Source organism: Shewanella atlantica (assembly GCF_003966265.1).
GTDB classification, from domain to species: domain Bacteria; phylum Pseudomonadota; class Gammaproteobacteria; order Enterobacterales; family Shewanellaceae; genus Shewanella; species Shewanella atlantica.
The window spans coordinates 579,396-637,066 of the sequence record NZ_RXNV01000002.1; the positions used below are offsets into that span (position 1 = coordinate 579,396).

General features: G+C 44.4%; 50 protein-coding genes, 10 tRNA genes and 1 riboswitch (1 of these 61 only partly in view). Of the genes, 13 read left to right on the top strand and 47 right to left on the bottom strand.

The features are described from left to right. Positions 1-396: 396 nt before the first annotated feature. The 6 genes from serS to lrp form a co-directional block, all read right to left on the bottom strand. Positions 397-1,683: a serine--tRNA ligase gene (serS, locus tag EKG39_RS07770; RefSeq protein WP_126505159.1), complete on the bottom strand. Its 1,287-nt coding sequence runs from the start codon at positions 1,681-1,683 to the stop codon at positions 397-399. Between the two features lie 18 nt (positions 1,684-1,701). After that, positions 1,702-2,076: a fluoride efflux transporter CrcB gene (gene crcB, locus EKG39_RS07775; protein WP_126505160.1), complete on the bottom strand. Its 375-nt coding sequence runs from the start codon at positions 2,074-2,076 to the stop codon at positions 1,702-1,704. Continuing rightward, the gene (locus EKG39_RS07780) at positions 2,069-3,400 is read right to left on the bottom strand and encodes a replication-associated recombination protein A (RefSeq protein WP_126505161.1); all 1,332 of its coding nucleotides are present in this window, start codon (positions 3,398-3,400) and stop codon (positions 2,069-2,071) included. Before EKG39_RS07780 ends, crcB begins: the two co-directional genes overlap by 8 nt. 9 nt (positions 3,401-3,409) lie before the next feature. Continuing rightward, positions 3,410-4,036 (bottom strand): outer membrane lipoprotein periplasmic chaperone LolA, encoded by a 627-nt coding sequence (gene lolA / locus EKG39_RS07785; RefSeq protein WP_126505162.1) that lies wholly within the window; start codon positions 4,034-4,036, stop codon positions 3,410-3,412. Positions 4,037-4,153: 117 nt separating this feature from the next. Then, positions 4,154-6,667 (bottom strand): DNA translocase FtsK, encoded by a 2,514-nt coding sequence (locus tag EKG39_RS07790; protein ID WP_126505163.1) that lies wholly within the window; start codon positions 6,665-6,667, stop codon positions 4,154-4,156. Positions 6,668-6,851: 184 nt separating this feature from the next. Next, positions 6,852-7,355 carry a leucine-responsive transcriptional regulator Lrp gene (lrp, locus tag EKG39_RS07795; RefSeq protein WP_126505164.1) on the bottom strand — a complete coding sequence of 168 codons (504 nt, stop codon included), beginning with the start codon at positions 7,353-7,355 and terminating at the stop codon, positions 6,852-6,854. A 180-nt stretch (positions 7,356-7,535) separates the two neighbouring features. On the opposite strand from lrp, the gene ald reads away from it, so the two are divergent. Next, positions 7,536-8,651, top strand: a complete 1,116-nt coding sequence (ald, locus tag EKG39_RS07800; protein WP_126505165.1) for an alanine dehydrogenase — start codon at positions 7,536-7,538, stop codon at positions 8,649-8,651. Between the two features lie 148 nt (positions 8,652-8,799). Beyond that, positions 8,800-9,750, top strand: coding sequence for a thioredoxin-disulfide reductase (gene trxB, locus EKG39_RS07805; RefSeq protein ID WP_126505166.1), 951 nt, complete (start codon positions 8,800-8,802; stop codon positions 9,748-9,750). A gap of 329 nt (positions 9,751-10,079) precedes the next feature. On the opposite strand, the gene rplT is transcribed toward trxB, so the two are convergent. The 4 genes from rplT to thrS form a co-directional block, all read right to left on the bottom strand. Next, complete coding sequence (rplT, locus tag EKG39_RS07810; protein WP_076411664.1) at positions 10,080-10,439, bottom strand: 50S ribosomal protein L20; 360 nt, start codon at positions 10,437-10,439, stop codon at positions 10,080-10,082. 18 nt (positions 10,440-10,457) lie between these two features. Further along, positions 10,458-10,652: a 50S ribosomal protein L35 gene (rpmI, locus tag EKG39_RS07815; protein WP_012142466.1), complete on the bottom strand. Its 195-nt coding sequence runs from the start codon at positions 10,650-10,652 to the stop codon at positions 10,458-10,460. Between the two features lie 86 nt (positions 10,653-10,738). Next, on the bottom strand, positions 10,739-11,281 hold the full coding sequence (gene infC / locus EKG39_RS07820; RefSeq protein ID WP_126505167.1) for a translation initiation factor IF-3: 543 nt from the start codon (positions 11,279-11,281) through the stop codon (positions 10,739-10,741). 3 nt (positions 11,282-11,284) lie between these two features. After that, positions 11,285-13,213 (bottom strand): threonine--tRNA ligase, encoded by a 1,929-nt coding sequence (thrS, locus tag EKG39_RS07825; RefSeq protein WP_126505168.1) that lies wholly within the window; start codon positions 13,211-13,213, stop codon positions 11,285-11,287. Between the two features lie 289 nt (positions 13,214-13,502). Here thrS and EKG39_RS07830 point away from each other — a divergent pair, with 289 nt between their 5' ends. Both EKG39_RS07830 and EKG39_RS07835 read left to right on the top strand, forming a co-directional pair. Further along, the gene (locus EKG39_RS07830) at positions 13,503-13,796 is read left to right on the top strand and encodes a hypothetical protein (protein WP_148103054.1); all 294 of its coding nucleotides are present in this window, start codon (positions 13,503-13,505) and stop codon (positions 13,794-13,796) included. A gap of 1,032 nt (positions 13,797-14,828) precedes the next feature. Then, positions 14,829-15,029 (top strand): CPXCG motif-containing cysteine-rich protein, encoded by a 201-nt coding sequence (locus tag EKG39_RS07835; RefSeq protein WP_012142463.1) that lies wholly within the window; start codon positions 14,829-14,831, stop codon positions 15,027-15,029. 470 nt (positions 15,030-15,499) lie between these two features. Here EKG39_RS07835 and EKG39_RS07840 read toward each other — a convergent pair. From EKG39_RS07840 to EKG39_RS07890, 11 genes are all read right to left on the bottom strand, one after another. Next, positions 15,500-15,576, bottom strand: a tRNA-Val gene (locus EKG39_RS07840). A gap of 18 nt (positions 15,577-15,594) precedes the next feature. Next, positions 15,595-15,671 (bottom strand) — tRNA-Met (locus EKG39_RS07845). A 103-nt stretch (positions 15,672-15,774) separates the two neighbouring features. After that, positions 15,775-15,851, bottom strand: a tRNA-Val gene (locus tag EKG39_RS07850). A 2-nt stretch (positions 15,852-15,853) separates the two neighbouring features. After that, positions 15,854-15,930 (bottom strand) — tRNA-Met (locus EKG39_RS07855). Between the two features lie 331 nt (positions 15,931-16,261). Further along, positions 16,262-16,338 (bottom strand) — tRNA-Met (locus EKG39_RS07860). A gap of 191 nt (positions 16,339-16,529) precedes the next feature. Next, positions 16,530-16,606, bottom strand: a tRNA-Val gene (locus EKG39_RS07865). A gap of 2 nt (positions 16,607-16,608) precedes the next feature. Further along, positions 16,609-16,685: transfer RNA gene (locus tag EKG39_RS07870), tRNA-Met, on the bottom strand. A 37-nt stretch (positions 16,686-16,722) separates the two neighbouring features. Further along, positions 16,723-16,799: transfer RNA gene (locus EKG39_RS07875), tRNA-Met, on the bottom strand. A gap of 37 nt (positions 16,800-16,836) precedes the next feature. After that, positions 16,837-16,913, bottom strand: a tRNA-Met gene (locus EKG39_RS07880). A 337-nt stretch (positions 16,914-17,250) separates the two neighbouring features. Next, a tRNA-Met gene (locus tag EKG39_RS07885) sits at positions 17,251-17,327 on the bottom strand. A 338-nt stretch (positions 17,328-17,665) separates the two neighbouring features. After that, entirely contained in the window at positions 17,666-19,042 is a 1,377-nt protein-coding gene (locus EKG39_RS07890; RefSeq protein ID WP_126505170.1) for an MATE family efflux transporter, read from the bottom strand. 32 nt (positions 19,043-19,074) lie between these two features. Here EKG39_RS07890 and EKG39_RS07895 point away from each other — a divergent pair, with 32 nt between their 5' ends. Then, positions 19,075-19,686, top strand: a complete 612-nt coding sequence (locus EKG39_RS07895) for a riboflavin synthase subunit alpha (RefSeq protein ID WP_126505171.1) — start codon at positions 19,075-19,077, stop codon at positions 19,684-19,686. Positions 19,687-19,938: 252 nt separating this feature from the next. On the opposite strand, the gene EKG39_RS07900 is transcribed toward EKG39_RS07895, so the two are convergent. Next, positions 19,939-20,439, bottom strand: a complete 501-nt coding sequence (locus tag EKG39_RS07900) for a VF530 family protein (RefSeq protein WP_126505172.1) — start codon at positions 20,437-20,439, stop codon at positions 19,939-19,941. 322 nt (positions 20,440-20,761) lie between these two features. Between EKG39_RS07900 and EKG39_RS07905 the strand changes: the two genes are divergently transcribed. Further along, positions 20,762-22,372 (top strand): ABC-F family ATPase, encoded by a 1,611-nt coding sequence (locus EKG39_RS07905; protein WP_126505173.1) that lies wholly within the window; start codon positions 20,762-20,764, stop codon positions 22,370-22,372. 186 nt (positions 22,373-22,558) lie between these two features. Here the strand turns inward: EKG39_RS07905 and prpF are convergent, their stop codons facing one another. From prpF to EKG39_RS07930, 5 genes are all read right to left on the bottom strand, one after another. After that, the gene (gene prpF, locus EKG39_RS07910) at positions 22,559-23,791 is read right to left on the bottom strand and encodes a 2-methylaconitate cis-trans isomerase PrpF (RefSeq protein ID WP_126505174.1); all 1,233 of its coding nucleotides are present in this window, start codon (positions 23,789-23,791) and stop codon (positions 22,559-22,561) included. Positions 23,792-23,903: 112 nt separating this feature from the next. Continuing rightward, the gene (gene acnD / locus EKG39_RS07915; RefSeq protein WP_185817550.1) at positions 23,904-26,510 is read right to left on the bottom strand and encodes a Fe/S-dependent 2-methylisocitrate dehydratase AcnD; all 2,607 of its coding nucleotides are present in this window, start codon (positions 26,508-26,510) and stop codon (positions 23,904-23,906) included. 65 nt (positions 26,511-26,575) lie between these two features. Beyond that, a complete protein-coding gene (gene prpC / locus EKG39_RS07920; protein ID WP_126505176.1) occupies positions 26,576-27,700 on the bottom strand; it encodes a bifunctional 2-methylcitrate synthase/citrate synthase in 1,125 nt (374 codons plus the stop codon). Positions 27,701-27,849: 149 nt separating this feature from the next. Continuing rightward, entirely contained in the window at positions 27,850-28,728 is an 879-nt protein-coding gene (gene prpB, locus EKG39_RS07925; RefSeq protein ID WP_126505177.1) for a methylisocitrate lyase, read from the bottom strand. A gap of 53 nt (positions 28,729-28,781) precedes the next feature. Then, positions 28,782-29,447 carry a GntR family transcriptional regulator gene (locus EKG39_RS07930; protein WP_126505178.1) on the bottom strand — a complete coding sequence of 222 codons (666 nt, stop codon included), beginning with the start codon at positions 29,445-29,447 and terminating at the stop codon, positions 28,782-28,784. Positions 29,448-30,407: 960 nt separating this feature from the next. Between EKG39_RS07930 and EKG39_RS07935 the strand changes: the two genes are divergently transcribed. Together EKG39_RS07935 and EKG39_RS07940 are read left to right on the top strand one after the other, a co-directional pair. After that, entirely contained in the window at positions 30,408-31,271 is an 864-nt protein-coding gene (locus EKG39_RS07935; RefSeq protein ID WP_185817551.1) for a GIY-YIG nuclease family protein, read from the top strand. Positions 31,272-31,606: 335 nt separating this feature from the next. Continuing rightward, on the top strand, positions 31,607-32,482 hold the full coding sequence (locus tag EKG39_RS07940; protein WP_126505180.1) for a DUF2971 domain-containing protein: 876 nt from the start codon (positions 31,607-31,609) through the stop codon (positions 32,480-32,482). 405 nt (positions 32,483-32,887) lie between these two features. Here the strand turns inward: EKG39_RS07940 and EKG39_RS07945 are convergent, their stop codons facing one another. The 4 genes from EKG39_RS07945 to EKG39_RS07955 all read right to left on the bottom strand — a co-directional run bounded on the left by EKG39_RS07945 (position 32,888) and on the right by EKG39_RS07955 (position 35,932). Further along, positions 32,888-33,583, bottom strand: coding sequence for a hypothetical protein (locus EKG39_RS07945; protein WP_126505181.1), 696 nt, complete (start codon positions 33,581-33,583; stop codon positions 32,888-32,890). A 106-nt stretch (positions 33,584-33,689) separates the two neighbouring features. Continuing rightward, entirely contained in the window at positions 33,690-34,502 is an 813-nt protein-coding gene (locus tag EKG39_RS07950; RefSeq protein WP_126505182.1) for a DUF2971 domain-containing protein, read from the bottom strand. Positions 34,503-34,792: 290 nt separating this feature from the next. Continuing rightward, positions 34,793-34,966 carry a hypothetical protein gene (locus EKG39_RS23360; protein ID WP_185817552.1) on the bottom strand — a complete coding sequence of 58 codons (174 nt, stop codon included), beginning with the start codon at positions 34,964-34,966 and terminating at the stop codon, positions 34,793-34,795. A 366-nt stretch (positions 34,967-35,332) separates the two neighbouring features. Beyond that, entirely contained in the window at positions 35,333-35,932 is a 600-nt protein-coding gene (locus EKG39_RS07955; protein WP_126505183.1) for a histidine phosphatase family protein, read from the bottom strand. Positions 35,933-36,147: 215 nt separating this feature from the next. On the opposite strand from EKG39_RS07955, the gene EKG39_RS07960 reads away from it, so the two are divergent. Beyond that, positions 36,148-36,930 (top strand): substrate-binding periplasmic protein, encoded by a 783-nt coding sequence (locus tag EKG39_RS07960; protein ID WP_126505184.1) that lies wholly within the window; start codon positions 36,148-36,150, stop codon positions 36,928-36,930. Positions 36,931-36,988: 58 nt separating this feature from the next. Here EKG39_RS07960 and EKG39_RS07965 read toward each other — a convergent pair whose 3' ends face one another. The 5 genes from EKG39_RS07965 to EKG39_RS07985 form a co-directional block, all read right to left on the bottom strand. After that, positions 36,989-37,876 carry a helix-turn-helix domain-containing protein gene (locus EKG39_RS07965; RefSeq protein ID WP_185817553.1) on the bottom strand — a complete coding sequence of 296 codons (888 nt, stop codon included), beginning with the start codon at positions 37,874-37,876 and terminating at the stop codon, positions 36,989-36,991. Between the two features lie 283 nt (positions 37,877-38,159). Continuing rightward, positions 38,160-39,386, bottom strand: a complete 1,227-nt coding sequence (locus EKG39_RS07970) for an FMN-binding protein (RefSeq protein ID WP_126505186.1) — start codon at positions 39,384-39,386, stop codon at positions 38,160-38,162. An 83-nt stretch (positions 39,387-39,469) separates the two neighbouring features. Beyond that, on the bottom strand, positions 39,470-39,778 hold the full coding sequence (locus EKG39_RS07975; protein WP_126505187.1) for a hypothetical protein: 309 nt from the start codon (positions 39,776-39,778) through the stop codon (positions 39,470-39,472). Then, positions 39,778-41,298 carry a 4Fe-4S dicluster domain-containing protein gene (locus EKG39_RS07980; RefSeq protein WP_126505188.1) on the bottom strand — a complete coding sequence of 507 codons (1,521 nt, stop codon included), beginning with the start codon at positions 41,296-41,298 and terminating at the stop codon, positions 39,778-39,780. The genes EKG39_RS07975 and EKG39_RS07980 overlap by 1 nt, the downstream gene beginning before the upstream one ends. Before the next feature lie 37 nt (positions 41,299-41,335). Next, positions 41,336-42,445 carry a tetratricopeptide repeat protein gene (locus EKG39_RS07985; protein ID WP_126505189.1) on the bottom strand — a complete coding sequence of 370 codons (1,110 nt, stop codon included), beginning with the start codon at positions 42,443-42,445 and terminating at the stop codon, positions 41,336-41,338. Positions 42,446-42,866: 421 nt separating this feature from the next. On the opposite strand from EKG39_RS07985, the gene EKG39_RS07990 reads away from it, so the two are divergent. The 4 genes from EKG39_RS07990 to EKG39_RS08005 all read left to right on the top strand — a co-directional run bounded on the left by EKG39_RS07990 (position 42,867) and on the right by EKG39_RS08005 (position 47,344). Next, on the top strand, positions 42,867-43,775 hold the full coding sequence (locus EKG39_RS07990) for a LysR family transcriptional regulator (RefSeq protein WP_126505190.1): 909 nt from the start codon (positions 42,867-42,869) through the stop codon (positions 43,773-43,775). A gap of 131 nt (positions 43,776-43,906) precedes the next feature. Then, complete coding sequence (locus tag EKG39_RS07995; RefSeq protein ID WP_126505191.1) at positions 43,907-45,334, top strand: reductive dehalogenase; 1,428 nt, start codon at positions 43,907-43,909, stop codon at positions 45,332-45,334. Positions 45,335-45,346: 12 nt separating this feature from the next. Beyond that, complete coding sequence (locus EKG39_RS08000) at positions 45,347-45,622, top strand: tetrachloroethene dehalogenase (protein ID WP_126505192.1); 276 nt, start codon at positions 45,347-45,349, stop codon at positions 45,620-45,622. A gap of 792 nt (positions 45,623-46,414) precedes the next feature. Continuing rightward, entirely contained in the window at positions 46,415-47,344 is a 930-nt protein-coding gene (locus tag EKG39_RS08005; protein ID WP_246028444.1) for a SphA family protein, read from the top strand. Between the two features lie 164 nt (positions 47,345-47,508). Here the strand turns inward: EKG39_RS08005 and EKG39_RS08010 are convergent, their stop codons facing one another. The 11 genes from EKG39_RS08010 to cobM form a co-directional block, all read right to left on the bottom strand. Then, on the bottom strand, positions 47,509-48,405 hold the full coding sequence (locus EKG39_RS08010) for a helix-turn-helix domain-containing protein (protein WP_126505193.1): 897 nt from the start codon (positions 48,403-48,405) through the stop codon (positions 47,509-47,511). Between the two features lie 385 nt (positions 48,406-48,790). Further along, on the bottom strand, positions 48,791-49,456 hold the full coding sequence (locus EKG39_RS08015; protein WP_126505194.1) for an energy-coupling factor ABC transporter ATP-binding protein: 666 nt from the start codon (positions 49,454-49,456) through the stop codon (positions 48,791-48,793). Between the two features lie 12 nt (positions 49,457-49,468). Further along, positions 49,469-50,251 carry a cobalt ECF transporter T component CbiQ gene (gene cbiQ, locus EKG39_RS08020; protein WP_126505195.1) on the bottom strand — a complete coding sequence of 261 codons (783 nt, stop codon included), beginning with the start codon at positions 50,249-50,251 and terminating at the stop codon, positions 49,469-49,471. Beyond that, positions 50,248-50,808: a hypothetical protein gene (locus EKG39_RS08025; RefSeq protein ID WP_126505196.1), complete on the bottom strand. Its 561-nt coding sequence runs from the start codon at positions 50,806-50,808 to the stop codon at positions 50,248-50,250. Before EKG39_RS08025 ends, cbiQ begins: the two co-directional genes overlap by 4 nt. After that, a complete protein-coding gene (gene cbiM / locus EKG39_RS08030) occupies positions 50,801-51,406 on the bottom strand; it encodes a cobalt transporter CbiM (protein WP_126505197.1) in 606 nt (201 codons plus the stop codon). Before cbiM ends, EKG39_RS08025 begins: the two co-directional genes overlap by 8 nt. Before the next feature lie 9 nt (positions 51,407-51,415). Beyond that, the gene (locus tag EKG39_RS08035) at positions 51,416-52,243 is read right to left on the bottom strand and encodes a DUF4198 domain-containing protein (RefSeq protein WP_342775515.1); all 828 of its coding nucleotides are present in this window, start codon (positions 52,241-52,243) and stop codon (positions 51,416-51,418) included. Between the two features lie 41 nt (positions 52,244-52,284). Continuing rightward, positions 52,285-52,464, bottom strand: a riboswitch (cobalamin riboswitch). Positions 52,465-52,783: 319 nt separating this feature from the next. Continuing rightward, positions 52,784-53,521 (bottom strand): LuxR C-terminal-related transcriptional regulator, encoded by a 738-nt coding sequence (locus EKG39_RS08040; protein ID WP_126505199.1) that lies wholly within the window; start codon positions 53,519-53,521, stop codon positions 52,784-52,786. Positions 53,522-53,846: 325 nt separating this feature from the next. Further along, positions 53,847-54,923: a threonine-phosphate decarboxylase CobD gene (cobD, locus tag EKG39_RS08045; RefSeq protein WP_126505200.1), complete on the bottom strand. Its 1,077-nt coding sequence runs from the start codon at positions 54,921-54,923 to the stop codon at positions 53,847-53,849. Continuing rightward, entirely contained in the window at positions 54,920-55,825 is a 906-nt protein-coding gene (cbiB, locus tag EKG39_RS08050; protein WP_126505201.1) for an adenosylcobinamide-phosphate synthase CbiB, read from the bottom strand. Before cbiB ends, cobD begins: the two co-directional genes overlap by 4 nt. Then, a complete protein-coding gene (cobA, locus tag EKG39_RS08055) occupies positions 55,815-57,182 on the bottom strand; it encodes a uroporphyrinogen-III C-methyltransferase (protein WP_126505202.1) in 1,368 nt (455 codons plus the stop codon). Before cobA ends, cbiB begins: the two co-directional genes overlap by 11 nt. Continuing rightward, positions 57,182-57,671, bottom strand: partial view of a precorrin-4 C(11)-methyltransferase gene (gene cobM / locus EKG39_RS08060; protein ID WP_126505203.1) — the 3' portion only. 281 nt of this gene lie beyond the right edge of the window; 490 of the gene's 771 nt are visible here — the last part of the coding sequence; the start codon falls outside the window, past its right edge; its stop codon occupies positions 57,182-57,184. The genes cobA and cobM overlap by 1 nt, the downstream gene beginning before the upstream one ends.

A 57,671-nucleotide genomic window follows, 5' to 3' on the forward strand; every position in this document is an offset into this window, starting at 1 on the left:
TTCGACATCTGTGCTTGTTTCGAAACTACTAAAGCAAAAAAAACCGAGACATCTATTCAGAGGTCTCGGTTTTATCATTCTTGGTGATATAAAACTCAGGTAATGTTGTTTATAACCAGTATTGCAGCTTTCCCGAATGCAGCAAACATAACCGCGCCGAAAACACAGATGATCGCCACATAGGTAAGCCACTGAAAGTAGCGCCTACCATTATCCATTGTGTTTAATCCTTTATTTTAATTATTATTTTAAAGCTGATATTACTCGCTGTTTTTACAAGCTAACGTAAATTGCTATTCATTTAAATTTCTATTACGCACTACTTGTTTTCAACAAAATCATGCTCAATCAAGCTAAGGCACTCATCAAAAATGAGTGCCTCAGTAGATTCAGGCTTTAGCCGATCTTTTCCAAACCGCCCATGTATGGACGTAAAACTTCAGGTACTGTAATACTGCCGTCTTCATTTTGGTAGTTTTCAATTACCGCAACCAGCGTACGCCCTACTGCAAGGCCTGAACCATTCAATGTATGTAACAATGCAGGTTTCTTAGCAGACTTAGCCTTGTAACGTGCTTGCATACGTCGAGCCTGGAAATCTTGCATGTTGCTACAAGACGAGATCTCTCTGTAAGTGTTTTGAGCAGGCAACCAAACCTCAATATCAAAGGTTTTGCTTGCACCGAAGCCCATATCACCGGTACATAGAACAACCGTACGGTAAGGAAGCTCCAGCTTCTGAAGAACCGTTTCAGCATGAGCTGTTAACGCATCAAGCGCAGCCATAGAATCTTCAGGCTTAACCAATTGAACCAGCTCAACCTTGTCAAACTGATGTTGACGGATCAAACCGCGGGTATCGCGACCATAAGATCCCGCTTCACTTCTGAAACAAGGTGTATGAGCAGTCAGCTTAACCGGCAGCTCAGCTTCATCGATGATGGTATCGCGAGCGATATTAGTTAACGGGACTTCAGCCGTTGGGATAAGGCTAAGACCTTGACCCTCTTCAGTTGCAGGCTTGGTATGGAAAAGATCTTCACCAAATTTAGGTAACTGCCCCGTGCCAAGTAAGCTCTCTTCATTCACCAACAGAGGAACATAGGCTTCAGTGTAACCATGTTCTGTAGTGTGAAGATCCAACATAAACTGAGCCAGTGCTCTATTCATGCGGGCAATCTGCCCTTTCATGATAATGAAGCGTGAACCGGTGATCTTAACGGCAGTTTTAAAATCTAACCCACCTAAAACTTCACCGAGTTCGACGTGATCTTTAACTTCAAAGTTAAATTCTTTTGGTGTGCCCCAGCGTCTAACTTCGACATTTTCACTTTCATCGGCACCAGCTGGCACAGATTCGTCGGGTAAGTTAGGAACACTCATAGCAATAGCATTCAGTGTTTCGAGTAGCTCTGATAGCTCTTGTTTTTTGGCATCGAGTTGCGAACCAAGATCGCCAACCTGAGCCATGATAGGTGCAACATCTTCCCCTTTAGCTTTTGCCTGTCCAATGGATTTGGATATCGCATTACGGGAAGCTTGCAGCTCTTCTGTCGCCATCTGTAGCGACTTTCGCTTTTCCTCTAACTTACTTAGACGCTCAACATCTAGAATAAAACCGCGGGTTGCCAGGCGCTCGGCCGTAGCTTCTAATTCTGTACGTAAAAATTTTGGATCTAACATGTTTTATATTCTTAATAGTTAAATGCGAGAAAAAACCAACTGCTGTCCCAAATAGACCATGAATATACATAGACAGAGGTTCAGAGCGATATTAAAAAATGCCTTTAACCAAGCCCCACTCTGAATCAATAACAGAGTCTCGTTGGAAAAAGTTGAAAATGTAGTAAGCGCCCCTAAAAGCCCAACACCAACCAATGCCTTAATTTCAGGACTAACTTGACTGACTTGGCCGAGGGCATAAATTATACCCATCAGAAACGAGCCGATGACATTGACTAACAGTGTACCAAAAGGAAATGCAGAGCCAAATAGCTGAAGCATGAAAATTGAGAGCAGATAACGAAAAACAGCCCCAATTGATCCTCCCAGTGCGACAAATAGAATATTATTCATACCGTTTCATCTCACTGTCTCTGTCGAGTTGCGCTAAATGATCTAATTTAGCTTTTATGCGCTTCTCAAAACCATGTTCCGTTGGGTAATAAAAACGAGATTCAGCCAGACCTTCGGGGAAATAACATTCGCCGCTCGCATAGGAGTTTGGTTCATCATGTGCGTAGCGATAGCCTTCGCCATAGCCAAGATCTTGCATTAACTGTGTGGGCGCATTGCGCAGATGCTCAGGCACGGCTTCTTGTCCGGTTTCGCGGGCTAACTGTCTTGCCGCTTTGAATGCCGTATAGACAGAGTTACTCTTAGGTGCACTGGCCAGGTAAACTATTGCCTGAGCGATAGCTCTTTCACCTTCAGATGGCCCCACGCGATGGAAGCATTCCCACGCGTTGAGTGCAACCGTCATGGCAACCGGATCGGCATTGCCAATATCTTCTGACGCAATGGCCAGGAGTCGACGTGCGATATAGAGAGGATCGCATCCCCCTTCCAACATTCGACAAAACCAGTACAAGGCAGCGTCCGGTGCTGAGCCACGGATGGATTTATGTACCGCTGAGATGAGGTCGTAAAACTGATCGCCATTTTTATCGAAGCCAGCAAGTTGTTGACCGGCAACTTCTATGATCATCTCCTCACTGAAGCTGCCACCATCGGCGAGCATATCACTCATCAATTCAATCAGGTTTAATGCCTTGCGCGCATCACCTTCAGATACATTGGCGAGTTTTAATGCAACATTGTCGGGGATCTGTAACTGACGCTTGCCCAGACCACGTTCCTCGTCTGTCAGCGCCTGTTTAACGATGTGCACTATCTCGTCATTGGTCAACTTCTTGATCAGATAAACACGTGCGCGTGATAACAGGGCATTGTTGATCTCAAATGAGGGGTTCTCAGTCGTCGCACCGATAAAAATAACAGTGCCATCTTCGATAAAGGGAAGAAAGGCATCTTGCTGACTCTTATTGAAACGGTGCACTTCATCGACAAAAAGCAGAGTTCTTTGTCCTCTGGATTCGGCAACATTCTTTGCATGCTCGATGGCAGTGCGGATCTCTTTCACACCCGAAGTCACTGCCGAAATGCGCTCGACGTGAGCATTGGCATAGTTAGCCACTAACTCGGCCAAGGTCGTCTTTCCCGTACCTGGTGGCCCCCAGAACATCATCGAGTGAGCGCGCCCGGCTTCAAGTGCTTTTCGAAGAGGTTTCCCCTCGCCTAAAAGGTGGGATTGACCAATGTACTGAGACAAGGTCTCTGGCCGCATTCGAGCAGCTAACGGCCTGAAATCGGGTGCAAAATCGAAACTGAAACTTGACACTAAATAGCCTTAATTGACGGTATTTAAACGTTGATCATCAATATCAACATCATCAGGAACGGTAAATTTAAACATAGAAAGTTCATCATCAGTGATGGCGGTTTGATCCGACAACATAAATTGACTCACATTCCCCTGCTGATCTTGCAGCACCATCTGAGTTAAGGTGTTTCCCTCGAAACAGACATCGACGGATTCAACACCTGCATCGACACTTTTCGGCGAAATACTAAAACAGCCCTCTTCATTGGTTACTGTGTATTTTGACCAGGTCTCTTCATCACGATGAACTAAAAGGGCAATCGGCGATGCATTGATAGCCTGATTGAGGTCCATAACTGAAACTTCTTCGGCAAATGGGTTATAGATCCAAACATCACTACCATCGGCAACGATTAATGATTCATCTGGCTCAGTAAGATGCCAATAAAATTGATTAGGATAAGCCAGTGCAAATACACCACTCCCTTTCTGGATCTCTTTATTATTGATATCGGTCACTGTCTGGGTAAAATTTGCCTTCAACGTCGAAATTTCGGCAAGTTTTGCTTTTAACATGCCTGATTCACTGGCCTGAACGTAACCCGAGACCAATAATGGCAGGCCGATAGCGAGTATTGATAGGGTTTTTCTCATTGTCATTCCTTAAGACTATTTCTTATCTCCAATATTTTATCTTGATTGGAGATACTCTCTGCATTAACAGCAGATTAAAATGTATTCATGGTTAGTTATTCTGGCTTAAAAGCTAGCCTAAAATACCTTAGGAGGTGGTGGCGCGAGTACCTCACGGTTACCGTTATGTCCTTGAGAGCTCACTACCCCCTGAGCTTCCATCTGCTCAATGATTCTAGCGGCGCGGTTATAACCTATTTTGAATTTACGTTGTACACTGGATATTGAGCCTCTGCGAGTCTCTGTAACGAAAGCAACGGCTTCATCATAAAGCGCATCGGATTCTTCTTCGGCATCGCTGGCTTCTCCGGGTAACAGAACCTGCTCACCCTCAGTGGAACCCTGCAGGATCTCTTCAATATATTGCGGTTTACCCCGACTATGCCAATCGGCCACGACAGCATGAACTTCGTGATCATCGATAAAGGCACCATGAACACGGATCGGCACGCTGGTACCTGGTGGCAAGTAGAGCATATCACCCATCCCCAGTAGGGTTTCGGCACCTTGCTGATCTAAGATAGTACGTGAGTCGATACGACTCGATACCTGGAACGCCATCCTGGTTGGGATGTTGGCCTTAATAAGACCCGTTATCACATCGACCGACGGTCTTTGTGTCGCGAGTATCAGGTGAATTCCTGCAGCACGTGCTTTTTGAGCTATTCGGGCGATGAGTTCTTCTACTTTTTTCCCGACAATCATCATCATGTCGGCAAACTCATCCACCACGACCACAATAGATGGTAGCTTATCGAGTTCGGGGGCTTCAGGCTCCATACTATCTGAAGATTTCCATAAAGGATCTGTGATCGGTTGACCTGATTCTTTCGCCTCTTTTATTTTCGCGTTGTAACCTTTCAGGTTTCGAACGCCAAGGGCCGACATCAGCTTATATCGGCGCTCCATCTCACCGACACACCAACGAAGTGAATTAGCCGCTTCTTTCATATCGGTGACGACTTCACAAAGAAGATGCGGGATCCCTTCATAAACTGAGAGCTCGAGCATCTTAGGATCAATCATAATAAAACGAACGTCATCGGGTCCGGATTTATACAGCAAGCTGGTGATCATCACATTCACACCGACTGACTTACCAGACCCGGTTGTGCCGGCAACGAGCAGGTGAGGCATTTTACCCAAGTCAACAACGACCGGCTCGCCGGCAATATCCTGACCTAACACCATACTCAAATGTGACTTACTCTCTGCGAACGTTTGACTGTCCAACACATCTCGCATAAATACCGTTTCGCGGAACTTATTAGGTAGTTCAATGCCAACGTAGGCCTTGCCAGGGATCACTTCCACAACTCGGACACTTTCAGCCAGTAATGAGCGTGCCAAGTCTTTCGACAGATTCGTTATCTTGGATGCTTTAACACCCGGCGCCAATTCAAGCTCGAATCGAGTTACTACGGGACCGGGGAAAACCCCAACAACCTTAGCGACGATATTAAAATCGGCAAGTTTAACCTCTACCAGTGCCCCAACCTGCTCTAACTCTTCACGGCTTATTGGATTAGCTTTTCTGTTAGGAACATCTAACAGTGAGATGTCTGGCAGTGGAGCCATTGGTGTCTTCGCCTGCTCCAAATCTTGCCCTGGCAGCACCACGATGCCATCAACGATTTTAGCCGATTCAGCAACCTTAGGTTTCACTGGGGCTACTGCGCCGACCGATGTGTGGCTGTCAAAATCAATATCATCGAGTTCAGTTTCCGGAGCTGTGGCAGACGGGGCCAGATGGACCTCATCATCGATAGCATCCTCTTCACTTTCAAGTTGTGGCTCGATACGACTGTTTGCGTTTAGCTGTTCACCGTGATTTAGCTCTTCAAATTGATTCAAGTGAGTATCTAAACGTTCGGAATCAAGCTCTTCATCTTCAAAGTCATCTTCCGATTGATTGCGTTTCTCTTTGAATTTATCGAATACAGACATGAAGCCTTGTGTATCTTCGGTTTCACCAGAGTCACGTTTGAAGCGTTCGGGTAGCGAACGTAGTGAGTTGAATACCCAAATAGCGGAGAACCCCGTTAGATCGACAATCGTTAACCAGCTAATCCCGGTAAGTAACGTAAAGCCAGCCCCAACGAAACAAAGTAACAGTAGAGTGGTGCCTAGTTTATTAAAATAGGGCAACATGGCATCGCGGATCACATCTCCGGCGACGCCTCCGGCTGAGAATTCATAGATATCATTAGCATTCATACTAGCCAGGGCGGCTAAACTGAACACTATGAGCAGAAACCCTATAAGCCTTAAACCTACCGAGAAGTAATCAATTTCGAGTAACTTATGGGTACGCTTAAACAGCAACCAGCCTGTCAACGCCATAATTATAGGAATAAGGTACGCGGTGTAACCGTAGAAATAGAACAACACATCGGCTGTCCAAGCACCCACAGCTCCGGTCACATTTTGAATTTCACCTTCGAAATGAGACTGACTCCAACCCGGATCGGACGAGTGAAAACTACTGAGGGCAAGAAGAACATAAGTTGCTAGCATGCAACAAAAAATGAGGCCCCCCTCCAGAAGACGCTGCACTCCGCTTAGCGTTTTAATACTATTTCCCTTAGACAAATGAAAACCCACGAAAAAGAATAAGACAGGTCGTTCTAAGATATCAAAAATATCGTCCTTTTGCAGCGATTTAAGCTGCACAATCTCATTATCTATGGTTTATTTAATGTAAATGATGAATTTATAAACAGGATAAAAAAAGGAGCCATAGTTGGCTCCTTTTTTGGTGTTACGGACTTAGAAATTAAGATTCAGCGGTAACATTTATTGCAACTTTACTCGTCTGCTTTACCTCTTCCATCACAACATATGTGCGAGTGTCAGAAACAGAAGGCAGTCTAAGTAAAGTCTCACCTAATAAGCGGCGGTACGCAGACATGTCTGATACACGCGTTTTCAAAAGATAGTCAAAATCGCCGGATACCAGGTGACACTCTTGAATGTCATCGAGTAATTGAACTGCACGATTAAATTTATCAAACACTTCCGAACTATCACGATTAAGCGTAATTTCAACAAATACAAGCAAGGATGCACCCAAAAAATGGGGATTAACTAGTGCCGTATATCCATTAATATACCCTTGTTTTTCAAGTCTTTTAACTCTCTCTAAACAAGGGGTAGGACTTAAGCCTACACGTTTTGAAAGCTCAACATTGGAAATGCGACCGTCAATTTGTAACTCATTAAGTATGTTTCGATCTATCCGATCTAAGTCTTTTATAGGACTCTTTTTATTATTAACCATATTTTTAACCTTGCTTTATTACTAAAACAACATTTATCACTACGTATGTCAAAACTTCAGCAGCATAAACTGCCGAACTGATACTATACTAGATTTCCCTGAGACAAGCACGTTCAGGACACGACAAAATAACAATTACACCCATAAAAAATGGGTTTTTATGCAATTTGAGGCTCGAAGATGATAATTGGTGTACCTAAAGAAATCAAAAACCACGAGTATCGTGTTGGAATGGTCCCTTCAAGTGTACGTGAATTGACAAATAAAGGTCATACGGTCTTTATTGAAGCAAACGCAGGTACTGGGATTGGTTTTACAGATCAAGACTATATCGATGTTGGCGCATCAATTTTAGCTACCGCAGCAGAAGTATTTGCTACAGCGGAAATGATTGTAAAAGTCAAAGAGCCACAGGCTGTTGAGCGTGCTATGTTACGCGAAGATCAACTCCTGTTTACCTATTTGCATCTTGCTCCGGATCTTCCACAAACTGAAGATTTAGTCAAAAGTGGATCAGTTTGTATCGCTTACGAAACTGTGACCGATGACCGTGGCGCCCTTCCCCTTCTTGCACCAATGTCTGAAGTTGCCGGCAGAATGTCTATTCAGGCAGGTGCCATGGCGCTTGAGAAAAACATGGGTGGCCGTGGTATGTTACTGGGCGGCGTGCCGGGTGTTGAGCCAGCCAAGGTAGTTATCATTGGTGGTGGCATGGTTGGTACTAATGCTGCGCAAATGGCTGTTGGTCTTGGTGCAGATGTAGTTATTCTTGACCGTAGCATTGAGACTTTAAGACGTCTGAATGTTCAATTCGATAATAGAGTAAAGGCTATCTACTCAACGGCTGATGCCATTGAAAAGCATGTTCTTGAAGCCGATTTGGTAATTGGTGGTGTACTGGTTCCGGGTGCAGCAGCCCCTAAACTTGTCACTAAAGATCATATCAAACGCATGAAGCCAGGTTCGGCAATCGTTGATGTTGCCATTGACCAAGGTGGTTGTATCGAGACATCTCATGCTACTACTCACCAGGATCCTACCTATATCGTCGATGACGTGGTTCATTATTGTGTTGCCAACATGCCTGGCGCCGTTGCTCGTACGTCAACGTTCGCACTAAACAATGCAACCCTGCCTTATATCATTAAGCTTGCCGAGCTTGGTTATAGAAAAGCACTGTTACAGGACAAGCACTTGCTTAATGGCCTTAACGTCATGCACGGAAAGATCACCTGTAGTGAAGTTGCCGAAGCGCTTAACATGGAATTTGTCGACCCGGCAATCTTACTTAACTAATACAAGAACTAATTCAAGTTTTAGTTAAAACAATCAAAGGGAGCCTTAGGCTCCCTTTTTTCGATTAGAACAATCTAAAAGATTGCCTTTACCCGATGCATTAAATTACCTACAATCGCTGCAATTCGCTAAAGGTACGGAGATAAGAATGAGTCAAGCTAGACACTGTGAACTACTAATATTAGGTTCAGGCCCTGCAGGCTATACAGCCGCAGTTTATGCCGCTCGCGCAAACCTAAAACCTGTATTAGTGACAGGTTTACAACAAGGTGGTCAGTTAACTACCACTACCGAAGTTGAGAACTGGCCTGGAGACGCTGACGATCTGACTGGTCCGGCGTTGATGGAACGCATGCAAAAACATGCAGAGAAGTTTGAGACTGAAATTATTTTCGATCATATCAATGAAGTTGACCTTAAGGTTCGCCCTTTCAAGTTGAAAGGCGACAATGGTGACTTTACCTGTGATTCACTAATTATCTCAACGGGCGCCTCAGCCATGTATCTTGGCCTGGAATCTGAAGAAGCATTCAAAGGCAAAGGCGTATCAGCCTGCGCAACTTGTGATGGTTTTTTCTACCGTAACCAGAAAGTTGCCGTTATTGGTGGCGGTAACACCGCCGTCGAAGAAGCATTATACCTGAGCAACATCGCTTCTGAAGTCCACTTGATCCACCGTCGCGACGCTTTTAGAAGCGAAAAAATCCTAACCAAGCGTCTTATGGATAAGGTAGAGAACGGTAACATTATCCTTCACTTAGACAACACATTAGATGAAGTTGTCGGTGACCAGATGGGTGTTACAGGTCTTAAGATGAAGAGCACTAAAGACGGTTCAATTACTGATCTTGAAGTGATGGGTGTATTCGTTGCTATCGGCCATAAACCAAACACTCAGATGTTTGAGGGTCAGTTAGAGATGAACAACGGCTATATCAAGGTTCAAAGTGGCCTCGATGGCAATGCGACTCAAGCAAGTATAGAAGGCGTGTTTGCTGCTGGTGACGTAATGGATCAACATTACCGCCAGGCCATCACATCAGCTGGTACCGGCTGTATGGCGGCTCTCGATGCTGAGCGTTACTTAGACTCGAAGTAATAGCCAGAGTGGAATTAAAAATTAAAATAGTAGGCATTTGCCTACTATTTTTTTGTCTGTATTTTTCACCGATACTCAGAAAATTAAGATCAAAATGCTATTTGCAAATAGACATAAGTGTTCCAAGCACAAAGTCTATTTGGTTCCATCCGTGGCAAATAGACATAAGTGTTCCAGACACAAAGTCTATTTGGTTCCATCCGTGGCAAATAGGCATAAGTGCTCCAGACACAAAGTCTATTTGGTTCCATCCGTGGCAAATAGACATAAGTGTTCCAGACACAAAAAAGGGACCCGAAGGTCCCTTTTTAAATAGATGTACTAACTAATTACTTAGCTAATGCTTCTTTTGCTTTCTCAACTAAAGTTGTAAATACAACTTTATCGAAAACAGCGATGTCAGCTAGGATCTTACGATCGATTTCAATAGAGGCTTTTTTCAAACCATTAATGAAACGGCTGTAAGACAGACCATTTTGACGAGCTGCCGCATTGATACGTGCAATCCAAAGTTGACGGAATTGACGTTTCTTCTGACGACGGTCACGGTAAGCATATTGACCAGCTTTAGTTACAGCTTGAACTGCAACGCGGTAAGTACGTGAGCGAGCTCCGTAATAACCTTTGGCTAATTTAAGTACTTTCTTGTGACGAGCACGAGCGGTTACACCACGCTTAACTCTAGGCATTGTTCATTGCTCCTTTAATTAAGCGTATGGTAGTTGACGTGCGATTGCTGGCACATCAGACTTAGCTACTTGACATTTTGCACGTAAGTGACGTTTACGCTTAGTGCTCTTCTTGGTCAAAATGTGACGTAAATGGGCTTGCTTACGCTTGAAACCATTGGCGGTTTTCTTAAAACGCTTCGCTACACCCTTGTCTGTTTTCATTTTAGGCATTGCTAAAACTCCGCATTGGGATATTAATAAAACGCAAGGCGAGCAGAGACCTTAACAGACCCCTGCTACTTTTAATTTTGGCCTTACTATTTCTTTTTCGGCGCGAGGACCATCACAGCTTGACGACCTTCCATTTTCGGGAAAGACTCAACTACTGCTATCTCAGCCAAATCATCTTTAATACGATTCAAAAGATTCATACCAAGACTTTGGTGAGCCATTTCGCGACCACGAAAACGCAGCGTTACTTTCGCTTTGTCACCGTCATCTAGAAAACGATTCAGGTTGCGTAGTTTTACCTGATAATCGTTTTCATCAGTACCGGGACGGAATTTAACTTCCTTCACCTGTATCTGTTTCTGCTTCTTCTTTTGTTCTTTTTGAGCTTTCGCTTTATCAAAAAGGAACTTTCCGTAGTCCATTATACGGCATACAGGCGGCTCAGCGTTAGGGCTAATTTCAACCAGGTCTACACCGGCCTCATCAGCTAACTCTTGTGCTTCCCTAATGGTTAAGACTCCAAGAGCCTCACCTTCTAAACCGTTCAGACGTACTTCTGAAACGCCAGTGATGAGTTCGTTTATTCTATTCGGGGCCGCCTGGCGCCCTGCTGTTTTCTTGATCTTTATGACCTAATCCTCCAACAAATTGAGACTACGGAGCGAAATTTGTTCATTGAGCTTAGCGGCGAAATCTTCTATTCGCATCTTGCCTAAGTCAACACCATCTCTGGTTCGCACCGCAACTTCCTTATTATCCATTTCTTGATCGCCGACGACCAATAAATAAGGAACACGCCTTAAGGTGTGCTCGCGTATTTTAAAGCCTATCTTCTCATTCCTCAAGTCTTTAGATGCACGAATTCCGTTTTCTTTGAAGATATTTACTACTTCATCGACATAATCGGACTGTTTATCGGTGATATTCATCACCACGACTTGCATTGGGGCTAACCAAGTAGGGAATTTACCCGCATACTCTTCAATAAGAATACCCAGGAAACGCTCTAATGAGCCTAAAATAGCTCGGTGGATCATTACTGGCGTTTGACGGCTGTTATCTTCGGCAACATAAGTTGCACCAAGACGACCCGGCAAAGCGTAATCCAGCTGAACCGTACCACACTGCCATGCTCGATCCAGACAATCATGCAGAGTAAATTCGATTTTAGGACCGTAGAAAGCACCTTCGCCCGGTAAGATCTCAAATTCGATATCATTAGCATTAAGGGCTTGTTTAAGGGCTTCTTCTGCTCTGTCCCACATATCGTCATCACCGATACGCTTTTCAGGGCGTGTCGACAATTTAACTACGATATCTTTGAAGCCAAATGTTTCATAGGTGTCATATACCATCTTGATACAGGCACTGACTTCCTGTTGCACTTGATCTTCGGTACAGAAAACATGTGCATCATCTTGAGTAAAGCCACGAACGCGCATCAAACCGTGTAGTGAACCCGATGGTTCGTTACGGTGACAACAGCCAAACTCAGCCATACGAAGCGGTAGATCACGGTATGATTTAAGACCTTGGTTAAAGATCTGTACATGACCCGGACAGTTCATCGGCTTCACAGCGTATTCACGATTTTCAGAATTCGTGGTGAACATAGCTTCCGAGTACTTATCCCAGTGACCCGAACGTTCCCAAAGTACTCTGTCCATCATTAGCGGACCTTTTACTTCCTGATAAGTATATTGGCCAAGCTTTTGACGAATAAACTTCTCAAGCTCAAGGAACAAGCTCCAGCCATCGTTATGCCAGAACACCATGCCAGGTGCTTCTTCCTGCATATGATAAAGATCAAGCTGCTTACCAATCTTGCGATGGTCACGCTTAGCCGCTTCTTCCAGACGATTGAGGTGTACTTTAAGTGCTTTTTTGTCTGCCCAGGCAGTACCATAAACACGTTGCAACATCTTGTTGTCTGAGTTACCGCGCCAGTATGCACCAGCCACACTCATCAGTTTGAAATTTTGACAGAACTTCATGTTTGGTACATGAGGGCCACGGCACATATCAACATATTCTTCATGATGATATAACGCTGGCTCGTCGTCTTTACTGATGTTTTCATCCAAGATTTCCATCTTGTATGTTTCGCCGCGAGCTTCAAATGTATCGCGAGCCACCTGCCAACTACCTACACGCTTCTCAACTTTGTAGTTTGTCTTTGCAAGTTGGGTCATACGCTTTTGAAGCGCATCGATATCTTCCTGAGTTAGCTTGTGGTCAAGATCGATATCATAGTAAAAACCATTATCGATAACCGGACCGATAGCCATCTTAGCTTCAGGCCATAATTGCTTGAATGCATGACCGAGCAGATGCGCACAAGAATGACGAAGGATCTCTACACCCTCTTCATCTTTAGCGGTAATAATTGAAAGCTCTGAATCGGTATCGATGATATCGCAAGCATCTTTAAGCTCACCATTAACTCGACCGGCGATACATGCTTTAGCAAGACCGGGACCGATATCGGCAGCAACATCTAAAGTAGAAACAGGGTTGGCAAACTCACGTTTGCTTCCATCAGGAAGTGTAATAACAGGCATGAAATTTCCTTATCCAGTGGTGACCCCCACGTAGGGCCACTTGCTAATTAAATAATAAAAAGAAAAGTACCAATGGGGTAAGCCATTACAAGAGTCTTAATCACCTTAGGCACAAGAGCGTAATTCTACGAGATTTAGTCCTTATTGCGCAAGCAAAACAGCTCGATTCAGTCACCCAAAATGTGTTTATGCTCATAAATATAATGTCACTATATTAAAACGTTAATGTCATCAATCTTTCACCTGCATATTTTAGTGTAATCGCATCTTTATACGGAGGAGAAATAAGATGATTAATTTATTGATTTTGACTGGTGCTCTACTAAATTCGACACCAATTGCAGTACAAAATCCAGTACAAAACACACCCAATGATTTAATGAGCAAATTTAATTCAGAACCCAACATTACCTTAGTAGATCACTGGAGCGTAGATGAAAACTTCAGTTATTCAATCAGTTCATTAACCAAGGAGATAGAGCGAGAGTTACAGAATCAATTGGCGCAGATATTCAACGCTGAAATGAATCCGGAGACGAGTAAGAGTCCGCTGGATGAGATTGCTATTTCAAACAACTATTAATGGTTCAACACCTGCTCAAGTTTTGTATCTGAATGATCAACCTAGTAGATGAGCAGCTTAAATTGTTGTAGATGATGACGAACAATCAGCTTCCCTTTCAAATGGGAGATATCCGAAATTTACGAACGCTGGTTTTACATCAACTGTAACTGTCCAGATGCTAATCCCCCTCACCCTTTCTTTTTATTTGCATTGTACAGTGCCAGATTTCATGACAGCTTGACAGGACTGTTAATCGGAGAGTCCTTTTTCCGTTCAAAAAAACTCATCTCATCTTCTATCTTTACACGTAACACAAGTCCTTCCCTTGCCTGACCCTATAAATAGACTGGTAAATATAATGTGTTGAAATTTGATAGCCACTTTAAACCTTTGGCATCCGGTTATGATATTCCCCTTAGGTAGGGCAGTTAAAATTGAGCTTGATGAGCCAAGCTTTATACCAATTGCATTAAGTACCTGACCATTCAGCGAGAATTCAAAGCTCTTTAGGCAAGGGCTATATTTGCTCCTGCAATATAGACATACGCCACATCCATGTGGCTATAAGATGATTGAAGCTAATAGTTATTCTCGACTCTGGCATCCTGCTTCGCCCTACCTCCTAAATCCATTTAGTCGTATATCGAAAGCATCCAGTGCAGCATAAAGAGCTTTACCCTTTGCTTTAAACATCAGTCGCACTACGTGAGTCCCTCAGGCTTCCCACTTCTGCTTTGCATTGACTTAAAAGGCCGAGTTCTACAACCAAGAGCAGCATTTCCTCATCAATGCGCCTTGAATTGAAAATCCTGAGGGGCTCTGAATTGGTTAATTATTTAATGCAATTGGTATTAGACCCCATGGGCTATACTTAATTACAAACAAAATTTGTTTCAGAGTAAGCATAATTACTATATCTGTATAGCAGTATCAATCGGCACAGGGAAAACTAACAGCAAAATAGCCAGACAAGTTCAATGCCTTTCAGTTATCAGGATATTTGTTGTTATACAGGTTTATCTGGAACGAAGATTGAACAGGAGGTTTAGGATGAGGTATGCCACCCAAACGATTAGTTGTCCTCATTGTGGACACCATCAACATATAGACGTCGATGGTACCAGTGGTGATCAAGATTATTACGATGACTGTAGGATCTGTTGTAATCCCATCCACCTGAGAATTCATATCGATGAGGCGCGACACAAGATTGAGTTATTTATCGACTCAGGTGATGAGCAAATCTATTAACTGCCAGCTAATTCCTTGATATGGCAGCCTGAATGACATTGAGGCTTGCTGCGGTTCGCTGGATTTCGGACATAAAAAAACCAGCTTTCGCTGGCTAGGTATCTCTACTATTTATATAGAAGAAATGGTACAACCGAGTGGATTCGAACCACCGACCCCTACCGCCGCCGTTATTAAGAGAGGTAGTGCTCTCACCGACACAGGAAAACGTTACTTCTCGGTTTTACATTAATAAAATTCAGATACAAAAAAACCAGCTTTCGCTGGCTAGGTATCTCTACTATCTATATAGAAGAAATGGTACAAACGAGTGGATTCGAACCCCGCCCCCTACCGCTGCCGTAATTAAGAGAGGTAGTGCTCTCACCGACACAGGAAAACGTTACTTATCGGTTTTACATTAATAAAATTCAGATACAAAAAAACCAGCTTTCGCTGGCTAGGTATCTCTACTATCTATATAGAAGAAATGGTACAACCGAGTGGATTCGAACCACCGACCCCTACCATGTCAAGGTAGTGCTCTAACCAACTGAGCTACGGTTGTATTACTCTTTTTAAAGAGTGGTTGCGGGAGCTGGATTTGAACCAACGACCTTCGGGTTATGAGCCCGACGAGCTACCAAACTGCTCCATCCCGCGTCCGTATAACGCTTAAGTGATAACATTTTAATTCAGTCATCAAGAATTTGTTGCGAGAGCTGCTTTACTACTAATAACTGTTTTTATTCTGTTATAAAAGAAATGGTACAACCGAGTGGATTCGAACCACCGACCCCTACCATGTCAAGGTAGTGCTCTAACCAACTGAGCTACGGTTGTATTGGTTGCGGGAGCCGGATTTGAACCAACGACCTTCGGGTTATGAGCCCGACGAGCTACCAAACTGCTCCATCCCGCGACATATTAATTGATGTTTCGATTCTTCAATAAAAGAATTGGTTGCGGGAGCCGGATTACTTTTATAAAAGCAGGGCAACGACCTTCGCCTTGTTCTTATAAAGAGTTGAGTCCGAGTAGCTTTTACACTGCTCCATCCCGCGTCCGTATAACGCTTAAATGATAACATTTTAATTCAGTCATCAAGAACTTGTTGCGAGAGCTGGATTACTTTTATAAAAGCATGGCAACGACTTTCGCCTTGTTCTTATAAAGAGTTGAGTCCGAGTAGCTTTTACACTGCTCCATCTCGCGACATATTAATTGATGTTTCGATTCTTCAATAAAAGAATTGGTTGCGGGAGCCGGATTTGAACCAACGACCTTCGGGTTATGAGCCCGACGAGCTACCAAACTGCTCCATCCCGCGACATATTAATTGATATTTAGATTCTTCAATAAAAGAATTGGTTGCGATAGCCGGATTACTTTTATAAAAGCAGGGCAACGACCTTCGCCTTGTTCTTATAAAGAGTTGAGTCCGAGTAGCTTTTACACTGCTCCATCTCGCTTCCGTATAACGCTTTAGTAATAACTGTTTTTATTCTGTTATTAAAGAAATGGTACAACCGAGTGGATTCGAACCACCGACCCCTACCATGTCAAGGTAGTGCTCTAACCAACTGAGCTACGGTTGTATTGGTTGCGGGAGCCGGATTTGAACCAACGACCTTCGGGTTATGAGCCCGACGAGCTACCAAACTGCTCCATCCCGCGACATATAATTGATGTTTCGATTCTTCAATAAAAGAATTGGTTGCGGGAGCCGGATTTGAACCAACGACCTTCGGGTTATGAGCCCGACGAGCTACCAAACTGCTCCATCCCGCGACATATAATTGATGTTTCGATTCTTCAATAAAAGAATTGGTTGCGGGAGCTGGATTTGAACCAACGACCTTCGGGTTATGAGCCCGACGAGCTACCAAACTGCTCCATCCCGCGACATATTAATTGATATTTCGATTCTTCAATAAAAGAATTGGTTGCGATAGCCGGATTACTTTTATAAAAGCAGGGCAACGACCTTCGCCTTGTTCTTATAAAGAGTTGAGTCCGAGTAGCTTTTACACTGCTCCATCCCGCGTCCGTATAACGCTTAAATGATAACATTTTAATTCAGTCATCAAGAACTTGTTGCGAGAGCTGGATTACTTTTATAAAAGCATGGCAACGACCTTCGCCTTGTTCTTATAAAGAGTTGAGTCCGAGTAGCTTTTATACTGCTCCATCCCGCGACTGTTTACTACTAATAACTGTTTTAATTCTGTTATAAAAGAATTGGTTGCGGGAGCTGGATTTGAACCAACGACCTTCGGGTTATGAGCCCGACGAGCTACCAAACTGCTCCATCCCGCGTCCGTATAACGCTTAAGTGATAACATTTTAATTCAGTCATCAAGAACTTGTTGCGATAGCCGGATTACTTTCTATAAGAACTTGGCAACGACCTTCGCCTTGCTTTTATAAAGAGTTGAGTCCGAGTAGCTTTTACTCTGCCCCATTCCGCATTCGCTTACTGTGTCCGTTTGGCTGTTGCCTTGGAACGAGCGCTATAATACGGGATACAGTTATGGTTGCAAGTAAAAAAGCGTTTTTTATGGTTAAGTGTAGATTTGATGTGCAACTTGCTCTTTTATACGACATATATGATGAGGATCCTCTTGAACCCTCATCAAATTCGTTGAATTACCGCGCTACTTAGCGGCGCTATCGGTGAGAATTTGCTTTAATTTACCTGATTTTTGAATGTACCTTAACCTGAGTGCAAATAACACTGCCGCGCTGGTCAAGCCGGCGATCAACCCAATCCAAAAACCGTGAGCCCCCATAGAAGGTACGATTAAATCGGTTCTGGCAAGTACATAACCTAATACCATTCCGATAGCCCAATATGAAACGAGAGTAATATAAAGAGCACTACGCGTGTCTTTATAGCCTCGTAGTGCACCTGCAGCGACAACCTGTACCGAATCTGACAGCTGATAAAGTGCGGCTAAAAACATTAGGCTGCCAGCTAAAGCCACCACCTCAGGATTATCATTATACAGATATGCAATTTCAGTTCTGAACAAGACCGTAACGATTGCCGTAATAATTGCCAGTGTGAATGAGAGGCTGAGTCCAACTTTCGTTATGAGCTTAGATATATGAGCCTTATCTTGGCCCAGGTAATAACCGACACGAATAGATACTGCGATACCAATAGATAGCGGTAACATGAATACAATTGACGAGAAATTAAGTGCAATTTGATGTCCGGCAACTACATTGGCACCAAGTGGCGCAAGTAGCAATGCGATAACTGCAAACAGGCTTACCTCGAAAAATAGTGCCATCGCAATTGGAAACCCATGCTTGGTCATATCCCACATCGTTTTCCAATCTGGTTTGTGGAAAGATTTGAACGGTGCTAATTCTGCAAACTTTTTATGAAATTGCATATAAATAATCATGGCAATGAACATTGCCCAAAAAACCAATGCCGTTGCGACACCACATCCAGCTCCGCCCATTGCCGGCATTCCGAAGTGACCATAAATAAAGATGTAGTTAGCGGGAATATTCACAGCCAATCCAACAAACCCTATAACCATAGTAGGTAAAGTATAAGAGATCCCTTCACTGCAACCTCTGAGCACCTGATAAAGCACGAAAGCCGGCACTCCCCAAGCGAACCCATTAAGGTAACCGGTACTCAATCTGGCGAGTTCCGGTTCTAATTCCATCATGGTAAAGATATTTTGTGCAAAAGTGAGAAACACGATCACACCTATACTGCCTATTATGGCAATATATCCAGCCTGATGAGCGAGTGGTTGAATCGCTTTCTGGTTATTTGCGCCATGCTGGTGAGCAAAAACCGGAGTAAATGCCATCAACAGGCCTTGTACAAATAGCAGTGCAGGAAGCCACAGACTGGTTCCGACGGCAACGGCCGCCATATCTACCGCGCTGACACGGCCAGCCATTACGGTATCGATGAAGCCCATCATGGTTTGTGTGACCTGGGCGATAAGAACAGGTAGTGCAAGTTGCACTAAACGTTTGGCTTGAAAGCCGAATTGATTCATGAAAACTGCCTTTAATGCAAATGAGAGAAATTATGTTTACAGGTATAGTTCAAGCCACGTGCGAAGTGGTTGCGATAAATAAGAAAGATGGCTTAAATACGCTTGAGATCGCTATGGAACCCGAGTTACGTGAGGGGCTCATAACAGGCGCGAGTGTTGCGAACAACGGTGTCTGTTTAACGGTTACACGAATTGAAGATGATAGGGTGTTTTTCGATGTAATGGAAGAGACTTTGAGTGTGACCAACCTCTCAAATTTAACTCTTGGTTCGAAGGTGAATATAGAGCGCTCTTTAACCTTCGGCAGTGAAATTGGCGGTCATATTTTATCGGGCCATGTACATACCCAGGCTCGTATACTCGAAGTGAGTAATACCGATAGTCATTATGATATAAAACTGGGGGTTGACTCCAAATGGATGAACTACATTCTCTATAAAGGATTCGTCGGCGTTAATGGTTGCAGTTTAACTGTTGGTGAAGTAACCGATAGTAGTTTCATGTTGCACCTGATCCCTGAAACACTAAAACTAACTAACCTGGACCAGGCTAAGGTCGGGGAGCCCTTGAACATCGAGATAGATAGTCAAACTCAGGCTATTGTCGACACCGTTGAGCGTGTACTCGCCAAACGTGCAATGTAGAAGACATATTTGCGATGAATGCATAATTGCTTAATGTTTTAACTGGTTAGCGCAGTTTCAGAAATACCAAAACTCGCCAGACATTAGGAGTGTTTTGGTATTTTGGTATTTTGGCTGCCAGTTTCAGTGTTGAATGACTTTGAAAGAGAGCACTTCTCCCTCACTCATTAGCCTAACTTAGCCTAACTTAGCCTGGAAAAAGACAACCAAAAATCTTAGTAGAACTACTTTATTATACTAATAGGCGTATGCCTATTTACCCCAGGGATTTTTAGGATCTTGCGACGGTGCAGGTCGATTATCATTCGAACGACGATTCTGAGCATAAGAATCTTGTGCTCTTGGCTTATCACTGCCGTAACGTGGTCGACCGCCCTTATTCTGTTTCATCGCTTCATAATCTGCGGTAGCCTTAGCTCGCATCTCAGCAATAAGTTCAATAGTTAACTCTTGAGGTTTGCGGGGCACAATACCATCTTCAAAACCACGTTCACGTGGCTTAAGCTCAAACTGAGCGGCACTGCCTTTAGGCATACGCTTAAAACGATAGAGATAGAAAGCTTCTACACGTTCCCTCGCCCACTCGGTCTTTTTCAGAAACTTAAGGCAGGCAGCCATGTTTGGATTGGTGTTAAAACACTCTAAACGCAATGCCGCGTATAAAATCTTCCAATCGTAAAAATCGACTAACTCAGTGACCATGGTCTCGAGGTTTAGACCGTGTAATGGGTTGTTCTGTTGCTGTTCAATCATGGGACGTCCAAATACTGCAGGTAATGTCTATAAAAAATGTCAGCATTCACCGGGTGAATAACTGGACCACCGAAATCATGTGGTCTGATCTATGATGTTATAATAACAATAAATCCTGGTATTCACCCACTCAAAAATTAAAATTCTGCCCGTTATTATTATCTTCCTGCAAGATAACTGCGTTTAGCTGTGGTCATTACTCGACATACAGCTAGCTATATCTGTATAATCCGCGGCTGTTTTACCCACGTAAACGCACTTCCTATTTGGGCAGGCTTTGTTTTTGCGAAGTTCCAAATACTTAACTTTTCAGGATACTCAATTGATTTCTACCGCAAACATCACCATGCAGTTTGGCCCCGAGCCATTGTTTGAAAATATTTCCGCAAAATTTGGTAACGGTAACCGTTATGGTTTAATCGGCGCAAACGGCTGTGGAAAATCAACCTTCATGAAGATCCTCAGCGGTGAACTCGCTCCGACATCGGGTAATGTTTCAATTACACCCGGTCAAAAAGTCGGTACCTTGAGTCAGGATCAATTTGCCTTTGAAGAGTACAGCGTGATTGACGCCGTTATTCAGGGTGATGCCAAGTTATGGGAAGTAAAGCAAGAGCGTGAACGCATCTATTCTCTGCCAGAGATGAGTGAAGCAGATGGCATGAAGGTTGGTGAGCTTGAAAGCGAATTTGCCGAAATGGACGGCTACAGCGCCGAAAGTCGTGCGGGTGAGATTTTACTCGAAGCCGGTATCGATGAAGAGTTTCATTTTGGCCTGATGAGCCAGGTCGCACCAGGCTGGAAGCTGCGAGTTTTACTGGCACAGGCACTATTCTCAAACCCTGATATCCTGCTGCTCGATGAGCCTACCAACAACCTGGACATTCATACCATTAACTGGTTGGCCGGTGAGCTAAACAAGCGTAAGTGCACCATGATCATCATCTCCCACGACAGACACTTCTTAAACACTGTTTGTACGCATATGGCAGATATTGATTACGGTGAATTACGGATCTACCCGGGTAACTATGAGTACTTTATGGAAGCCGCAGCGTTAATCCAAGAGCAGCTACTCGCCGGTAATGCGAAGAAGAGTGCCGAGATGAACGAACTACAAGACTTCGTTAACCGCTTCGGTGCCAACGCATCTAAAGCGAAACAAGCCAGTTCTCGTGCCAAGAAACTCGAAAAAATCTCCCTCGATGAAGTTAAGTCATCGAGCCGCATGACGCCATCACTTAGATTCGATGATGGTAAGAAAATGCATCGCCAGGCGTTGGTATTGGAAGACGTAGGTCATGGCTTCGATGGCGAAATCTTATTCGAAGGTGGTGAGCTTATTCTCGAGGCCGGTGCAAAACTTGCTGTTATCGGTGAGAACGGTGTCGGCAAATCAACTTTCCTGCGCTGTTTGGTGAATGAGTTACAAAACAACCAAGGTGTGATCAAGTGGTCTGAAAATGCATCAATCGGCTATTGTCCACAGGACAGCAGCAAAGATTTTGACAACGATCTGAACCTATTCGACTGGATGTCACAGTGGCGCACTCCTAAGCATAACGACTTAATGGTCCGTGGTATGTTAGGCCGCCTCTTGTTCACAGAAGATGACGCCAACAAGAAAGTCAAAAACTGCTCGGGTGGTGAGAAGAACCGTCTGTTATTCGGCAAGTTAATGATGATGGACATCAACGTACTGGTGATGGATGAGCCAACTAACCACATGGACATGGAAGCGATTGAAGCGTTAAACAACGCGCTGAAAACGTACCAGGGTACGCTTATCTTCGTCAGCCACGACCGTGAGTTTGTTTCATCGCTGGCTACGCGTATTATTGATGTGAAGGATAAGCAACTGGTCAACTTCCAGGGTACCTTCAATGAGTACATGGCAAGCCAGCAAGAGATGAATGCGAGAAAAATGGCCTAACTGAACAGTAGCCATACCTTGATCTGATCCGCTACAAAGATAACATCTAAGTAAGCTGTCATCATCTGTTCCATAGAGTACAGATGAATGACAGCTTTTCTATTTTAGCTGTTTGTACTTATCGCTTACCTTTCCTTGAGGCTCAGTGTGTTCCTCCCAGTAACAGAGAACAATGTAACTCACATCTTATAGCACATCGGCCGGAACACGCACCCAACCTTCCATCAGCACGCGTGCACTGCGGCTCATCACCGCTTTATTCACTTTCCACTCACCATCGACAAGGCTGGCCTGCGCGCCAACTCTCAAGGTTCCCGAAGGGTGGCCAAAATGAATACTTTCTCTCTCGACATTACCCGCTGCCAGGCTCACCAGTGTGCCGGGGATCGCTGCCGCAGTGCCGATGGCAACGGCGGCTGTACCCATCATGGCATGGTGTAGTTTGCCCATAGAAAGCGCACGTACGTTTAAATCGATATCGGCTTTGTTGACTGATTTTCCGCTGGATGAGGTGTAATCAACTGGCTCGGCTACGATCGCCACTTTTGGCGTATGCTGCCGCCCTGCCGCTTCATCGATATGTTTTATCAAACCCATCTTCACAGCGCCGTGTGCTCGTATGCTTTCAAACATGGCAAGCGCTTTCTCGTCGCCATTGATAGCCTCTTGCAACTCGGCCCCTGTGTAGCCTAAATCCTTTGCATTAACGAATACCGTTGGAATACCGGCATTGATCATGGTGGCATTAAGCACGCCACCGGCAACCACATCGGTTGGCAGGACGAGATCGTCGACCAAGTTACCGGTTGGGAACATAGCACCTTCGCCATCGGCGGGATCCATAAACTCGACTTGAACTTCTGCAGCAGGGAATGTCACACCATCGAGTTCGAAACCACCGGTTTCCTGTACTTCACCATTGGTGATTGGGACATGGGCAATAATGGTTTTACCTATGTTCTTCTGCCAAATTCTCACGACTGCGATACCATTATGAGGAATGCGGCTGGCATCGACTAAACCGCTGATAATGGCAAACGAGCCAACTGCGGCAGACAGGTTTCCGCAATTTCCGCTCCAATCAACAAATGGCTTATCGATAGCCACCTGACCGAACAGGTAGTCAACATCGTGATCGGCCATCGTGCTTTTCGCTACGATAACGGTTTTACTGGTACTTGAGGTCGCGCCGCCCATTCCATCGGTCTGTTTTCCGTATGGGTCGGGACTACCAATCACCCGCAGCAGCAATGCATCCCGGGCTTGGCCGGCTATTTGTGCTTGCTCGGGCAGATCGGTTAAATTAAAAAATACACCTTTACTGGTGCCGCCGCGCATATAGGTCGCAGGCACCTTGAGTTGAGGTAGATGCTTTTGAGGTAGTTCGTTTTGAGGTAGATGAACCTTTTTACTTGTCATAGGAGGTTACCGTTAACATTTTAATCGGGTATGGATCAAAGAGGATTAACAGACGCCGGATTTAACGTGTAAATCAAATCCGGCGTCTCACTCTGCTATCAAACAGCAGGTGTTATGCTACAGAGGACGCTAAGAAATCCTGAGCGAAACGCTGCAAAATGCCGCCGGCTTCATAGATAGACACCTCTTCGGCAGTATCTAAGCGGCACTTAACCGCTATCTCTACACGCTCACCGTTTTTACGCGTCATCACCACAGTTAACGCCGCCCCAGGTGTGCGTTCACCAAACACATCATAGGTTTCAGTACCATCTATCTGATAGGTATGACGATTATCACCATTAGTGAACTCAAGCGGCAAGACGCCCATGCCCACTAAGTTAGTGCGGTGAATTCGCTCAAAACCTTCTGCAACGATAACTTCTACTCCGGCAAGACGAACGCCTTTAGCTGCCCAGTCACGGCTTGAGCCTTGACCGTAATCCGCACCGGCGATGATGATCAGCGGCTGCTTGCGCTCCATGTAGGTCTCAATCGCTTCCCACATGCGTGACTCCTGGCCCTCCGGCTCTATACGTGCAAACGAGCCCTGCTTAACCTCAACGTCACCATTCTTACCAAGATGTGTCACCATCTCATTGAACAGCTTAGGATTCGCAAAAGTTGCACGCTGCGCCGTCAGGTGATCACCGCGATGGGTTGCATAGGAGTTAAAGTCCACTTCCGGTAAACCCATTTTATCCAGATAGGCACCGGCGGCGCTGTCCAGCATAATGGCATTCGAGGGTGACAAATGATCGGTGGTGATATTATCGCCAAGAACCGCCAGTGGACGCATCCCCTTCATACTGCGCTCACCCGCCAGTGCGCCTTCCCAATAAGGTGGGCGGCGAATATAGGTACTCTGTGGGCGCCAATTGTATTGAGGGTCGTTGTCTGTGCCGTATTCAACTTTAATGTCGAACATAGGTTCATAGACTTTACGGAACTGCTCCGGCTTAACGCTCTGCGCAATAACCGCATCGATCTCTTCATCGGATGGCCACAGATCTTTGAGTTTAATCTCATTGCCTTCGCTATCGATACCCAGGCTGTCGTTCTCGATATCGAAACGAATGGTTCCCGCTATCGCATAGGCAACCACTAGTGGCGGTGATGCCAGAAATGCCTGCTTTGCATAGGGGTGAATACGGCCGTCGAAATTTCGGTTACCGGAAAGTACGGCTGTAGCATATAGATCACGGTCGATCACTTCCTGCTGAATGACCGGATCTAACGCACCGCTCATGCCGTTACATGTTGTGCAGGCAAAACCGACGATACCGAAACCGAGTGCTTCCAGCTCCGGTAGTAAGTTCGCGTCTTCAAGATATAGCTGCACCGCTTTGGAGCCCGGAGCGAGTGAGGTTTTAACCCAAGGCTTACGGGTCAAGCCTTTAGCATTAGCATTACGAGCCAGCAGGCCTGCAGCAATCACATTGCGTGGATTAGAGGTGTTAGTACAACTGGTGATGGCAGCGATAATACAGGCGCCATCGGGCATTAAACCCTCTTCATTCTCTACAACACCACTAATGCCTTTTTCGGCAAGATCAGTCGTGGATACACGGCGATGTGGGTTCGATGGTCCGGCAATATTACGGCCTACACTTGACAGGTCAAAGCGCAGAACACGTTCATATTCGGCATCTTTAAGGCTATCGGCCCATAATCCGCTCTGCTTCGCGTAGGTTTCGACCAGCTTAACCTGTTGGTCATCGCGACCCGTCAGTTTCAGATAATCAATGGTCTTGTCGTCGATATAGAACATGGCGGCAGTGGCGCCAAACTCTGGTGTCATGTTAGAGATCGTTGCGCGATCGCCCAGGGTTAGATTGGCAGCGCCTTCACCGAAGAACTCAAGGTAGGTAGAAACCACTTTCTCATTTCGCAGAAATTCAGTGATAGCCAACACTATGTCGGTCGCCGTTATGCCGCTCTGGCGCTTACCCACCAGCTCAACGCCGACGATATCCGGCAGACGCATGTAAGATGGGCGTCCCAACATCACGCTTTCAGCTTCTAATCCACCGACACCGATTGCGATAACACCTAATGCATCAACGTGGGGCGTATGGCTATCGGTACCGACTAAGGTATCGGGGAAAGCGACGCCGTCGCGGGATTGCACCACAGGCGACATCTTTTCAAGGTTAATCTGATGCATGATGCCGTTACCCGGCTGGATAACATCAATATTTTTAAACGCCGTTTTAGTCCAGTTGATGAAATGGAATCTGTCTTCATTTCGTCTATCTTCGATGGCGCGGTTTTTCTCGAAGGCATCTTTATCAAAACCCGCATGCTCGACGGCCAGTGAGTGATCGACAATGAGCTGAGTCGGTACTACCGGGTTAACCTTGGACGGATCGCCACCTTTATCGGCAATCGCATCTCGAAGACCTGCCAGGTCAACCAGAGCCGTTTGGCCTAAAATATCGTGGCAAACCACACGTGCAGGATACCAGGGGAAGTCGAGATCTCGTTTACGTTCGATGATCTGCTTAAGCGATTCGGTCAGTGCTTGTGGATCACAGCGTCGAACCAGATTCTCTGCATAGACACGAGAGCTATATGGTAGTGTTTTATAAGCACCGGGGCTGATGTCGTCAACAGCAGCCTCTGTATCGAAATAGTCTAGATCGGTACCCGGTAAGGCTTTGCGGTATGTCGTATTCATAACTTGTTCCACTTCTTTAACGCAAGGTCTTAGGTCCGAAGAGCGGGCTCTTCGGACCTGAGTGCTTATCTTTCACTGATAGGAGTAACGGTTCTTGGCTCTGAACCTGTGTAGTCGGCGCTGGGTCGAATAATACGGTTGTTAGAGCGCTGCTCCATCACATGAGCGGCCCAACCCGTTAGTCGTGAACAGACGAATATTGGCGTAAACAACTTAGTCGGAATGCCCATAAAGTGATAAGCCGATGCATGGAAGAAGTCTGCATTACAAAACAACTTCTTGGTGTCCCACATGAACTCTTCACAGGCGACTGAGATATCGTAGAGTGACGTATCACCAAACTCGTTTGCCAGCTTTTCAGACCAACCCTTAATGATCACATTACGCGGGTCGGATGTACGATAGATAGCATGACCAAAGCCCATGATCTTCTCTTTACGCTCCAACATACCGGCCATCTGGGTCTTAGCATCTTGTGGCGAGCTGAACTTTTGGATCATGTCCATCGCCGCTTCGTTCGCGCCGCCATGTAGTGGACCACGTAAGGTGCCGATAGCCCCGGTAATACATGAGAACATATCTGATAAGGTCGATGCACATACGCGTGCGGTAAAGGTCGATGCGTTGAACTCATGCTCGGCATATAGAATTAGCGATACATCCATCACGCGGCGATGCTGCTCTGATGGTGCCTTACCGTTAAGCAGGTGCAGGAAGTGCCCGCCGATTGAGTCTTCCTGGGTGACACAATCGATCTCAACGCCATCGTGAGAATACTTATACCAGTAACACATGATGGCAGGAAACGCGGCTAACAAGCGATTTGCCGCTCTGCTTTGCTCACTGAAATCATTCTCAGGCTCAAGGTTGCCCAAAAATGAGCAACCTGTACGCATCACATCCATCGGGTGTGCATCGGCCGGGATCCTTTGCAGAACCTCTTTAAGGGCCTGAGGCAGATCGCGATGAGCGAATAACTCTGTCTTATAGTGATCCAGCTGAGTCTGATTTGGCAGCTCACCGTTAAACAGTAGATAAGCCACCTCTTCGAATGTCGCATTATCTGCCAAGTCTGAAACATCATAACCACAGTAGGTCAGACCTGAACCTGACTTTCCGACTGTACAAAGAGCTGTTTCGCCTGCGCTTTGACCACGAAGGCCTGCACCACTGAGTTTCTTATCTACCATAACGTGTTCCTTTTATTATTTATCTGCTCTTATGTGTTAATTTTTGTGCTGGTATAAATATCAGTCCTGATTATTACCTATGGTGGTATTTACCAGGCGAGTCACAACACATAAGTTGTAGGGTGTTAACTAATATATTGCTACTTCTATTACAGGTTTTTACCTTCGGCAAACAGACTATCCAGCTTCTGTTCGTATTCGTGATATCCGAGGTAGTTGTAGAGATCCATGCGGGTTTGCATCGAATCGACCACAGCTTTTTGATCGCCATTGTCGAGTATAGAGGTGTATACCATCTCGGCCGCTTTATTCATGGCTCTAAAGGCGCTCAATGGATACAGCACCATAGCAGCGCCCCACTCTCCTAGCTGGTCCTTGTTCCAGAGCTCTGTTTGCCCAAACTCCGTGATGTTGGCAAGAATCGGCACATCAAGCGCGTCGGAGAATGCACGATAGTGCTCCTCTGTTTTAACCGCTTCGGCAAAGATACCGTCGGCGCCGGCCGCGACATACGCTTTAGCGCGTTCAATCGCGGATTCCAGCCCCTCTTGAGCGAATGAATCGGTACGAGCCATGATGAAGAAGTCGGGATCGGTACGTGCATCTACTGCCGCTTTAATACGGTCAACCATCTCTGCCGTTGAAACGATCTCTTTATTCGGACGATGACCACAACGTTTCTGTGCCACCTGATCTTCCATATGCACCGCCGCAGCGCCTGCTTTTTCCATATCACGAACGGTTTTGGCAATATTAAACGCCCCACCCCAACCGGTATCGATATCGACAAGCAACGGGAGATCGCAAGCCGAGGTTATACGTTGCACATCAACAATCACATCGTTGAGTGATGTCATTCCCAGATCCGGCAGACCATAGGAGGCATTAGCAACACCGCCGCCAGAAAGGTAGATAGCCTGGTGGCCAATTTGCTTTGCCATCATTGCCGAGTAGGCATTGATGGTGCCTACTATTTGCAATGGTTTATTGTCAGCCAAAGCTTGACGGAACTTCTTACCTGCACTCATGTATGTTCTCCCTTTAGAGCTCGTTGCTAAATCGGTTTAAATTTACTTAACTGCTAATTAACTGCTTCTAATTTCTTTTCGACATTATTCTTCGAATACAAGATGTGACGACGCATCAGCATCTCGGCAAGTTCTTCATCCCGGTTGCATATGGCTTGAACTATGTTCTTATGCTCATCAAATGCTGTCGTTATTCTGGGTCCCGTCATTCCAAGCTGAACACGATACATACGCACCAGATGATAAATGCCGTCTATTAACATGGATATGAGGTGCTTATTCTTACTGCCCAGGATGATTCGGTAATGAAAATCGACATCACCGGCTTCCTGATAATAGGACTCGCCGGTTTTGACCTTTTGAAAATGGGTATTCAATAGCACATTCAGATCGCCAATCTCCTGATCGGTCATATTTTTTGCAGCTAACCTCGCAGCCATCCCCTCTAATGACTCACGCACCTGATAGAGCTCGACTAAGCCTTCCGGAGTTAAGGTCACCACTCTGGCACCGACATTTGCCTTACGTTCGACCAGGTTGCAAGACTCGAGGCGATTGATGGCTTCACGAATAACTGCCCGACTCACGGCATATTTTGTCGACAACTCAGTCTCACTAAGCTTAGAGCCGGATGCTACCTCTCCCTCAACAATATCTTTTCGCAGCTGAAAAAATGTTTTATCGGCCGCTGTAACAGGCTGTTCGTTGAAAAAGGTCATATATTTACATATTCATTACAAATGAGATTGTCGACAATATAACCTTAGATGACGACGTTGGTCAATAATAAACCGGTACATTGTCGACAAAAAGACTCGACTAATCGTCCCTAGTCAGGGCAATTAATCACCTAGTCGGTGTAAGAATCTGAAGGAAGTATCAATAAAACAGAAAGTTAGATAAGGAGGAGGACGTCAGAACCGAGTAACAGGTCTTAATACTGCCTGATCGGGTTACCTGACTAGAGGATAAGGTGTCTTAAGACAAGCAAAGTTTGAGCATTTTGTAAGCCACATTTGAACAAAAACTTGGTTACTTGTCCGATAACAAGTTTCAAATATCTTTTGGATGATTCATCTGACGGTATCGGTATTTGTATGGCTTATGGAATGGTATAGTTTTTTTGGAGTTAATTGCTCGCAGCATGTGCCATATATGGATATATCAATGTCGTGATCACATGGATGTGAAAGAACGACCTTATGTGTAAACACTTCAGTGACACGCTGTAACTCTTTAAAAATAAAATGGTCCCTATACGCTCTGCGACATCAAATTCCGTCCCTGTTTAAAAGCCAGTTCGATATCCTTATCTCTCGCTCAAAGAGTTTCACACAGTGAAACTTTACCCTGATGCCGAAGGTCACAGCCGCGTTTACACCTGAGTGTTTATCTCTTCGACTTTAGGTGGCGGGTACTCTGTAACTCATTTGTGGACATAACCTTCTTAGAGCAATTCACCTAATACTACCAGTTGGGATGAGAAAAAGTATGTTATATAGGGCTCAGGGGGCTTACCTAGCCGTATTAGAATAACGCCTCCCAATTCTTACATTTTGCAGACATCTCAAACTATACATATGTATAATCATACAAATAATTGACCGTGATTTCGAGACAACTGCATGCCCTCCTCTTCTGCTCAAAAAGCAATACAACGAATGAAGCTCGAGTCTGCCATGGACTTGCATCGTCACCTGTGCCAAAAAACCAGTACACCTGTGATGGAGTTTCATGGTAAAACGCGCAAATCAATTGAGAAAGAAAACGAGCGCTTAGCGGCTCAACTTGGCACGACCGCGAAAGACGCAAGGGACATTCAAATGGGGAGAGCGCCAGCATCACTTCCTATCGAGACTCTTAACGGCACGAATGGCTACGTCTACTTGGTTCGCTCAAGCAGTCATGCAAAAGATATCTACAAAATTGGTGCAACTAATAAAACCATGCAGGAGCGACTAAAAGGGCTAAATAACACCAGCACTATCACTCCCTTCCGCGTGCAAGAAGCATTCTTTGTCGAAAGCGATCCATTCGAGCTAGAACGTCGCATTCACGCCGAACTCGCTAAGTATCGCGTCAACAAGCAGCGCGAATTCTTTAAGTATCCAAAGTCCAAAATCCTGGATGTAATAAAAACTGTTTGTGAGGGAGGTTACACCTCTAGAGAGCAATTTAAGCAAGCAAGAGAAGAATCACTCGCCTTACATAAAGAGAAACAGCGATTTGAGGCAGAACGATTACGACCATGGAGTGAAGCAAAGTCGCGCTACAGTACCGCTATCCACCAATTTGATTACATCCATAACAACCCAAAGCCACGTCCGGATTACGATCCGCTGTATAACTATACGAGCAACGATCCTGCATACACTTACGAAGCGGAAATCAGTTTGCTAGACCAGTTAACAGCACAACTAAAAGCAGACTATAAAATCGAGCACGCTGAATACGTAAAGAGAAATCGCCGTGAACGCACAAAATTTAACACCATTGTTGGAGCGGTAGTGCTCTTTGTTATTGGTCTGGTGATAGTGCGCTAAATAAAATCATAGAGTGCTCAAGAAAACCGGGAGCTTCCGACCTTCGGATTGATACTATTTATTAATAAAAAAGACTTGAAGCAAAACCTTTTTACGATCTCTAGCAACCTTCTGATTGCTCTACCGATTGTCTTTTGAGTTTAGCCATCTCTTCGGCTAATTATTTTTCCCGCTTGCAGGTTCCCGAGTTTTTACTCTAAGCAGGAATGGGGCAGAAATTTGCTAGAACCTAAAGTTCATGACCTGATTTAAGTATTGGTCTGCTTACACTATATTATTATCTAGAAGTATCGGCAGTATTTAATATTAACTAACGTGTCTACCAAGGTGACAACATGCCTCTACCACCGCTCTATAAGTATCTCAATGTCATGGGTGCTAAGTTAACCTTACAAAACCAGTGCTTTAGACATGCGAAGCCTTCCACGTATAACGATACAGAAGACTTAACAATTAGAGGTGTATTCGATGGTGAGCTAGAGGATGCCTGGGAGTGCTTGCCAGAAGTTCTCTCTGATAATCTAGATAAAGTGCTGACATGCGGATTCCCTATGCGTGATCAAGTTACGGCAATGCAACATGCTATAAGAACGCGGCCTGATTTGGTTAAGGTACTGCAAGGCGCAGCACATAGGCAGGATGAAGAACGTTATAAGGAGATTGTTGAGCGGCACATAGAAGACATCAACGTTTTAATGCAAGATTATCGCGTACTTTGCGTAACCCCAAAGAAGAACCTAGAGTACATGTGGAGTGATTATGCGGAAGAGCATAAGGGAGTGATGATTAGAATTACTCCGTTTATTGAAAAGGGCTCTAAGTTCCAATTATTCAAGCCAGTATCATACGTCGAGCACAGGCCTGTTTTGTATCCGTCTGCCAAAGACTTTGTTGAAGAAGCGCTATTCGGAGACAAAGAGGCATTGACTAGAGATAAGGTCGAGAGAATCATCTACACTAAAACGCTAGAATGGGAGCAGGAAGCAGAGTATCGATTGGCTATTGCACTCAGAGCTGGAGAGGAACCTTGGGAGACATTGCCTTATCATCCAGAAGAGATAACCGAGCTACACTTAGGCCTTGAGATTGAACCAGAAGTACGAGATGAACTGTTAAGTTTAGCAGAAGGGATAAACCCTGATGTTCTAGTCTACCAGGTAAAACGTATTGAAAACGGAAAGCTAGTGTCAGAAAGGGTTCGGCCTGAGTGATAGTTCTATATGTGCAGAGAGTAATTGGCTAATGTTCTCAGAGATAAATTGCAAATTAATGTATTAAATCTCCACCGAACCAATAGATACACCATAACTACGTACCGTAATATTTTCTGCTACATAGGTGTTCAAAATTGAGGTATGGCGAAATGTGTTGCACAAACACGTTTCGGGGTAAAAGCTGCTTAGGGCGGTCACTCTAAACCGTACCTGGACAGAAATGGTTTAGAGTTAAAACTCAGGAAGTGTCATTAGTGGAAGTATAGCAATCAGATATGCGGTAACGCCCAATTAAGTAGTGAGCAACGCACCAGCCTACCTAAACCATTGTGCCGTAAACACGAAAGCTAACTCAAACCGGAAAGTGCCAAGCGTTGCGAATCTACTTAAATGATTGCTAGGCTAATTTTTCGATAAGATAGCCTTTAGAGCTTTATCAAGTACACAACTAAGCAATAGATGCGCATGATAAAGATAGGTGTAGTCAATCGTCACTCTATCCCCAATTTCGAACCGTGCTTGTTCACCACTAGCCTCAAGATAAATTTTGTTACATACACCATCTGTGTGTACCAACAAATTACGTGTCGCTTTCATTTCAGCTAAAAGCAGCAAATCAGAATCTGATATTACTTTATAAGACAGGTATTTATTAATTTGTTTTATCCATTTGTGAATACTCCCGTAAGCTACTTTATTCAGTTCATTATGAATAATCTCGGTGATTAGATTTTCATAGCTACCGGCTGACAAAACTGCTCCTGTGCTTAAGTTACGCTCCTGACTCAACAGCGTTAAATTTGACTTCAAATATATTGATAACATGTCAAACAAGGCAGCTTCGAATATATTAAATTGAGCTTGGAAAACTAGTTCCAAATAGGTCGAAGATAGAACATCGTCGAGATATTCAAATAGCTCGTCAGTTGTTCTGGTTACCAATGACGTTGAAGAAGTAACCTCTGTACCACTAACTATTGATCGCCCTTCTCGTACATTACCAGAAAACTCCTCGACAGCATGTGTTAAAAAACTAACAGAATCGATAACCTCTTGCATTTTCCCCAGAGCAGATTCATATCTCTTTTCTACGTCCAACTTTGTTGTTTCCTCTTTTTAGCCTAAGGCTCTGTTAAGATGTGAGCAACGCATGGTAAAATGGCACGCGTTGCAAATCGCTCTTAAGCAATTTGTTAGTTGCGTACTAAATTTTGTAATCGGAAACTTCCAAGTTCCAAGTGCCTTCTTTATGACGAACTAATTGAACATTGACACCGTTTAATTGCCATTCTTTTCTGGTTTTAGTGTAAAAATCTTGTTCTACACCTAAGCGAGTAACGTTGCTATAACTAGCACAGCCTAAATATGCTTCGACAATTGACTCTTTCGGTATTGATAAACAATACAATGGACGCCCCATTACTGTTACTTGATTCCACTTTCCCGCTTCATTTGCAAACTGACTCGCTGAATATCGAGAGATTTTGTTGCCCTTGACATTTTTAACAACACGCACCTCCTCTTCGTAACCCCATGCTAATCCCTTCATTAGAAAAGCATTTTTAAATAAATCATACTCATGATGTCTAAAACTTCTATATTCGTCACCTACACTCATTAATGATTCAATACTGGAGGTTGGTAATGTATTTTGAGGCATCGTTAAGGTGTAAACTATTTCACCGAATTGAGCAGGAATAACACATGAGCTCTCATCAAGTAGGTTTGCTTTTTTCATATCAATGCCAATAACGACACCTCGATGATCATCTCCGTAATGAGACCACATTAACGAATTTAGTGGATTGCGAGTAAGAGAAAGAACTCCGTAATTACGGCTTAAACGATTACGATGAGGGTTTTTCTGTAGGCTTCTAATCAAGGCATCGGACTCTTCAAAACAAATAGCAGTGCCTTCAAATGGATCGTTGAGATCTTCTAAGCAAGAAAAGCCTATTGAACTATTATCCATAACTGAACATGCTGACTTAAACGACATGTATTTGTAGAGAATCATGACTTTCCTATTTCCTCGAAGCTACTTACGCTACTTATACGGCTGCGAGCCGTTTTTCATTCCGCTATAATGCCGTCTTTCATTTAACTCTTCAATTGATAATCAATAGGTTAATGAGGGGGAAGGTTGATTAGATGGCTAAAAAAGTCATAATGCTTGCTCCACCCTTGAAGTGGTAGGCCTCTTAGCATAAGTTTTGGTAGGGTAAACTCGCATTAACAAAATATGAATGAGTTTTTGCTTTAACGCATAATGGGGCATTTCCAAGTTAGAGGCTGCTCCAAAAAGCTCTAATCGAAGAGAGAACTTTCTCGTAAACCAGCCAGTGCAGATGCGGCTGCGAGCTTCCAAAACATGGATGTTTTGGCAGAGCCCACATGGAAGTGTTCACGGCGTCTCGCTGAAGTATCTGCACATTCCCTCGCCGGGCAGGCGGTAAACATCAATGAAGGTACGACCTTCAAGCTCACACTCCAATAACAACGAACGAAAAAAGAAAATGTAATCAGCCTTCATTCGAAGGCTAGCAAGCTTTGGTGCATAAACGTGTTACCAACAAAACTTCAATCGAAGAGATAGAGAAACGGGTGTAAGTGAGCTCGAGGACTTCGATTTCAAGGCGAGGTTTCACATAGTGAAACTCTTCGAGCGAGAGATAAGGATATCGAACTGGCTGTTAAACAGGGAGGTTGTTTGAAATCGCAGAGCGCCCAAGGATGACTCTTTTGAAATCAAGAGCCAGCGTACCGAGAGATTACTTACACATGCGCCCCTGCAGGTGATAGATAACAATGAAAGTACGACTTTCAAACACACCACTCAATACCAACTCAGCCAGAAGCTGAAGCTGAAGCGGGGTTTTGGGTTAAAGCATCAAGCTGAAAACTTTGCAGGTCAAATTCGATGATTTCGCAATTACCCGGCAGTAACTGACGATTGGACCAAGCTTGCTCTCCGGCGAAGAGATTTTGAATGACTCGTAACCATTCTCCATGGCCGATGACTACAAGGGTTTCTACATCTATGCAAGATAACCCCTGCAAGAAGTGCTGCACCCTACTCAATACTTCGGAAGCAGATTCCGCCCCGTCAATCTCCATCTCATTGCCAACGAAACGTCGTTCGTAAGCTCCCCATAAATCCTGAGACTCACTATTATCTTGTCCCTGTAACTCACCAAAACATCGTTCACGCAATAAGGGGGACGATTCGATGGGTAAATTTAAGCTATGGTTGGCTAGAGTCGCCGTCGCCATGGCACGCCCCAGATCACTTGTGACTATTAAACCGGGCTGATGAGGGGCTAATTGAGCTCCTAAGCGTCGCGCCTGAGACTCACCTTCGGCAGTTAAGCCACTATCCAGGTGGCCTTGCAGTTTCCCCAGTTTATTCCATTGGGTTTCGCCATGACGACAAAAAAGCAATTTCATTCTTAAAAAATTAAATCCCGAAAATGACGAATAAACATGAATATAAATGTTAATTTTAACATCGACAAAGCCCATATAATATGGGGGAATTCACAGTGTTTGCGGCTTTCACAGGAATTTCAAACCATCAATTAACGCCATTTGTATCTGTGCAATCATGCCAAATTTACTTGCTATACTTAGACACATCTACCTAAGGCAATGGCAGGACAATAATGAGAAGTTTGCGAACCCAGCATCTTACATTGTTATTTCTATTGCTATTTTCACCCCAATTTCTTCCCTATACCCACGCCGATGAATATATTTTCGCCTCCATTGAGTTTGACCCCTTTGGCTATGTTGAGGATGGAGCGATAAAAGGCATAATCCCGGACATTGCAAGGGCTATAGCCGATGAGGCGAATATACAGATTGAGATTAAATTATTGCCCTATTCCCGCGTGGTTAATTACACTAAAAATGGCGATGCTGACCTAGCTATATTCAGCAGAAATTCAGATAATGATGCTGAAGTTGACTACATATCTCTGTTATTCGAACAAAATGTCATTCTGTTAACAAAGAAAGGAAACCCACTCCTAAGCCATAAAGAGATCTACGACCCGGGGAAAATACAGACCATAGGTTACCTCAGAGGCACCAATTTTTGTCCCCAAATACTACAGGATGACAGATTATCAACCTACGAGATAAAGGACTTTAGCCAAGGTCTAAAAATGCTCAACTCCAATAGGATCAGTGCGTTTTTGACAATTGATAGCACGGCTCTGTATGAAAGCAAAAAGCTAGGGTTACAAGATTCATTCGAATTCCCGGGTTTTAGCATCAGAACGCTGGATGCCTGGCTGCAAATGCCCAAGAGTAGTGCTATCGATAAAACGTTTCCAATAGATGCAATTCGTTCTGCGGCTAATAAACTCAAGACAGAAGACAAGATTGAAGCGATTTTAAAAAAGCATTTGCAAACTCAACAGATTCAATCGCATCAGCAGTAATTTCAACCGCTATAAGTATCGAGCTAAAACGAATTTTGATATCAAGGTTACAGGTTATTTAGCCACCGGCTGTTTTTGAATTTTGGTATAAGCATAAGTTACGAAACTCCTTAGGTGTCAGGCCGCTGTGTTTTTTAAAAAATTTAGTCAGATTGGTCGGTTCACTGAAACCTAGTTTCTGTGCAATTGATGCTATGGGATCCTGACTATAGGCCAACAACCTTTTAGACTCTAAAATCGCATAAGAGTTAATCAAGTCTTTGCCGGTTTTGCCGGTATTCTCTTTTGCAATTTGATTCAACTTTTTTGTCGTAATTCCCATCATGCTTGCATATTTTTCAACAGTACGGGTATAGACAAAGTGAGCCTTAATCAGCTTGTGAAATTTACAATAGTCTGACGAATAGTGAGAGTGACTATTTGATTTTAAAGATGATTGATGCTGACGTACCAATGTTTTTAATATAATCGCTCTCAAAGAGTTACGAATGACCTCTTCGGACAATTGACTATCCAGCTGAGTGTACTCCAACCATAGCTGCTCAAAGAAGAAGCTACAGGTTTCTTCTCTTTCATGTGTGAAGTTAATATCTTCAAAAGCCGATCTTATTCGGCTTTTATATGGGTCATCAGTACCATAAAATAGGATGTTATCGCAAAATGGAATGACGTAACCTCTTATACTCGGATTATAGTCAAACCTATGAGCCTGATATTTGGAGATAAATAGTATGGTTCCGGGTTTTAGGTGACACACTTGATGGTCGACATAATGCCTTCCACTTCCATGTGTAATATAGATAATGGCATTAAAAAACAGGCGATGGGGATCGGTGAACAAGCCTCTTTCGTAATTGTCGTAAAACTCCTGCATTGTATGCATGGCGAAGTCAAAATCAGCCTTCGATCTTGGAAACTCGACACCGAATATCATATCGTCACTCATTACATTCCCATTTAAAACTGATCTCATATACTCGATGCGAATCGCTCAATGCTAGTTCTCCAAATACGCTATTTCGTTTGCTCTTCAAACTTTGTCGCCCACTCTTTATAATTAATACTCTCCTTAATCGGCAAGCTTGACTCTTTATTGTTATCAGAATAAGTAATGACAAAAAGTGGTGCATTACCCGTTTGCAATTTATTTAAAAAATTGACCCTGGCAGCAAGATGAACACACACTATCATCGCTGACACAATGTAAAACATGAATAGTAACTTCTTCCTCATTTAGATACCTCATTGCTCTTTACTGCCACATCAGCCATTTGATTAGCTTCCATTATTTCTCTTTTGGCTCTTTGTTTATTTAATATGGACTTAAACCATTGCCTATTGAAGCGAATAAAATCTGTCATTGGATTCATCGGACAAAGGGTTCTACACCATGGCCGTTTGACAACCAGTGACGTTACGATAGCAAGCACGGTTAGTACAAAGAGGTAAATTGAACCTATCATGCCAAACATGATGCCGAAAGGCTCATATGAAAATGATGCCGGATTACGAAAATACAAGCCTAAACATAAAGTTGTCAGCAGAAGTCCCCTTGGGAACCATTCAAAGAAGAAGTTTGTGAGGCTTGTGGTCTTAGCATTACCCAGCTTAGCCAGGCACTCCTGTGTAGCCCCAAAAGGACAAAGACTAGTGCAGTAAACATTTCTATTACTCACGATAATATATAAGATCACCAGTGAGAGTAAAATTAACGAAGTATAGTTGCCCAGGCCACTAAACCATGCCCCGGAAATAAGGATCCCCATAGTCGATGATGAAAATAAGCTAGAGGAGTAAAAGCCAAATACACACATAGAGCTGAGCAGTATCGCCCAGTTAAACATACTCTTTTTGCGATGACGTGTTTTGTTCACTAAAATAGCCATCGTAAACATCGCAATAGCCATCAGATCCAGCCAGCGAAAATGAGAGACGGGCTCTTCATTCTCTAACATACTGAAGCCGAATACTTGAACTCTAACCGAATCAGCTGCCTGCTTTATGGCATCAGTTAATGCATTGGTGGAAACCGTCGCCCCACTAACACCGTCAATTTCGAGGCTGACCTTAATATTTTCCCCAAGTATCTTCTCCATCAGATTTGATTGGAGGACCTTGTCCAGATAGGAACTGGTATCTTTAGATGATAAGACAGCGACTCGCTGAATATCGCCCTGTGATGAAACAGTAACTGCAACCTCTGTGATCCCGCCATAACCTATACCGCTACCCAAACCAATGAATTCAACCGGGCTTAATTCGTTAGCTGACGTCCCTTGATATAAACGGGGATGGATCTGCGTTAACAGCTCTCCATTAATCAACAACTGATCCACCATATCGCTCTGGTTATCGGAAATTCGGATACTTCCGCAATACCATGCCAGTAGCAATAAGCTCACTGACACTAAACTGGCAACTTTTTTCCAAAAATCGATGCGTTTCTTGCTATACATAAAACCTCTCAAAGCCCTGATATAAAACTCAGGGCTCCGGTTAACGATGTGGTGACCACAATCCTGACACTGGGGATATTGCGCTATGGATGGTTCGGCTTTAACAGAACCAGCACTTTAAGTATTGCCGCGCCACCAATCACTAATAGTGTTCCGACAAATCCTAAAACGTACCATCCGGCGTTGCCTTCATTTTCACCCAGCAGTGTGAACGCGCCGGCTATGGTCAAGATAAAACTTAACCACCAGAAACCCACGACAGACCACTTCCACCAATTCATTCCTAATTGAGATTCTTTGGCCCATTGGTTTGCACCCGTAAATACCAATACCTGAATTGCACCTAATACCATCCAAAACAGTGGATCCAATAACGTTGATTGCGGAAACATTAGAAACCCTCCCAGTTGCCGTCATATTCCCAAGTCTTCTCGACTTTCAGATACTCTTCACTTCGCATCCACTCCGGGGGCTGATGGTAACTGGCAAAGTTGCCGCCACTCCATTCAGGGTGAAAAGACTCAGCATCCGGGTAATAGAAGAAGTTATGCTGCATCGCCAACAATGCATTACGTGTAACACCGGTAGGATCTCTGGGTTCAGCTTGCTTAACTAATGCATGTATCCAGTTATTTTTTCGGGTATAAGGACATACAGCGATACAGACTCGACAGCCTAGACCACTCGGGGTCGGACCTTGATTCCAGAATCTCCAACAACCATCTTGGTTAAATGCGTACTTGCGTACTCCACGGACCACATCATCGGGTTTATCAGCTTTACTGATGGAGCCGCTCGGACATGCATCTGCGCAAATTTTGCAACTTTCACAGAAGTGTTTCATATTCAGATCTATCGGTTTATCGTGTTCCAGATCTAAGTTAGTGATCACAGCCGCGAGACGAATGTTGGGCCCCACTTCAGGTGTCATCAGGATCCCATTGCGTGTCGATTCACCCAGACCTGCAAGCATGGCCAAGGGGGGCATAATCACTTCATAACTGTTACCGGGGAACTGCGGGCGAGCGGCATAACCTAACTCACCTAAATAGGCGGCCATTAATCCCGATGCCATCTTGGCTCGATAATAGGCGTCATAAGATGTTGAGTAACCCACCGCGGCATACATAGGATCCCAGTTCATCGGCACGCCAAACACTATGATATTCTTCCAGTGTTTTGGGATCTCGTCTCCCCATTCAGGCATGCCACGCATCATATTTTTAAATATGAAATTACTATCAAGCTTAGTGATACCAACCATACTCATACCGAACTTGAATGCCATCTGTTTAATCAACTTAGAAGCATGCTTAGGCGATTTAAATTCCTTTGGCTCTCTCTGCACCCACTTAAAGTCATCGACATCAGGGTGCTCTGTGGGCTCAGGTGGAAAATCCGCGTGTAAGCCTTTGCTGTATGCGCCTGAATAGGCCCAGGCAAGAGCGAATCTGTCGCGATGCTTTTCAATGTTATTGTCATGTTTTACTTTTTCACTAAATGACAGCAGCATCTCTTCCCAACGCTTCGGGTATTTTGCGTAGTATTCTCTCACCCTGAGATCTGGAATTTGAGTCCAGTCTTCACTTGGCACCCACCCCCCTTTAATCGACTTAACCAGACTAAATGCACGATTAAACAGGTAGTCGCCCCACTCTGGTCGCTCAATTTGCCCCACCACCTCCATTGTTGGCGGAAAATCCACCTCGAATGCCTCTCGATTAAAGTACATATCCTTGCCGGCTTCCGTTCTTCCCCAACCAATATTGGCATCGGGATCCCGACCAAGAACGAATCCCGCACCGGCACCGGCCCCTACCGTGGCGGTTGCCGCGGCAATACCACCCAACTTAAGGAAATTTCGGCGCGAACTATTGGTTGCCTCATCTCCGATCTGTGCATCATCTTTCATTGCTTACCTCTGACTATTACAACTTTATTTACTATTTTTATTGAATATCCACGATAACGATGGCTTCTTGTTTTCTAATTTCATCCATTTGACTGCGGTAAGTGGCTTTAAAATGAGTTGATATTTTAGATAACTGTGACATAGCTACTTCGGCTTGTGCCCATCGCTGTGTGTGAAAATTTGCGAGAAAGAGATATTCCAGAGACCATGCATCATGAGGATCGAGTTCAAGCAAAACCTTAAGATCAATCAGTAAAGGTTCCCATTGGCCATCGGCAGCGAGCGCCTGAGCGCGAATCGCTAAAATATCAATATCTTCGGGTCTGGCCTCTAAGTATTCAGAGAGCGCCAAAATAGCCTCAGGATCATGTTGACTTTGATGTGCCCAAATACCGCGTAAACGGTTCAGTTCAATAGTTTCTATTTGGTGAACCCTGGCGCGATCTAACCAAACCTTCGCCCGCTCAAGTTGCTTGAGTGCCAGGAAACTGCTTATGGCAGTGACATAGCAGGCGGTTACTGTGGGGTCTATTTTGTATACCTGAATACAAGAATCGATGGCCTGTTCGAACTCACTTGCCTGATAATGACAACCCGCTAGATTTTGGAAACCACCAACAAAATCAGGCGCTAATTGGGTACATTCTGTAAAACATTTAACCGCTTGCTCTGTATCACCTTGTGTTAGTCGAATATAGCCAAGATGAAAATGTCCCAAATAATTTTTTGGACTATTGCTGATGGCGTTATAGAAGGCTATTTCGGCTTGCTCACTCTCGCCTAAATGTTGAAGAATTATCCCGCGCTTAATATCAAATTCAGCAGTATCAATGACACCCTTATTATTAATAACCAGACTTAAGGCAAGTTGATAAAGTTTGGTTGAGATAAGCGCGTTAAATAAGGAGTTTATCTCGGTTTCTGTAAAATTTTGCACCTTAAACACATCATTAAGTACAGCACTGAAGGCTTCATGCTCAATCCAATCGATGAATTGAGGAGTGTTGATTGTATTTACATTACCAAACTGATTATTAAGAAAGACGACTTTACCATTTAGTAGTTCAACAATTGATTCAATGTATTCAAACTCATGGGTTCTATCTTGTAAATATTTAAGTAATTCTAACCATTTATGTTCTATCACTCATCCGCCTTTGCCACAGAATGAAATTTATAGCTAATATAATAATCATTGTTACAGCGGGCAAAAGGTTCAATTATGTCAAAAAATGGTAGAAACACGCCAAATCACACAAATATGAAATAGAGATTCATATTTGGAAAATAGAGAAGCCGATCACATAGTCAATAGACAGCATCGACTTGAAAACTTTAATACCCATTGAATATAAGTCACTTAGACAAATCTCAAGGTGTATTCTGTCTCTTTTAAAATCAGCGCGATAAGGATCACATTTTATCATCCCCTTCATTAAAAAGGACCAAAACAACCATTTTCAGACACATTCCACCCTTTTTACGGACAATGAAAACCATTAGCCTTTCACTATATTTATCTATCTTCTTAATAGACAATTTAATAATTTATAAAACAAGTTGGAAAAATGAAAACCGAAGACCTTGCCTTATTCAATGCAGTAGCTGAATTTTCTAGTCTAACCGGTGCCGCAAGGATGCTGAATATCCCGGTATCTAAGGTATGTCGACATATCGCACAGCTGGAACAGCATCTTGGTACACGTTTATTTGAGCGTACCACGCGCAGTCTGTCCCTCACCGATGCCGGAATAGAGCTAATACACAGAAGTAAAAAAATTCTTAAAGAAGTTGAAGCACTCGAATTAAGCATAGGTAAATTGCAAGGGAATACATCGGGTACAGTAACCATTGCTGCCCCGCTGGACTTTATCAACTTGACGTGCAATGAGATGCTTAATCAATTTCACCTTGAATATCCGGGGTTGCAGTTAAAATTTATCTCCTATCAAAGCAGACTAAATCCAATGGATATTCAGGCAGATTTAATATTCTTTGTCTCTCATGGCAATCCACCGGACAGCTCTATGGTGGGACATAAATTATCGACTATGAAACGTCTCTTCGTTGCAAGCCCGGAATTTATAGAAAAAAACCCCGAATTGACTCACCCCAGACAACTCGATCAATACCCATGTTTACTTTCAGCGAAGGGAATTCAACCGGGGCATGTTTGGTTATGGACGGATGAGAATAATTCAAACTGTATTAATGTAGATGGCCCTCTCGAGTCAGAAAGTAATGAGTTATGTATTTCAGCAGCCATGAGTGGACAAGGAATCGCCTGGGTACCAAGACAGATGTGTGCCACACAAATTGAATCCGGAAAACTAAAACTATTATTCGATGGTCAATATGGAACCGATATATATATGTGGTCACTGTTCTCCAGTCGAGAATATTTACCTCACAGAGTAAAAGTTGTACTCGATTTTTTTAAACGAGAAATTAATATCTTACTCAGAACGGATAATTAATCCTTTTTCTCATAATTCTACTTTTGCAATAAATAGAATACTTTTTCCCAAACAAACAAATACTACCATTTAGGTATGAGATGTAAGATCAATTTGCAATTTAAGGTTAATTGATACTTATAAGGGTGAAAATGAAAGAACAAGAAGAAAAAGGTGAGCAAGTAATAAATCAACACAGGCGGCAACTTCTTAAATTGAGCGCGGGTACCTTAGCCGGTGTCAGCGCAGCTGCGGGAGCCGGAAGCTGGATCAAACATAGAGTTGAGGGCGTGGAACAAGATGGCTATCCAGTTGAAATATCTCCGTCTTTTAAACGTAAAGATCAACGTGACGTCTTGTTAACTTTTGCGGGTAGTAAAGCACTCGGAGAAAAACACCCAGAACGCAATTTGAGCTTGAGCAACGACTCCGAAGGCCCATTAAAATCTGGTGAGAAATCATTCAATTTCCAGCATGGTATTTACCAATTTGCCACGGCTCATACACGAGCAGATAATGATAAAGTTGGCTATACCCAGCTCGATTATGCCCTTGAACAAGCTTGCTGGCATGGGATGAATATCTTAGCTCCGCTGGAGTCTATGGGGGTTCCTAATCAAGGGACATTCGGTTGGGATCAATCTGAAGTTGCAAAAGAGAAATACCCGTTCAAAGACTCGGTTGAGATATTAAGCGCAATAAAAACTGCCGCAAAGACATTCGGTGCGGTGAGAGTAGGAATTTGTCGACGCGATAAACGCTGGGACTATGATCCCTTGTATGATCTTACACAAGAAAAGACGCTGACCTGGGAAGAAGATTTTCCCTTCGAACCCAAAAGTGTGATCGTTATGCTTACCGATATGGATTACGATGCAATGGCAACGGCACCTATGATCCCGGCATCAGCAACAGCCGCCATGGGATATACCCATAACACTATTCAAGGTGGTGGAATGGCGAAGTTCTTAAGAGAGCTAGGCTATATGGCCGTCGGTTCGGGTAATGATCTCGGCAGCTCGGTCTCATATGCAATTGCTGCCGGACTGGGTGAAGGCGCACGAAATGGCGCCCTTATCGCACCCAACCTTGGACCAAGAGTGCGAATTTCGAAAGTTTATACCAACCTTGAACTCGACGATGCAGCCTATGATAAACCCCGGGATTTCGGCATTTTAACTTTTTGTGAAAATTGCAAAAGATGCGCCGAATCTTGTCCGGGAAATGCCATTAGCATGGATGACAAGCCTTCAATGAGTTCGACTTTTGCCGGCCATGATGACCCAGACTACAATTGGCAAGGTCAACCGGGCATGCGTAAATTCCATAACGACTCAAAGAAATGCTTCAAATTCTGGTGTGAAAATGGCGGTGATTGCGGAGCGTGCATCGCCTCATGCCCATGGAATAAACCTGATTTCTGGCACCATAGGTTAATCGATGCTTCAAATACCTTCACAGCAGGTCCTGTCCACACCATGATGAAACAAGCCGACATTCTTTTTGGATATGGCAATACCAATGACGAAAAGGCTGTTGAAAAATTCTGGCGTAGTGGTTTTAGTGGCGATTTTACTTAGAGGAGATGTTAGATGATAGGATTGATGTGGTATCTATTAGGCATGTTAACTACCGGAGCATTATGGGGTTACGTGTACCTTCAACGTCATTATAAGTTAAACTGGAAAGCAAATTTAGGCATTGTTTCTGCGTTTGCATTTGCATGGATCTGTATCGGCTGGTCCTGGGGTTCTTTTGCCGAAGGAGAACCTCAGTCGGGCGCCATGGGTATGCTCAATTTCGGTCTGCCCGCGATGATCTTAGCCGTTATGACCTGGCGGAAGTTTATTCAGCCAGCGCGTAAATAAACGACTTATACCGATTGTATTATATGCTAATAGGCTCTCAGAACATTCCTGAGAGCCTATTTTACACAACAGGAACATCTTCCACTATCATCTACCAGGACAAAGTTAAGTTAGTTTAACGTCCGTGGTTTCACGACACGTCCATAAATGATATTTAGCATTCACCTTATCATGTAACAGCTAAACTTTATAACAGAACCACGCCTACAAAAATACAGTTTATCTATATTACATCTTATTAGCCCAGCATCAGAGTTATTACCCTGCATTAATAAAATAAGCCTTTTAAAACCCACTCAACAATTAAACCTTCAACACACCTTATCTTTTACACTCAAACTACCCTCGCCCTCAACAATATACATTAATACATTCTTATTTTTTATAGAAATGAGTTTATCAAAAAATAGAATAACCAATCCAACAAATATAAACCGCAGTTCTCAACTATAAAAACAACGTGACAAGCCTCAAAGAAAACAGCGAAAAAACTGACAACAATCAAAGCAAACAAAATCAAAACTGACAAACAAACCCAAACCAGTCTCAGTTCAAACCTTATATTCAATTATGGTTAATTGACTGGAAACATATTGAGGCGTATCGTTACTTTAAATTAACCAAACGACAATACTATAGGTTCATCACACCCAGGAATAGCAACAAGAACTGATATCGTAGACAAATTAAATAAACCGAACTGATTAGCGCAACTTTCAAAGATTGCGTGACGACTTCTTATAACTAAAAAAATATAAAATAACAAATTAAACAAAATAATGGAGATTTAAATTGAGTACACTAAAAACTAAACTAGTATATCTTGCGGGCGTTACTGGCCTCCTTTTAAATACATGTTCCGCTGTTGCAGCGACTTCAGGCTCACACTACCCAATGGGAGGCGAAGGTGTAGTTGCGGGTACACCACCACCACCTGGCATGCATTATCGCATGTACAACACCTGGTATAATGCCGACACCATCAATGATAATCAGGGTGATGATTCTGGTTTAGACGTTAACCTGGATGTATTTTCGCAAGTTCACAGAATCGTACACGTAACTGAAAAGAAACTTTTTGGCGCAAATTGGGCCTATAATGTTTTGGTTCCTATGGTCAAAACTGATATTTCGATCGCTCCTATAGGTGTAGATGACTCCAGCTCCTTCTCTGTTGGCGATCTGATATTAGAACCATTGGCACTATTTTGGTATCGTGAAAACTATGAGGCAGCCCTTGGCCTGGCAGTGATCGCCCCGACCGGTGATTATGACTCAACAGATGCAGCATCTCCTGGCAAGGGCTATTGGTCAGGAATGATGACTCTTGGCGGTACTTACTATTTAGACTCGGATAAATCCTGGTCTGTCAGCGCCCTAACCCGCACCATAATCAATGGAGAACAAGATGAAACTGATGTTCGTCCAGGTTCTGAATTTACGATTGAAGGCGGTATCGGCAAACAATTTATGCTCGATCATACCTGGCTTGTCCGTCCCGGTATCAGTTATTGTGCAACATGGCAGATAAGTGACGACAGCCAGGATGGTCATGGCACTCGAGCCGACGAAAGAAAGGAGGGGTATGGTATTGGTGGCGAACTCAACGTGCTCTATTTACCTTGGTTGCTACAAGGCAACATTCGCTACACCAATGAGTTTGGAGCAAAGAACATGACAGAAGGCTCATCGGTGACTTTTACCCTGACAAAATCATTCTGATTCAAAAAATCTCTTGGCAACGGCAACACCGTTGCCATCAATAATCCGCATATAGGCAACGCTATTACCGCTTGATAACTGATTTATTAAAAATCGAGATTTAGAGCGTGTTACGCTCGACAAGAATCAAGTCTTAGAGCCAAGTCTATAACCTGTCGATTAGGCTAGTTAACTCTCTTATCTATACTCAAGCGAAATTCTTTTGGTGATGACCCTGTATGACATTTAAAAAACTTTGTCATGTTTGTGGGCTCATCGAAACCAGTCTTATAACAGATCTCTTTGATACTAAAGTCACAGTGTACTAACAATCGTTTTATCTCCAAGACTAACCGTTGGTCGATAAATTGTCTCACTGTCATCCCGGTAAACTCTTTGCAAACTGAATTTAGTTTTCGATAACTCACATTTAACTCTTCACAATAAAAATGTGACGTTCGAGACTCAAAGATCTTTTCATCGATCATTTTCTGGAGTTTTAAGAACAATGCATGTCCCTGATGGTTGGTCAGGAACACATTACTCTTCGTTTGTATGCGTTCAACGAAATGAAGTAATACTCCAAGCAGACCACGGATGATCTCTTCCTGACAGATGTCATCAGGTCTACTGTATTCATGATACATTATCTCAAACAATGAAATAGCATCTTTCCTGGCATTGTCTTCCGTCGTTATTACCAACTGTGGAGAATTCAGAGCATAATTAAACATTTTGTAATAGATTTTATCACTCAAACCTTTGACGTTTTTATTAATAAAATCCTCGGTAAAATAGATCACATAACCTTGTGCATCTGAATTTTTTTCGAAGGCATGTAACTGGCCTTTACAGATAAAAAACAGAGAAGCTCCTTCATATTCAAAATCTGTAAAATCAATGCTGTGGGTCCCTTTCCCGCCGGTGAAAAATACAATAGCAAAAAAAGTTAGCCTGTGGGGAGTATAGGGTTGTACATTATACTGGCGTTCTTTTTCAAAAAAGTCAGATATCGTAGTGACGACAAACTCTCCCTGACTAAAACAATTAATAAAATCTACATTAACTATTTCAGCTTTCATAAGCCCCTCATATCTTTATAGAATTAGCGACTAATCTGAACGACTGAATAAAATAAGTCTGTAGCAAACTATCGTCAACAGGCGAGTCATGACAATACACTAATCCTTAACCAATAAGGTTGAGGAGGCAATAATTGTCGAGATGCCGACTTCTGGATGAATAGATTAATGTTAACACTATTGGTAAACCGATGTTAATTTAAGATCACATAAAAAAATATATATAACCGTAATTTACGACATAAGGCAGTGAAACCTGAATCAATTAACATGGGCCTTATAGAATGACTAATTTGTCAGATTAGGTTAATCCACCAATTCAAGAGGAGGATAAATGAGGACTAAGATGCATCCGATACCTTTGATATCCAACCGGAGAGTGATGTTACAGCACATCGAGTAAGGCGCCCTCTTCCAGTAGATACTCCTTGTCTACCAATTGAGTGCGAATGTCGGCATCATGACATACCAGAATCATGGGTAGCGACAGCTCTTTTAAAATACTAATTAACCGCTTAGTGTTTTCGGGGTCTAAATCGTTACTTGGCTCATCCAATATCAAGACTTCTGGTTTCATCGCAAGGACACTCGCCAGTGCCACAATTCTTTTCTGACCACCCGATAATTGATAAGTAATTTTATTCTCAAGGTGGCTCACATTAAGCTGCTTAAGTATATTTCTCGCTCTAACGATAGCCTCCGTTCGTGTTAGCCCCTGATTCAGCGGCCCAAAGCAGACATCTTCAATCACGGTCGGACAAAACAGTTGGTCGTCCGGATCCTGAAAAACCAAACCAATTCGTGTTCTGAAGCGACCGAAATCAGCTTCCGTACGACAGGGGTGGCCAAACAAGCACACCTCTCCGGAAACACTCTTTCTCAGTCCCATAATAAGGGAAAGTAAGGTACTTTTACCGCTTCCATTTTTACCTGAGATAGCAACACTCTGACCAGCATACAGTTCAAAATTAAGCTTATCGGCAGTTACACCTGCGTCCACATATTCAAAACTGAGGCCCTTTAGCTCAATTAATGGGGTCGATAATGACATAGATACCTTCTCTTATGTTATAGGAACGGGGAACATAAATGTGCCAAAAGAGGTGCAAAAAATTAAACAGACCAGTGACAGGTATGCGACAAAGTGGGCGTACTCACGAGCAGTTACCAGCCTCTTTTCATGGGATAGGAAATGACCACGAAACCCTCTGCACTTCATCGCTTGCGAAATTCTGTCGGCTCGATCGAAGGATCGCACCAGCAGCATTCCGAACAGGAAGCCATAGGAACGCCAGGTATGCATGGTATTTTTTGCCTTAAAACCACGGGCCTTCATTGCCTGCCTTAATCGGTGAAACTCCAGAAATAGAACCTCTATATATCGAACCGTGAATTGCATCAATAGAGCGAAACGTCTCGATACTCCTAACTCCACCAATGCTTTTCCCAAGGTGAGCGCATCGATTCCAGCACTGAGTGACATTACCGCTAATAGCACAATGTTGGCTTTTAACAGGATCATCATCGCCATCAAAATACCGGGCTTAGTCGCCGAAAAACTTAACAGACTAAAGACCGGCTCTCCAGACACGCTAAAGGGAATTAAGGCTACGGTGAACAGAATCAAGCAGTCCATCGCCAACAGTCGTTTAACCGTTTGCCTTACAGTCAATCCACTGCGAAACCATAGGTAGATATCCAAGGAGACAAATAGCCATAAGGTTAGCCAGCTCGTAGACAAGACTGTTGCGAGTGCTATAGACACGATAAGTAATAGCCTGAATTTAACAGGGAGCGGTATCGACTTTTCACCTGTTATTTTAGGTGCTAACAGAGCATCAATCATCCGCGCCGTGCTCTCATTAACGACCAGAGTCCGAACAGCCCAAAGATATAACCCATTCCCCCTAAAACATCGTGCCAACGGATATTTGCTTCATATTGATCCAGTTGGTTTCGCAGAGGTTGAATCGCTTTTTTCATGGCGGCCTCATACAACACCTCACAACTGTCACTATTCTTATCAGCTAGCTCTATTTCCGGCTTTCGTAGTCTCGATTCAGTCGACTCAGAACCCGATAAAACAAATTCAGGAAATTCGCTACCAGCAATAGCAAATGTTGCAACATGCCCTTGGCCGGCATTCGCGCTTACCTGGTAATCTCTGGCCTCCAGATTGTGAAATATGAACTCCCCCACTTCGTTGGCATCTGTGCTTGCCACAAGATGTTTATCCACCAGCAAATCAACTTTAGCCCCCTTGGCCCGCTCTCCTCCACCAAAGTAGACTTCACCGGCCAGGTTTGTGCCGTCTACCCAGGCAAATACCTTAGTGCGATGCGCCTGCGCCGTATTTGTCAGGCACAATGAGATGAGTATGGCTAGGCAAATAAATTTAGGCATTGGACTGGACTCCATTAAGAACTTCTGGCTTGACCTTACTGATCAGTACGATAATAAATCCGGAGATCACGCCTTCCAGTACAGACAGGGGGAGATTGCCCCAGAAAACGACTCTTGCCGTCGAACTGAAGGCCTCCCCGGAAAGATACAGAGATAACGACACCATGATCCCCGTTAGCAATACCGCGCCACTTCCTGCTAGAAAGCCTAATATCCGCGCTGGAATACGATGTCTCAGGGGTCTTAGCAGCGCGCCAACCATAACCGCCGGCAAAGCAATATTCAGGCAATTCACTCCCAATACTACAACCCCTCCAAACCCGAAGAAGATTGCCTGTAATACCAGAGCTATTAACATGACAGGAAAAGCCAACCAACCTAATATCAGCCCGATTAAACCATTAAAGATAAGGTGCACACTCGAAGGGCCTAATGGCACATGGATAAGTGAAGCCACAAAAAAACATGCCGATAACACTGCCGCAAAGGGAATTTTGTCATCATCGAGTTTTCTTAATCCCAGTACAGTGCCAGCTAAGGTCATGGCGATTCCGGCCATCAATACCGGTGTACCTAATACTCCGTCTGCAATATGCATCTTGTCTCCTTAATTCATATCCCGGACTTGCAGCCAGATCACGCCTGCCTGCTCATGCTGATATTGCTTACCTTCAAGAGTGAATGACATCTCATCCGGCACAAGAGCCGCGATCCCCCACCAGCCTTCACGGGGTAAGACAACAGAAAACTCTCCCGCAGAATTGGTACGAACTTCTAAAGATGCCCAGGCATCGGAAGGTAAAACCACACCCGAGTCGTTGTAATATTCAACCTCTACGGAGACATTTGCCGCCGGCCGACCGTCAGCCAACACCCGCCCCGTAAATAGACTGTTGGTCCACAATGCAAACGGTCGTGTCAGTGGAATAATCTCAACTGGTGTGCCAATGGTTGGCTGCCACTGCCCAAGTGCAGCGAAGGCGTCAATGACAACTTTGGCATATTGGGTTATCACTACCTCCTCGGTAGGATCCAGGTAAGGTGCTTGATTGGTATAGAAGGTATAGGTTCCGGGGCGGCGCAGGTTCACATCCAATCCCCAACTCGTTTTGCTCCCTTGATTTACGGCTTTGAGCTCGTCAGTTAGCTCCACACGAGTATCATTTATCATATAACCAGCAGATACAGGGCGTGCAATGGACATAGTGGGTCCAAGGGTAGACGGATGAGTAAAATGAATGGGAAAGTGGAGCCGGCGAGAGTCCCCTGCATCAATCACTTGAGTTTTTGGAAAAAATGCCAGGAAATGCGCAGCCACCTGGCACGAATATAGCCAAAGGGCGATAAAAATGAAGCTCACAGACACTATTGATTTCATCAATGATAACCATCTAGTTAACCTAAAAAAGATCTGAAATCTAACGTGAACATTCATTGACTGAATATTAACTGCCGACTGAGTGCTCCCGCCCAGATTCCAGTGTTGTCATTAAGGCGGGTTTCCTGACTTCTGGATCGTCGCTTGCTGCACCTTCCCAGCTATGGCCAGTGGTTATGCAGTTCACTTCTCAGTTACAGTTGCGGGTACAGTCCGACATTTTCATTCGGTTCCCCTAATACCAGGTTAGCCAGATAACCTCAGTTTCACAGAGTGAAAAATGGTTATTTGACAATGGTATAAGCCTTACGGCTCCTTAATGAAATTATTTTATGGGATTTGGCAGTTGCCATCACTGTGAGTTTTCACAGTAAATTCTACGCCAAGGGTAAAGTGAGAGTTATATCACTGGCCTGAGTCACAACATCATAGGGCAGAGGTATGGGAACAGGTATATCAAGACTGCACAGACCGAGCCACTCTCACAAGAGAGGCGTCGTCAGACAAAGCTGAGTGTTCGCAAAAAAACAGTATTAATACTAAGCAGTGACCTCGACTCTCCTACAAAAGAGGGCCACTAAGATACTTTCGATAAGTTCAGATAAGGTAGTTAGTATTAGCAAGCTTGATAAGGTGGGCCATATTTCTGGCCGCAAGGGTCTCTTTTAGCACATCGATATGATAGTCGATACCACGCTCAGTAAGATGGCATGAATCGGCTATCTCAGACCTGCTATAGCCATTTGACAGCAATGAAAGAATATTTCTGGATACGGGTTTCACGATGTTAAAATCCACTAAAGGGTTGATCTCTTTTCCATGGACACTCGCAATTTTCATATGCAGATATTCTAGCTCCTCAACCATGACTGAGCTGCCATTTACGAGCTCATCTTTTATCATGTCACTGTCGATGAGTAGTGAAAATCTACCGATCATTTCTGATGAGAAGGGACAGGGTACCGTAAAGGTAAGTCTATGCTGATAACCAAACTTCATCATATCGATAAGCGGCGAAGGCTTACCTTTTATATCCCTGTCATACTGCCAAAGGTGTAAGTCATTCTCTAATACCTGTTCAAAGTTTCTGTCTTTGACTATCCAGCGATTCCCCCAACAGCGCCAGTAACTCAACGCATTGGCGGAGCTTGCATAGATATGCTTTCTGCCGGCGACTTTTTGATGAATTATTGTTTTAGAGCTGTAATGAGAAAATCGAGGTTTATGGTCAACCAAATCGATACAATAGGCGATATCTGATATTTGATATTTCTTACAAAAAAGCGTTAGCCTGTCGGCTATATCTTCCCGGCAGTGATCATCAAGTTTATTCAAGAGTTATCTCCTTAGAATTGCCCGTAGCATAAGTCAGAATGTAAAAGTTATGTCCCGGGCGGTGTTGCCAAACATATCGAGAGTAACCCGTTAGTGTCACAAGATAGTCAAAAGCTCACGCTAGTTTGTTTTAACCTTATTAACCCTACTCGATCATACCTCAGTTAAACAGATGTGAACTCTAGTAAAGCAGTTATTAATAATATAAGGCACTCGTGTTAGAGATCATACTAACCGCAGTGCATTTTGTGACTCATGGCGTCATATTCCTCTACGCCAGCCCCCGACCGGCGTAGAGTTGTAGCAGGCAGGCATTTTGTGGAATTCAGGCTGAGGCTTTTTTGCTACATTCATCTTCAGACTCTATTTCCGCAGAAACCCACTGCAAAACCTCAGATAGCCTGCACCACTGAAGCTCATCTGCCGGCAGACCAAAACGTAATGCATTTCGTTCGTCGGTTAACCGGGTCAAGATCCCGTGTTGGCACAGTCGTTCGTGCCATACAGGAGCCCTCGACAGGTGAACACATTGAAACAGTGCCGTACCGACAATATGGCCCGGTAACACTGATAACAACTTACGTAGACGTTCACTCGAGTTGTGTAATCGACGAATCTGCATCTGCTGCCACTCTATATCGCAAAATGCCTGTTTACATATCATTCTGGCTGGCCCATTTAGGCACCAAGGGCCTAATCGATCCTGCAGAGCAAGTCTGATCTCGTCTGGCGCAAACACGAAACCAGCTCTCAGTCCCGCTAGTCCGAAAAATTTACCAACTGAGCGCAAGATCACCAGGTTTTGCCCTGCCGCCGGTAACAGACTTTGTTGTGGCGTCGCATCCATGAAAGCTTCATCGACCACCAGGTATCCACCTTTAAGCGATAATACCTCTAACCAGGCGTTCAGCTTAGTGGCAGGGATCTGGCCTGCAGCCGGATTGTTGGGATTGATGATTAACAAGACGTCGCAGCTGTCTATCTGCTCAGACGTTGGCTGTTGGTTATATAGAGGAGCACTCACTTCCCTCTTGCTATCTCCATAATATTCTATCTGCCATCCCTGCAGTCGCCATGCCCTTTCATGCTCCTTATACCCGACCTTAGGCAGCAAGACTCTGCCGGGGCCTTCGCGCATTGACGTTAATACTTGTGGCAGACACTGAATCGCCGCCTGAGAACCGGCGACAGGCAAAGCATTGTGGCCGCCATAATAGCGATCGGCCGCCGAGATCAGGCCATCATTCTCCTCGGGTAAACGATTCCATGCCGACGGCGGAATATCCGGCACCGGATAGTGCCAAGGACTCACACCAGTAGATAAGTCCAGCCAGTCCGACTCGACTATTCCAAATCTCTTAGCGACATCCTGCAGGCGGCCACCATGATGAAGTAAGGTCATAACACTCTCTCAACTAAAGCAAATATCAATAACAGTGCAAGCCAATAGACAGCACTTAACCATACCAGACGGCTCGCCCGTGGAATATCGCTCGCTTGTGCCGGTCTGCCAGCCCCCAACACAGGTTTATCACAACGATACCCTTCATATTCGGCCGCACCGCCCATAGTAATATTCAAACTCCCCGCACCAGTAGCCATCACAACACCGCCGTTGGGGCTGGCACACTTAGGCGCCTGCTCACGCCAGCAATTCAGTGCCAGCGATGAGTTTCCCCCAAGCGCGTAGGCCAGTGCACACAAGCGCGCCGGGATATAATTTAACAGGTCGTCGAGTTTGGCAGCTCCCCAGCCAAAATTAATAAAGGTCTCATTTTTATAACCCCACATGGCATCTAAAGTATTACTGAATCGATAAAGCAGCGCACCGGGGATCCCTGCGATACAAAACCAGAACAGAGCGCCGAACAGTGCATCGTTGCCATTTTCCAGTACCGATTCAAGGGTGGCATTGACAACCTGTTGCTCAGTCAGATTGTCTGTCTTACGGCTGACAATCATGCCGATCTTCTTTCTTGCCAGAGGTAAGTCTCCCTGCATTAACGCCTGACTCACTGCGTTACCATGCTCTGACAGGCTTCGACCACCGATAACCAGATAGAGAATCAAAACATCAAGCCACCAAAGGCGCGGAGCCAGCAAGAAGGGCAATATCGGTAATAGCACCAATATCACCGCCACCACGCCCCTCGCCTTCGTCGGACGCCAGAAAATACGTTTGACCCAGCCCGCATAACGCCCCAGCCCAACTAAAGGATGAAAACGAGTCATCTCACCCAATACCCTGTCCAGCACTAAAGCCAGCGCAACTATGGCGGCGCAGTATAGGGGATCAAGCCACATGACGATTCTGCTCCGGCGTTAACAGGGCCAATGCTTTCCCGATATCATCGAATGCCACCAGATGATGCGCTATGCCTTGCTGGCTTAGCATATGTGCGAGTTTAGGTTTTGTTGTCACCAGATATTGCCAGTTAAAGAGATCCGGCCTTGTAATTAGCATCTCCATAACGGCGCTATCATCCACCCAACAGATATCCAGCTTACCCATAGAGAATTTGGGTGCCGTGACTATAAACTGACATCCGCATAACCCGGCATCATCCTCACTTGATACCAGAGATAATGAAGATTCCGGCGCCCGCTCATTTTCATCAATCAATAGCCCGTAACGAGCCAAATGGCACAGAGCCGATTTTGTCCCCGTTATTTCCCATGGCCACGATCGGATATCCATTTTATGTTCCGCTGCCGATGCCTGCAGCGCTTTAGCGGCATTATCATCGGCAAGCCAGAGTGCCTTTGATGCCATGATCCGTTTCCAATCGAAGGGATTAAAACCACATTCCATCTCGGTTCCCGGCCCCCTTATCACCTCGGCGCCAGCTACACGCAGGGATTCAGACACCGCTTCGTGTTGACAGGGAACCATCACAGAGCGCCCGGCCAAGGGTAACCTGCTGCGCCAATCCAGCTCAGATGAAAGATCCACCACCTGACCCATGATCACCAATACAGGACTGCCATCACTGTGAATATCGGCATCCATCACCTCATCGACCTTACCTAAGGTCGTAGTGAGCAGCTTCTGTTTATAACTGGTTGCCGAAGCAACAAGCGCCACCGGCGTGTCGGGGTCGCGCCCTTCGGCAATCAATTTAGCCGCATGAACGGCTAACTTCTTAGCCCCCATATACAGCACTAAGGTGCCTGAGCTCTTGCCCATAGAGGCCCAGCTGGTCAGGGTTTTGGAAGGTCTGTGGCCACTCACAAAAGTGACATCCGACGCCATACCATTACTGGTCAACGGGAAGCCCGCATAGGCGGCTGCGCCCAGCGCGGAAGTGATACCGGGAACGATTTCATAATCGATACCGTGATGAGTCAGGCTGCGACACTCTTCGGTCGCTCGACCGAAGATAAAAGGATCACCGGACTTAAGCCGCAATACCGTCTTACCCGCTAACGCCTCGGCAACGACATCCGGGTGCATGCCATATTCAATACTACTGCCACAATATCCCCGGTAACCGACTGGCATCATCTCTTTCTCGGCTGGGACTAAAGAGAGAATGGCCGGACTGACAAGCAGGTCGTAACAGACCACATCACAGAAGGACATTAACTTTATCGCACGCCAGGTCAGAAGACCCGGATCCCCGGGACCCGCTCCCACAAGATACACTTTTCCAACGCTCATTAGTTGGCCTCCACTATTCTGGCACGGCGAAAGCCATGGGAAAATGTGTTGTCATAGAGCTTAGAATCTTTAAAGTCTTTCTCTTGCAGAACTTTACTGACAATGATCATAGCGGTAGCTTTGATGCCAGCCGCCTCTACCTGCTGAGTAATATTATCTAAGGTTCCGCGGATAATACGCTGCTCAGGGTGCGAGGCTTTCTCGACGACGGCAACAGGCCAATCATCTGAGTAGACCTCTTTGAGTTCACGTACCACCTTACGAATAAGGCTTATGGAGAGGAACAGACACAGGGTGGCTTCGTGTTGCGCTAATGATTTAAGATTCTCCTTATCCGGTACCGGCGTACGACCGGATGCGCGACTTAAGATGATGGTTTGGCACACCTCAGGTAAGGTAAGCTCCTGTCCCAATGCTGCTGCACTTGCCTGAAAACTGCTGACACCCGGAACGACTTGCCAGTCGATACCCAGCTCATCGAGTCTGCGC

Coding starts and splice junctions, on each gene's coding strand:
- EKG39_RS07835 (WP_012142463.1), top strand. CDS start 14,829: ATGAGGTATGCCACCCAAACGATTAGTTGTCCTCATTGTGGACACCAT.
- cobA (WP_126505202.1), bottom strand. CDS start 57,182: ATGAGCGTTGGAAAAGTGTATCTTGTGGGAGCGGGTCCCGGGGATCCG.
- EKG39_RS08025 (WP_126505196.1), bottom strand. CDS start 50,808: ATGCCTAAATTTATTTGCCTAGCCATACTCATCTCATTGTGCCTGACA.
- EKG39_RS08010 (WP_126505193.1), bottom strand. CDS start 48,405: ATGAAAGCTGAAATAGTTAATGTAGATTTTATTAATTGTTTTAGTCAG.
- EKG39_RS07830 (WP_148103054.1), top strand. CDS start 13,503: ATGATTAATTTATTGATTTTGACTGGTGCTCTACTAAATTCGACACCA.
- EKG39_RS08035 (WP_342775515.1), bottom strand. CDS start 52,243: ATGAATGTTCACGTTAGATTTCAGATCTTTTTTAGGTTAACTAGATGG.
- EKG39_RS08015 (WP_126505194.1), bottom strand. CDS start 49,456: ATGTCATTATCGACCCCATTAATTGAGCTAAAGGGCCTCAGTTTTGAA.
- EKG39_RS07900 (WP_126505172.1), bottom strand. CDS start 20,439: ATGATTGAACAGCAACAGAACAACCCATTACACGGTCTAAACCTCGAG.
- cbiB (WP_126505201.1), bottom strand. CDS start 55,825: ATGTGGCTTGATCCCCTATACTGCGCCGCCATAGTTGCGCTGGCTTTA.
- EKG39_RS07965 (WP_185817553.1), bottom strand. CDS start 37,876: ATGAGTGACGATATGATATTCGGTGTCGAGTTTCCAAGATCGAAGGCT.
- EKG39_RS07940 (WP_126505180.1), top strand. CDS start 31,607: ATGCCTCTACCACCGCTCTATAAGTATCTCAATGTCATGGGTGCTAAG.
- EKG39_RS08000 (WP_126505192.1), top strand. CDS start 45,347: ATGATAGGATTGATGTGGTATCTATTAGGCATGTTAACTACCGGAGCA.
- EKG39_RS07970 (WP_126505186.1), bottom strand. CDS start 39,386: ATGTATAGCAAGAAACGCATCGATTTTTGGAAAAAAGTTGCCAGTTTA.
- EKG39_RS07990 (WP_126505190.1), top strand. CDS start 42,867: ATGAAAACCGAAGACCTTGCCTTATTCAATGCAGTAGCTGAATTTTCT.
- EKG39_RS07955 (WP_126505183.1), bottom strand. CDS start 35,932: ATGAAATTGCTTTTTTGTCGTCATGGCGAAACCCAATGGAATAAACTG.
- rplT (WP_076411664.1), bottom strand. CDS start 10,439: ATGCCTAGAGTTAAGCGTGGTGTAACCGCTCGTGCTCGTCACAAGAAA.
- acnD (WP_185817550.1), bottom strand. CDS start 26,510: ATGAATACGACATACCGCAAAGCCTTACCGGGTACCGATCTAGACTAT.
- EKG39_RS07935 (WP_185817551.1), top strand. CDS start 30,408: ATGGACTTGCATCGTCACCTGTGCCAAAAAACCAGTACACCTGTGATG.
- ald (WP_126505165.1), top strand. CDS start 7,536: ATGATAATTGGTGTACCTAAAGAAATCAAAAACCACGAGTATCGTGTT.
- crcB (WP_126505160.1), bottom strand. CDS start 2,076: ATGAATAATATTCTATTTGTCGCACTGGGAGGATCAATTGGGGCTGTT.
- lolA (WP_126505162.1), bottom strand. CDS start 4,036: ATGAGAAAAACCCTATCAATACTCGCTATCGGCCTGCCATTATTGGTC.
- cobD (WP_126505200.1), bottom strand. CDS start 54,923: ATGACCTTACTTCATCATGGTGGCCGCCTGCAGGATGTCGCTAAGAGA.
- cbiM (WP_126505197.1), bottom strand. CDS start 51,406: ATGCATATTGCAGACGGAGTATTAGGTACACCGGTATTGATGGCCGGA.
- lrp (WP_126505164.1), bottom strand. CDS start 7,355: ATGGTTAATAATAAAAAGAGTCCTATAAAAGACTTAGATCGGATAGAT.
- prpC (WP_126505176.1), bottom strand. CDS start 27,700: ATGGTAGATAAGAAACTCAGTGGTGCAGGCCTTCGTGGTCAAAGCGCA.
- rpmI (WP_012142466.1), bottom strand. CDS start 10,652: ATGCCTAAAATGAAAACAGACAAGGGTGTAGCGAAGCGTTTTAAGAAA.
- EKG39_RS07975 (WP_126505187.1), bottom strand. CDS start 39,778: ATGTTTCCGCAATCAACGTTATTGGATCCACTGTTTTGGATGGTATTA.
- trxB (WP_126505166.1), top strand. CDS start 8,800: ATGAGTCAAGCTAGACACTGTGAACTACTAATATTAGGTTCAGGCCCT.
- EKG39_RS07950 (WP_126505182.1), bottom strand. CDS start 34,502: ATGATTCTCTACAAATACATGTCGTTTAAGTCAGCATGTTCAGTTATG.
- EKG39_RS07980 (WP_126505188.1), bottom strand. CDS start 41,298: ATGAAAGATGATGCACAGATCGGAGATGAGGCAACCAATAGTTCGCGC.
- EKG39_RS07895 (WP_126505171.1), top strand. CDS start 19,075: ATGTTTACAGGTATAGTTCAAGCCACGTGCGAAGTGGTTGCGATAAAT.
- cbiQ (WP_126505195.1), bottom strand. CDS start 50,251: ATGATTGATGCTCTGTTAGCACCTAAAATAACAGGTGAAAAGTCGATA.
- EKG39_RS07930 (WP_126505178.1), bottom strand. CDS start 29,447: ATGACCTTTTTCAACGAACAGCCTGTTACAGCGGCCGATAAAACATTT.
- EKG39_RS07890 (WP_126505170.1), bottom strand. CDS start 19,042: ATGAATCAATTCGGCTTTCAAGCCAAACGTTTAGTGCAACTTGCACTA.
- serS (WP_126505159.1), bottom strand. CDS start 1,683: ATGTTAGATCCAAAATTTTTACGTACAGAATTAGAAGCTACGGCCGAG.
- prpF (WP_126505174.1), bottom strand. CDS start 23,791: ATGACAAGTAAAAAGGTTCATCTACCTCAAAACGAACTACCTCAAAAG.
- thrS (WP_126505168.1), bottom strand. CDS start 13,213: ATGCCTGTTATTACACTTCCTGATGGAAGCAAACGTGAGTTTGCCAAC.
- EKG39_RS07960 (WP_126505184.1), top strand. CDS start 36,148: ATGAGAAGTTTGCGAACCCAGCATCTTACATTGTTATTTCTATTGCTA.
- prpB (WP_126505177.1), bottom strand. CDS start 28,728: ATGAGTGCAGGTAAGAAGTTCCGTCAAGCTTTGGCTGACAATAAACCA.
- EKG39_RS07995 (WP_126505191.1), top strand. CDS start 43,907: ATGAAAGAACAAGAAGAAAAAGGTGAGCAAGTAATAAATCAACACAGG.